General features: G+C 43.7%; 44 protein-coding genes (1 of these 44 running past the window's edge). 31 read left to right on the forward strand and 13 right to left on the reverse strand.

Annotated elements, in window-relative coordinates; all coding sequences use genetic code 11:
* From AC1DM9_RS29350 to AC1DM9_RS29385, 8 genes are all read left to right on the forward strand, one after another.
* The coding region (locus AC1DM9_RS29350; protein WP_477583623.1) for an S-layer homology domain-containing protein at nucleotides 1-1,233 on the forward strand (1,233 nt) is incomplete at its 5' end.
* A 362-nt stretch (nucleotides 1,234-1,595) separates the two neighbouring features.
* Complete coding sequence (locus AC1DM9_RS29355; RefSeq protein ID WP_339206070.1) at nucleotides 1,596-1,808, forward strand: TM2 domain-containing protein; 213 nt, start codon at nucleotides 1,596-1,598, stop codon at nucleotides 1,806-1,808.
* Between the two features lie 412 nt (nucleotides 1,809-2,220).
* Nucleotides 2,221-3,441, forward strand: coding sequence for an amidohydrolase (locus AC1DM9_RS29360; protein ID WP_477583625.1), 1,221 nt, complete (start codon nucleotides 2,221-2,223; stop codon nucleotides 3,439-3,441).
* 225 nt (nucleotides 3,442-3,666) lie between these two features.
* Nucleotides 3,667-5,433 (forward strand): sensor histidine kinase, encoded by a 1,767-nt coding sequence (locus AC1DM9_RS29365; protein WP_477583626.1) that lies wholly within the window; start codon nucleotides 3,667-3,669, stop codon nucleotides 5,431-5,433.
* Nucleotides 5,430-6,494: a response regulator transcription factor gene (locus tag AC1DM9_RS29370; protein WP_441881198.1), complete on the forward strand. Its 1,065-nt coding sequence runs from the start codon at nucleotides 5,430-5,432 to the stop codon at nucleotides 6,492-6,494. Before AC1DM9_RS29365 ends, AC1DM9_RS29370 begins: the two co-directional genes overlap by 4 nt.
* A 167-nt stretch (nucleotides 6,495-6,661) precedes the next feature.
* Nucleotides 6,662-8,380 (forward strand): extracellular solute-binding protein, encoded by a 1,719-nt coding sequence (locus AC1DM9_RS29375; protein WP_477548830.1) that lies wholly within the window; start codon nucleotides 6,662-6,664, stop codon nucleotides 8,378-8,380.
* Nucleotides 8,381-8,469: 89 nt separating this feature from the next.
* Complete coding sequence (locus tag AC1DM9_RS29380; RefSeq protein WP_076270718.1) at nucleotides 8,470-9,360, forward strand: ABC transporter permease; 891 nt, start codon at nucleotides 8,470-8,472, stop codon at nucleotides 9,358-9,360.
* A gap of 14 nt (nucleotides 9,361-9,374) precedes the next feature.
* Nucleotides 9,375-10,262: a carbohydrate ABC transporter permease gene (locus tag AC1DM9_RS29385; RefSeq protein WP_076270717.1), complete on the forward strand. Its 888-nt coding sequence runs from the start codon at nucleotides 9,375-9,377 to the stop codon at nucleotides 10,260-10,262.
* A 182-nt stretch (nucleotides 10,263-10,444) separates the two neighbouring features.
* Here the strand turns inward: AC1DM9_RS29385 and AC1DM9_RS29390 are convergent, their stop codons facing one another.
* Genes AC1DM9_RS29390 through AC1DM9_RS29405 form a run of 4 tightly spaced genes read right to left on the reverse strand, consistent with a single transcriptional unit; the run spans nucleotide 10,445 to nucleotide 12,882 of the window.
* Nucleotides 10,445-11,143, reverse strand: a complete 699-nt coding sequence (locus AC1DM9_RS29390; RefSeq protein ID WP_477548831.1) for a DUF998 domain-containing protein — start codon at nucleotides 11,141-11,143, stop codon at nucleotides 10,445-10,447.
* Nucleotides 11,140-12,456, reverse strand: a complete 1,317-nt coding sequence (locus AC1DM9_RS29395) for an alpha/beta fold hydrolase (RefSeq protein ID WP_477583629.1) — start codon at nucleotides 12,454-12,456, stop codon at nucleotides 11,140-11,142. Before AC1DM9_RS29395 ends, AC1DM9_RS29390 begins: the two co-directional genes overlap by 4 nt.
* The gene (locus AC1DM9_RS29400) at nucleotides 12,431-12,565 is read right to left on the reverse strand and encodes a hypothetical protein (RefSeq protein ID WP_477548833.1); all 135 of its coding nucleotides are present in this window, start codon (nucleotides 12,563-12,565) and stop codon (nucleotides 12,431-12,433) included. Before AC1DM9_RS29400 ends, AC1DM9_RS29395 begins: the two co-directional genes overlap by 26 nt.
* Nucleotides 12,565-12,882 (reverse strand): ArsR/SmtB family transcription factor, encoded by a 318-nt coding sequence (locus AC1DM9_RS29405; protein WP_430056135.1) that lies wholly within the window; start codon nucleotides 12,880-12,882, stop codon nucleotides 12,565-12,567. The genes AC1DM9_RS29400 and AC1DM9_RS29405 overlap by 1 nt, the downstream gene beginning before the upstream one ends.
* A gap of 388 nt (nucleotides 12,883-13,270) precedes the next feature.
* Here AC1DM9_RS29405 and AC1DM9_RS29410 point away from each other — a divergent pair, with 388 nt between their 5' ends.
* From AC1DM9_RS29410 to AC1DM9_RS29445, 8 genes are all read left to right on the forward strand, one after another.
* Nucleotides 13,271-13,738, forward strand: coding sequence for a hypothetical protein (locus AC1DM9_RS29410; RefSeq protein ID WP_477548834.1), 468 nt, complete (start codon nucleotides 13,271-13,273; stop codon nucleotides 13,736-13,738).
* Between the two features lie 72 nt (nucleotides 13,739-13,810).
* A complete protein-coding gene (locus tag AC1DM9_RS29415; RefSeq protein ID WP_477548835.1) occupies nucleotides 13,811-15,184 on the forward strand; it encodes a hypothetical protein in 1,374 nt (457 codons plus the stop codon).
* A gap of 427 nt (nucleotides 15,185-15,611) precedes the next feature.
* Nucleotides 15,612-15,971, forward strand: a complete 360-nt coding sequence (locus AC1DM9_RS29420; RefSeq protein ID WP_477583705.1) for a DUF3221 domain-containing protein — start codon at nucleotides 15,612-15,614, stop codon at nucleotides 15,969-15,971.
* Between the two features lie 508 nt (nucleotides 15,972-16,479).
* Nucleotides 16,480-17,418, forward strand: coding sequence for a GNAT family N-acetyltransferase (locus tag AC1DM9_RS29425; RefSeq protein ID WP_441881189.1), 939 nt, complete (start codon nucleotides 16,480-16,482; stop codon nucleotides 17,416-17,418).
* Between the two features lie 109 nt (nucleotides 17,419-17,527).
* The gene (locus AC1DM9_RS29430; RefSeq protein WP_339206093.1) at nucleotides 17,528-18,175 is read left to right on the forward strand and encodes a 2OG-Fe(II) oxygenase; all 648 of its coding nucleotides are present in this window, start codon (nucleotides 17,528-17,530) and stop codon (nucleotides 18,173-18,175) included.
* Between the two features lie 533 nt (nucleotides 18,176-18,708).
* The gene (locus AC1DM9_RS29435) at nucleotides 18,709-19,476 is read left to right on the forward strand and encodes a hypothetical protein (RefSeq protein ID WP_477583631.1); all 768 of its coding nucleotides are present in this window, start codon (nucleotides 18,709-18,711) and stop codon (nucleotides 19,474-19,476) included.
* Nucleotides 19,466-21,154 carry a vWA domain-containing protein gene (locus tag AC1DM9_RS29440; RefSeq protein ID WP_477583633.1) on the forward strand — a complete coding sequence of 563 codons (1,689 nt, stop codon included), beginning with the start codon at nucleotides 19,466-19,468 and terminating at the stop codon, nucleotides 21,152-21,154. The genes AC1DM9_RS29435 and AC1DM9_RS29440 overlap by 11 nt, the downstream gene beginning before the upstream one ends.
* 25 nt (nucleotides 21,155-21,179) lie before the next feature.
* Nucleotides 21,180-22,319, forward strand: a complete 1,140-nt coding sequence (locus AC1DM9_RS29445) for a toxic anion resistance protein (RefSeq protein ID WP_339206099.1) — start codon at nucleotides 21,180-21,182, stop codon at nucleotides 22,317-22,319.
* 128 nt (nucleotides 22,320-22,447) lie between these two features.
* On the opposite strand, the gene AC1DM9_RS29450 is transcribed toward AC1DM9_RS29445, so the two are convergent.
* The 5 genes from AC1DM9_RS29450 to AC1DM9_RS29470 form a co-directional block, all read right to left on the reverse strand.
* Nucleotides 22,448-23,146: an MgtC/SapB family protein gene (locus AC1DM9_RS29450; protein ID WP_076270708.1), complete on the reverse strand. Its 699-nt coding sequence runs from the start codon at nucleotides 23,144-23,146 to the stop codon at nucleotides 22,448-22,450.
* Between the two features lie 5 nt (nucleotides 23,147-23,151).
* Complete coding sequence (locus AC1DM9_RS29455; RefSeq protein ID WP_477583636.1) at nucleotides 23,152-23,949, reverse strand: histidinol-phosphatase; 798 nt, start codon at nucleotides 23,947-23,949, stop codon at nucleotides 23,152-23,154.
* Nucleotides 23,950-23,989: 40 nt separating this feature from the next.
* Complete coding sequence (locus AC1DM9_RS29460) at nucleotides 23,990-24,847, reverse strand: carbohydrate ABC transporter permease (RefSeq protein WP_441957730.1); 858 nt, start codon at nucleotides 24,845-24,847, stop codon at nucleotides 23,990-23,992.
* A gap of 16 nt (nucleotides 24,848-24,863) precedes the next feature.
* Nucleotides 24,864-25,763, reverse strand: a complete 900-nt coding sequence (locus tag AC1DM9_RS29465) for a carbohydrate ABC transporter permease (RefSeq protein WP_477583639.1) — start codon at nucleotides 25,761-25,763, stop codon at nucleotides 24,864-24,866.
* A gap of 82 nt (nucleotides 25,764-25,845) precedes the next feature.
* Nucleotides 25,846-27,222, reverse strand: a complete 1,377-nt coding sequence (locus tag AC1DM9_RS29470; RefSeq protein WP_477583641.1) for an ABC transporter substrate-binding protein — start codon at nucleotides 27,220-27,222, stop codon at nucleotides 25,846-25,848.
* Between the two features lie 247 nt (nucleotides 27,223-27,469).
* Between AC1DM9_RS29470 and AC1DM9_RS29475 the strand changes: the two genes are divergently transcribed.
* The gene (locus AC1DM9_RS29475) at nucleotides 27,470-28,318 is read left to right on the forward strand and encodes a helix-turn-helix transcriptional regulator (protein ID WP_339206102.1); all 849 of its coding nucleotides are present in this window, start codon (nucleotides 27,470-27,472) and stop codon (nucleotides 28,316-28,318) included.
* Nucleotides 28,319-28,397: 79 nt separating this feature from the next.
* Here the strand turns inward: AC1DM9_RS29475 and AC1DM9_RS29480 are convergent, their stop codons facing one another.
* Nucleotides 28,398-30,326: an ABC transporter substrate-binding protein gene (locus tag AC1DM9_RS29480; RefSeq protein WP_477583643.1), complete on the reverse strand. Its 1,929-nt coding sequence runs from the start codon at nucleotides 30,324-30,326 to the stop codon at nucleotides 28,398-28,400.
* A 118-nt stretch (nucleotides 30,327-30,444) separates the two neighbouring features.
* Here AC1DM9_RS29480 and AC1DM9_RS29485 point away from each other — a divergent pair, with 118 nt between their 5' ends.
* From AC1DM9_RS29485 to AC1DM9_RS29495, 3 genes are all read left to right on the forward strand, one after another.
* On the forward strand, nucleotides 30,445-32,364 hold the full coding sequence (locus AC1DM9_RS29485) for an AraC family transcriptional regulator (RefSeq protein WP_477583645.1): 1,920 nt from the start codon (nucleotides 30,445-30,447) through the stop codon (nucleotides 32,362-32,364).
* 242 nt (nucleotides 32,365-32,606) lie between these two features.
* Complete coding sequence (locus AC1DM9_RS29490; protein WP_441881180.1) at nucleotides 32,607-33,125, forward strand: TetR/AcrR family transcriptional regulator; 519 nt, start codon at nucleotides 32,607-32,609, stop codon at nucleotides 33,123-33,125.
* A 170-nt stretch (nucleotides 33,126-33,295) separates the two neighbouring features.
* Complete coding sequence (locus AC1DM9_RS29495) at nucleotides 33,296-34,282, forward strand: SDR family NAD(P)-dependent oxidoreductase (RefSeq protein WP_477583648.1); 987 nt, start codon at nucleotides 33,296-33,298, stop codon at nucleotides 34,280-34,282.
* A gap of 280 nt (nucleotides 34,283-34,562) precedes the next feature.
* Here AC1DM9_RS29495 and AC1DM9_RS29500 read toward each other — a convergent pair whose 3' ends face one another.
* A complete protein-coding gene (locus AC1DM9_RS29500; protein ID WP_477583650.1) occupies nucleotides 34,563-35,192 on the reverse strand; it encodes a YfbR-like 5'-deoxynucleotidase in 630 nt (209 codons plus the stop codon).
* Between the two features lie 226 nt (nucleotides 35,193-35,418).
* Here AC1DM9_RS29500 and AC1DM9_RS29505 point away from each other — a divergent pair, with 226 nt between their 5' ends.
* The 3 genes from AC1DM9_RS29505 (at nucleotide 35,419) to AC1DM9_RS29515 (ending at nucleotide 41,525) form a co-directional block, all read left to right on the forward strand.
* A complete protein-coding gene (locus AC1DM9_RS29505; RefSeq protein WP_477583652.1) occupies nucleotides 35,419-40,494 on the forward strand; it encodes an S-layer homology domain-containing protein in 5,076 nt (1,691 codons plus the stop codon).
* Nucleotides 40,495-40,774: 280 nt separating this feature from the next.
* Complete coding sequence (locus AC1DM9_RS29510) at nucleotides 40,775-40,942, forward strand: hypothetical protein (protein WP_477583654.1); 168 nt, start codon at nucleotides 40,775-40,777, stop codon at nucleotides 40,940-40,942.
* A 70-nt stretch (nucleotides 40,943-41,012) separates the two neighbouring features.
* Nucleotides 41,013-41,525, forward strand: coding sequence for a TlpA family protein disulfide reductase (locus tag AC1DM9_RS29515; protein ID WP_477583656.1), 513 nt, complete (start codon nucleotides 41,013-41,015; stop codon nucleotides 41,523-41,525).
* Here the strand turns inward: AC1DM9_RS29515 and AC1DM9_RS29520 are convergent.
* A complete protein-coding gene (locus tag AC1DM9_RS29520; protein WP_477583658.1) occupies nucleotides 41,517-42,776 on the reverse strand; it encodes an MFS transporter in 1,260 nt (419 codons plus the stop codon). The two genes, AC1DM9_RS29515 and AC1DM9_RS29520, sit on opposite strands and share 9 nt — an antisense overlap.
* 193 nt (nucleotides 42,777-42,969) lie before the next feature.
* On the opposite strand from AC1DM9_RS29520, the gene AC1DM9_RS29525 reads away from it, so the two are divergent.
* Nucleotides 42,970-43,332, forward strand: coding sequence for a DUF423 domain-containing protein (locus tag AC1DM9_RS29525; protein WP_339206118.1), 363 nt, complete (start codon nucleotides 42,970-42,972; stop codon nucleotides 43,330-43,332).
* A 73-nt stretch (nucleotides 43,333-43,405) separates the two neighbouring features.
* Here the strand turns inward: AC1DM9_RS29525 and AC1DM9_RS29530 are convergent, their stop codons facing one another.
* The gene (locus AC1DM9_RS29530; protein ID WP_477583660.1) at nucleotides 43,406-44,086 is read right to left on the reverse strand and encodes a GDSL-type esterase/lipase family protein; all 681 of its coding nucleotides are present in this window, start codon (nucleotides 44,084-44,086) and stop codon (nucleotides 43,406-43,408) included.
* 234 nt (nucleotides 44,087-44,320) lie between these two features.
* On the opposite strand from AC1DM9_RS29530, the gene AC1DM9_RS29535 reads away from it, so the two are divergent.
* The 7 genes from AC1DM9_RS29535 to AC1DM9_RS29565 form a co-directional block, all read left to right on the forward strand.
* Nucleotides 44,321-46,630: a PDC sensor domain-containing protein gene (locus AC1DM9_RS29535; protein ID WP_477583662.1), complete on the forward strand. Its 2,310-nt coding sequence runs from the start codon at nucleotides 44,321-44,323 to the stop codon at nucleotides 46,628-46,630.
* Between the two features lie 319 nt (nucleotides 46,631-46,949).
* Nucleotides 46,950-47,939, forward strand: coding sequence for an ABC transporter permease (locus tag AC1DM9_RS29540; RefSeq protein ID WP_477583664.1), 990 nt, complete (start codon nucleotides 46,950-46,952; stop codon nucleotides 47,937-47,939).
* Nucleotides 47,939-48,820, forward strand: a complete 882-nt coding sequence (locus tag AC1DM9_RS29545; RefSeq protein ID WP_076270687.1) for a carbohydrate ABC transporter permease — start codon at nucleotides 47,939-47,941, stop codon at nucleotides 48,818-48,820. The genes AC1DM9_RS29540 and AC1DM9_RS29545 overlap by 1 nt, the downstream gene beginning before the upstream one ends.
* Nucleotides 48,821-48,874: 54 nt before the next feature.
* The gene (locus tag AC1DM9_RS29550; protein WP_477583667.1) at nucleotides 48,875-50,389 is read left to right on the forward strand and encodes an extracellular solute-binding protein; all 1,515 of its coding nucleotides are present in this window, start codon (nucleotides 48,875-48,877) and stop codon (nucleotides 50,387-50,389) included.
* Between the two features lie 84 nt (nucleotides 50,390-50,473).
* On the forward strand, nucleotides 50,474-52,144 hold the full coding sequence (locus tag AC1DM9_RS29555; RefSeq protein ID WP_477583669.1) for a DUF4091 domain-containing protein: 1,671 nt from the start codon (nucleotides 50,474-50,476) through the stop codon (nucleotides 52,142-52,144).
* A 48-nt stretch (nucleotides 52,145-52,192) separates the two neighbouring features.
* Nucleotides 52,193-53,956 carry a glycoside hydrolase family 35 protein gene (locus AC1DM9_RS29560; RefSeq protein WP_477583670.1) on the forward strand — a complete coding sequence of 588 codons (1,764 nt, stop codon included), beginning with the start codon at nucleotides 52,193-52,195 and terminating at the stop codon, nucleotides 53,954-53,956.
* Nucleotides 53,957-54,012: 56 nt separating this feature from the next.
* A protein-coding gene (locus tag AC1DM9_RS29565) for a polysaccharide lyase family 8 super-sandwich domain-containing protein (protein ID WP_477583672.1) crosses the window boundary here: on the forward strand, nucleotides 54,013-57,671 show its 5' portion. Its footprint extends 1,630 nt past the window's final position; 3,659 of the gene's 5,289 nt are visible here — the first part of the coding sequence; the start codon lies at nucleotides 54,013-54,015; its stop codon lies beyond the right edge, outside the window.

A 57,671-nucleotide genomic window follows, 5' to 3' on the forward strand; every position in this document is an offset into this window, starting at 1 on the left:
ACAATCGAATCAGGTAAGAAGCTGCAAATGAATGCTGTGGCTGCTCCTAGCAACGCAACAAACAAAGCGGTCGCTTGGTCCGTAATAGATGGAACAGGTACGGCTGTTATTGATAAAACAACGGGTGAGCTTACTGCCGGCAATCCAGGTACAGTAACAGTCCAAGCAACAGCTGCCGATGAAAGCGGAGTTGTAGGCAGCACGATCCTTACGATTACGGCAGTCCAAGTCCCTGTTGCTTCGATTACGTTAACAGGTGATTCCAGCGTGCTGGTTGGTCAGACGTTAACCGTTGACGCGACCGTTGCTCCTACTAATGCGACGGACAAATCAATCGAGTGGTCTGTTGAAAACGCAACAGGCACAGCGACAATTAGCAAAAGCGGAGTATTGACGGGTGTTTCAGCAGGAACGGTTACCGTTAAAGCAACGGCTGCTGACGGCAGTACCGTTTTTGGAACAAAAATAGTTGAGGTTAAAGTAAGCTCTGGCAGCGGTGGCGATCATGGTAATCCGACACCTACTCCAGCGCCAACAACAAAGCCTGAAAAAACACCTGAACCAAAACCGACAGCAACGCCTGAAGTGAAATTTGATCAAAATGTGATTCAAGTGGAAAAAGTGATATCCAGCTTAAACAAGAAAGTAGAGGAAGCGAAAGCTAATCCTACTGATGTTGAGTTCAAAGACACAAAATCTCACTGGGCTGGGGCAACCGTTCATATTTTCGTGAAATTGGGGATTGTAAACGGATATGAGGATGGTTCCTTCCAACCTAACGCAAGTATTACCCGCGCCGAATTTGCTACCATTATTGCAAAGGTATTTGACCTCTCTGCGATGGGTGATAAAAATAAGCTAAGTGACGTTTCCGACCACTGGGCTTCAGCATCAATTGCTGCTTTAACTGAAAGCGGCATTATCTCAGGGTACGAAGATGGCACATTTAAACCAAACAAAGAAATCAGCCGTGCAGAAATTATTTCCATTATTTCTAAAATCATTGATCTTAAAGCTGTAAACACAGCTTCAGTGCCTGCTTTCACAGATATTGATGGAGCTTGGAACAAAGAGCAAATCAAGCAAGCAGCAGCGGCAGGAATTATTAACGGAGCGGGTAATGGACAATTTGCGCCAAACAAACCATCATCCCGCGCTGAAGCATTAACGATTATTTTACACACGCTTCAAACCAATGCGGACCTAAAAGCAATATTGGAAGCTTTAAAATAATAAATGCATAGTGCTTTCATACAAAAAGCCTGCCGTATGGCAGGCTCAGGCTGTCGAGAAAGTCTCGACAGCTCTTTTTATGTTGAGTTAATTTAATTCGACACAGATCTCGTTAAATTACTGACTGAAAGAATGATAAAGAATTGCTTTGTTTTATGGAAAATTATTCTCTTTTTCATTGGCTTTCCATAGCTGCAGACCAATCATATTTACATCAATAAAATCACTTTGCGCAATTCTTTGAACGCATCAAAGGACCCCTAAAATTTATAGGAACCTCATCAACTAAAAAAATTAACATTTGATGGGTTTTCTGTCGATAGAATAGGAGGGTATTATATAATAATTTGGAGGAATGTATCATGGATAAAAGTCCTAAATCATTTGTAGCTGCATTACTATTTTGTTTTTTCTTGGGAGGATTTTCCATACATCGGTTTTATGTCGGGAAAATAGGCACAGCTATCTTACAAATTATCACTTTAGGTGGATTGGGAATTTGGTTGCTGATTGACCTAATTATGATTATTGTAGGAAAGTTTACGGATAGTGAAGGCAGAAGAATCTCGGCATAATTTAATTACATAAAAAACTAGAGGGCTCCACCTGTTAAGGTAGAGCCTTTTTTTTCACTCAGTCGTTTGGGTGAAATTGAATATAAGAGGTATCCATTCCCCTCGTCTCCGCCATCATTAACACCATCCGCATGAGGATGGTTTTTTTTACATACATAAATAAAACATCGCAGCTGTATTTTGTTAATTTTGATATGAGCTTCGCAATTCATAACTGCAAATTCTTTCTCCCTATTCACTTTACTCAAATGCGATGCGGCCATAATATATGTATTGGAGTTTCAATTGCAAGCTAAGCGGGGATGCTAACGCTATTGAAATTATCGTAAAATAGTGGTTAGTGATACCATAGAAGTAGATTGGGAATAAAGAGGACACGATTATAATAGGGGTAAAGACAGGAGATGATCGGTTGAACGCTTCTTATTGGTTAACGAATGTAAGATTAGAACAGGGTTATGATATGGAAGATGGGCAGGTCTCTGGTACGAAAACGAAAATTTGTCATATACGAATTGAGAACGGTACTATTGCTGAAATTATAGGAACAGAACGGGATATTCAAAGTGAAACTGTTAAATATGATTGTAAAGAGTTATTGATGCTGCCTTCGTTCGAAGAGGCTCATATTCATTTGGATAAAACGTATTTCGATGGACCGTGGAAAGCGGTAAAGCCTGTATCAAGCATCTTCGAGAGGATTGAGGAAGAGAAAGTATTATTGCCTAAGCTCCTTCCAACGGCAAGACAACAAGCCGAAAGCATCTTAACTCTTATACAGGGATATGGGGCTACTCATGTTCGTACCCATTGTAATATCGAGCCTACCAGTGGACTGCAACGGTTAGAGGCGACTAAGCAGGCGCTAGATACATTTTCAGGTAAAATTTCATCGGAAATTGTCGCTTTCCCTCAGCATGGGCTTCTGCTATCGGATTCTGTTCAACTCGTAAAGCAATCTTTGGCAGAGGGAGCAACTCATGTTGGTGGAGTAGATCCATTCTCAGTGGATGGAAATATAGAGAAGTCACTGCAGACCATTGTAGAATTAGCGGTTTTGAATAATGCTGGTATCGATATTCACTTACATGATAGGAACGAAGCGGGCAAGCAAGCTCTGATGCGTTTAGTTGATCTGACCGAAGAGGCTGGTTTGCAAGGAAAAGTAACGGTTAGTCATGCGTTCTGGTTTGCAGGTGCGCAGCCACAAGAGGCGGAGGAAGTTGCTAAACGGATGGGATCGCTTGGCATGTCCGTTGCTTCGACGGTTCCGATTGGCAAGATGACGATGCCGCTCCCGATGTTAACTAAAAATGGAGTAGCGGTAAAATTGGCAACGGATAGCCTTACAGATCACTGGTCTCCCTTCGGGAATGGAGATCAATTAGATAAAGCAGGGCGATTCGCAGAATTGTATGGGTATAACGATGAATTATCACTATCTCAAGCCATCAGTTTCATTACTGGGGGGATAACGCCACTTGATTCAAAAGGTCAGCAGGTGTGGCCTAAGATCGGAGACGACGCGAGTTTTGTACTGTTGCACGCAAGCTGCACGGCTGAAGCGGTAGCGCGAAGAGCGGCGCGTCAAGCGGTATGGTACCAAGGGCGGCTTGTGAGTGGATCGTTGTAGGCATATTGTAGAGATATACGACGGCGAATTGTGATTTGCAAAATCGCAGTTTACCTCCACCATGCAAACCCACAACCTCAGCAGGTTGTGGGTTTTTGCTTTTTCTCAGATCGCTATGTGTCTGTGCAACACAGCGCTCTCCCTACAAGGAAGGATAAACCTGTAAAACAGCGAATATTGATTCATACTTGTTGTGAGGTGATGGAGGTGGACGGTAATCGCTCTATGAAGTCTACAAGTAGGAAAATAAGCTTCGTGTCTATGCTGCGCAATCGGTTTGTTTTCACCTCTCTTCGCAAACGAATCATGGTGTTTCTGACCGTTGGATTTGTAGGATATGCCATCTTAATGGCGTCTGTTTCCTATAATGCGATCTACACGATGCAGCGCGATAAAATCAAGACCTCTATGGCTTTTGATCTATACCAGCAAACGACAAAGTTGAATCAGATGTACAGTAACTTGCTACAAGTTACACAGCAGATGACACCGGAAGGTACGGTTGGCAACCTGATGGCGACGTATATCTCCACCGCGGACACGTATAGTCAGCGTCTTCTCTCACGCGATATCGCCTACAATATTGGATTAATTACTTTTTCGAATCCGGCTATGGAGCTGGTGATGTATTATAATCCCGCAAGCGGAAATGCTTCTTATTCGAATTTGCCGCTGCGCGGTGATTTTACGCTGCAGTCTTTGCCGAGTGTTGCTGGTACAGGAGAACTGAAATACCAATCCCCGCATAAATCCCTATGCCGATTCAGCGATGATCTGGTTATGTCGGTGACAAGGGAGGTTGAATTTTCAGATGGAACGAAATTAGTTGTTTATGTTGAAGCCAAGTCGGATATCTCCACCGTTATGAATTCGCTTACAGAAAGCTTGAGTATGCCCTATATGCTTGTTTTCACCGATACGGCGGGCTTGGTGACTTATAGCAGCAATTCAACTGCTTTTAGTGCTGGCCAGCGTCTCAGTCTAAGCGGGCAATCGGGAGTGACGGGCGGTTATGTATGGAACCGAATGACAGGTGATTACGGTTATGGCATCACGCTGCTGCTTCCTGTCTCCTTTTACAATCACGAGCTCTATACGTGGAAAAATCATATGTACTGGATTCTCGCCATTGCTCTTCTAATGATGTTTATGCTCACACTATTATTGCGGAGGATCATTAACAAGCCATTTCGACTAATCGAGAAGGAAATGAGGACGTTTGGCAAGGGATATATGGGTACCAGCCAATATCATACGGGGATCGATGAATTCGACCGGCTACTCGATCAATTCAATATTATGAAGCGACAAATTCAGCAGCTGATTATGGATGTGGAGAAAAAGGAAAAGCGCCGTCATCAGCTGGAGATAGAGAAGCTAGCCTATCAAATCAACCCGCATTTTCTGATGAATACGCTCAATTCGGTACGGTGGCTGGCGGTTATGCATAAGCAGGCGGAGATTGAGAAGTTTGTTTCATCGTTAATTTTTTTGCTGAACTATAACTTGGGTAAATCAGAGGATACGGCTACCTTCAGATCGGAAATAGAGGTCATGCGAACCTATCTGGAATTGCAGCAGATGAGGCATGATTTTGAGGTGAATCTGAATATTGCGGAAGGGGTTTATCTCGATAGTCCTGTCGCGAGGTTCATTCTGCAGCCCATTGTGGAAAATGCCGTCTGTCATGGCCTTGATGATAACGGCAAGCTGGAGATCAACATTTCGGCTGATGAAAAGGCACAGATGGTGCGCATTATAATCCGTGATGATGGCAAAGGGCTCAGCCATGAGACGCTTGCTTTGCTGCAGCGCGACACGCCGGATCAGCAGCAGACGGGTTGGGGAATTGGACTTCGTTATGTCAGGTCTATGCTGGAATCATCTTATGGCTATAAAGCTCGTATGAGTATAGAAAGTACTCCAAATCAAGGCACAACGGTTACTTTAACCCTTCCTTTTCTCCATCATAGAAAGGAGAGAGCGATTTGATTCGTGTATTAATTGTTGACGATGACAAGCTAGCGCGCAAAGGTTTGATTTCGATTATGCCTTGGTCCAATCACGATATGGTTGTTGTAGGAGAAGCGGCGAACGGCGCGAAGGCGCTGGAGTTTATGGAAAGTTATGAGGTGGACCTCATATTCGTAGATCTCTCGATGCCTGTCATGTCAGGTATGGAGCTGCTTCAAGTCACACGGCAAAGATTTCCGGATCTGCGTTCCGTCATTTTATCTTTTCACGAAGAGTTTGAGATTGTGCAAACGGCTTATCGCATGGGTGTGCTCGATTATATTTCCAAGGTACGCCTGGAATCAGAGGATGATGAGCAAATATTGAAACGAATCCAGCAGAAAATGACAGGAGAAATGAAACCTCTTTCTGCCAAGACTCCTGCGCAACCAGCGCCTACGCATGGCCCTGAGCAAAACCTGGAGGAAGAAGAGTGGTGCAGGCTGGAGCAGGAGTGGCGCTCACACTACTGGCTCTATAATGAATCAGTTTTTCAGCGGTTATGTAAACAGACCATAGAAGCTAAGGTTTCTTTTCGCCGTCTGGAAGGGTTATTTATGCGTGTGCTGTCACAAATTGAGCCCGTAATTCTACTCGCTGCAGAGCTCCGGTCTGATGCCGACGATGTCCGGTCTGCGGTTGAATGGATGCGCGATTACAGGAAACGTGTTTATGCGCAGGTTGCTTCATCCTCCGATTTTACCAATACGACAACCAGCATCCTAAAGGCTGTGTTATTTATTTGCGAGAAGGCTTCAAATACGCTGCATGCCGAGGACGTCGCTGATCATGTGCACATGAGCCGAAGTTATTTTAGCCAATGCTTTAAGAAGCTGACGGGTTCAACGTTTAATGAATACTTAAGACAAGAGCGGATAAGAGCGGCAGAGCGTCTGCTGTGCGAAACCAATCAGTCGATCGCCTGGGTTGCTCATGCCGTAGGCTATAACGATTCCAAATATTTCTCCCAGCTGTTCCATGAACAGACCCGTCTTTTACCCTCCGAATTTCGGGCCCAGTTCCACAAGGGGGAGGAATGACTACAACGGATCGAACAAATATCTACCTTGGCCTTGTATCTGGCGCAAAACACGGCACATCTGTCTGACTTTTTTTCCTAACTTCCAATGTACAATGAGAAGGCAAGAAACTAAGCAGTTGCTTACGAAGTAAGAATTGCTTGGCCATTCTTTTGAGGAGGGATTAGATGAAAAAGAATATGGCATTGATGCTTTCCGTCGTATTACTTGCTCTGAGTTTGACAGCATGCTCTTCTTCCAACAATTCATCGAATAATTTGAAAGCGTCTTCAAATCCAGACTCAAACTCTGCAAGCCCAGCACTATCGGGAGATGACCTGGCCTTCTCCAAATTTCCGAACCCTGTTGATGTCCACATCGGCATGGTGGTGGATCCGACAGACAAAACGCTGCCGGAAGGCGACAGTGTAAGCAACAACCAGTACACGCGCTACCTTAAGGAAAAGTACAACATCAATGTGATTGTGGATTGGACTGCGGCCACCGGCAACGATTTTAAGCAGAAGGTCAGCTTGACGATCGCATCGGGTAAGCTGCCGGATGGTATGGTCGTCGACGACCGCTCCTTCATGACCAAAGCGGCAAGCTCGGGACTGTTGTATGATATCACCGACATCTTCCAGCAATATCAGTCTTCACAGGTGAAGGATATTATGGCAAGCACTGATGGCCGTGCATTGGAAAATGCCAGCTACAAGGGCAAGATGGTTTCGCTCCCGAACATTACGGTGGATACCGACGGCGTTCATGTCTTATGGATTCGCAAGGACTGGCTTGATAAGCTGCAGCTGCCGGTGCCGAAGACGGTGTCCGATGTCGAAAAGACGGCGAAAGCGTTTGTTGATAGCAAGCTAGGCGGGGACAAAATGATTGGTATTGCCGGTCCTTCCAAAAATACGTTCCCTTATTCTACCTTCCTCGTCTCCTCTAACAATATGGGAGGATTTGATCCGATTTTTGGCGCGATGGATGCGTATCCGGGCTACTGGCTTGACAATGGCGACGGATCGGTAACATACGGAACGACGACAGACAATACGAAAAAAACGTTGGCTTTGCTGGCTGACTGGTACAAAAAAGGGCTTATTGATCCTGAAGTAGGTACCCGTGACAACGTAGGGGATCCGATTAATGCCAATCAGGCGGGGATTTTCTTCGGTCCATGGTGGAATGGCGGCTATGGCAACGGGGACTCCTTCAAAAACGATCCGACGGCTAACTGGCAGGCCTATCCGGTCTATTCTGACGATAACAAATGGAATGTGCATATGAAAACGACGGGCAGCACCTACACTGTTATTAGCAAAAATGCCAAACCGGATGTCGTCAAAGCCATTATGATCATGAATAATGCGCTTGTACGTGATGAAGCGACCTTTAATTTGTCGGTTAATGTAGCTTGGTATCCGCTTCGCAACGTTATGGCCGCGGCCAATGAGACGGAATATGAGTATGCAGAGCTTCTGAAAGTACTGAAAGGCGAGACCAATCCAGAGGATTATAATAAGCCGAACAGCTTGTACAAGCTGATGTATGCGGATGCGAAAAAGGTAAAAGACGTCATTAAGCCTCCGTACGACGATCTAAATGTCAGCAACTTCAGTACAGCTAACTTCGGAGACTTCCAGCGCTTGTACTCCATCATGATTGGTGATCGTCCGTTCACAACAATTCCAATTGATAAAAAGATCTTTAGCGTTACCTATAACCAAACTTCAACGATGGAAACGAAATGGGCTAACCTGAAGAAGATGGAGGATGAGACCGTTATGAAAATCATCCTTGGCCAAGCGTCCATCGACTCTTTCGATAAATTCGTGAAGGACTGGAAGTCTCAAGGCGGAGATGAGATCACAGCGGAAGTCGCCGAGCTTTTGAAGAAGTAACCGAGCATACTCTTGCAGAAGGCGCTGTCGGTTTTAAGTGCCTTTTGCAAGCTTTGTTATCCTGATAGGGAGACGGGAGGCTAGCCTTAGTGAGAAAATTAGGCCATCAGAAACACTATTATTTGATGCTGTTGCCGGGTATGGTCTGGCTTGTGATGTTCAGTATTGTGCCTATGTTTGGAATTCTGATGGCCTTTCAGGATTTCAATCCGGGAGCGGGGCTGCTTAAATCCGAGTGGGTGGGGCTCGAAAACTTCAAGTATATGTTTCAGCTTAATGACAGCAAGACGGTTATTGTTAATACCTTTATCATCGCAATCGGCAAAATCGTGCTTAATCTGCTCATTCCGCTCATCTTTGCCATATTGCTGAACGAGCTTCGCAGCATGCGCTACAAAAAGCTGGTGCAGACTGTCGTTTACCTGCCGCACTTTCTATCGTGGGTTATTATGTCAACGATTGTAATCGGAATTTTTGGCTATTATGGCGTTGTTAATACGGTTTTTGGAATGTTCGGCTTCGATCCTAAACTATTTATGGCGGATGCGGGGATTTTCCGGCAGCTCATCATCGGTACTGATGTGTGGAAGGAATTTGGCTTTAACGCAATTATATATCTTGCGGCGTTAACAGGCATTAATCTCAATCTATATGAGGCGGCCGCCATTGACGGTGCCAATCGCTGGCAGTTGATTAGGCACGTCACGCTGCCTGCACTGTCAACCACGGTTGTCTTGCTGGGCGTCTTAAGTCTAGGCAACGTGCTGAACGCCGGATTCGATCAAGTGTATAACCTTTATAACCCGCTTGTGTATTCAACTGGAGATATTTTGGATACATGGGTGTACCGACTGGGTTTGCAAAATCTTCAATTCTCGCTCGCGACGGCGGCAGGTTTGTTCAAGTCGGTCATTAGCTTTGTGCTGATATTCATATCCTATCGTCTGGCGTATCGCTATGCCGATTACACGGTATTCTGAGGGAGGGCGCTGCATTGGTCAGAAATACAACGTTAGGCTCACGGACGTTTGAAATTGCCAATATCGTCGTCCTCGGCCTTTTGCTTATTAGCTGTATTTACCCGCTTTGGTACACCTTCTGTGTATCGATTTCCGAAAAATCCGCTGCTAATGCAGGCTTGGTTACGCTTTATCCCATTGGCTTCTCCTTGACGCCGTATAAGGAAATTATTAATGACGCCCTCTTCTTTAACGCGTTCTGGATTTCCATTCAGCGCACCGTGCTCGGTACAGGTTTTGCCTTGCTGATGACGGTATTAATGGCTTACCCACTGGCAAGGCCTAAGAGGGATTTTAAAATGCGCAATACCTTTATGTGGATTCTTGTCTTTTGCATGCTGTTTAACGGGGGCTTGATTCCGTGGTATCTCACTATTCAAAACTATCATTTGATCGATTCGATTTGGGCGTTAGTACTTGGCGGAGGAGTGCCGGTATTCGACGTGATCCTGATTATGAACTTCTTCCGCAATTTGCCGAAGGAGCTGAATGAGGCGGCGGTAGTCGACGGTGCTGGTCCTTGGTCAGTGCTGTTTCGGGTATATATTCCATGCTCCTTTCCTGTACTTGCTGCAGTAGCGTTGTTCCTTAGCGTTTATCATTGGAACGAGTTTTTCAACGGGTTAGTGCTAATGAACACTGCGGCTAAATATCCGCTTCAAACCTATATCCAGCAGCTGGTCGTAAACATTCCAGTTGGCACCAATCTGACTCCTGAACAATATAAGAAGCTGTCCGAGCTGTCTAATCGAACGCTAAATGCGGCCAAGGTTTTTATAGCTATGGTACCAATGCTGATCGTATATCCTTTCCTGCAAAAGTACTTTGTTTCCGGTATTATGCTGGGCGCGGTAAAAGAGTAAGGCTGTGCCTGTGAGGAGGACGTGCCACTGTTCATTCCACTCATCAAACAGTTTGAGCAGCACACTTCGGCGAATTATGGCTTTGCACAGCCATGGTTCGCCACCAATACCATGAAAAAATCCGACCTCGTGTGGTCGGATTTTTTGATTTTTCTGTTCATGCTAGTAGGGCAAATCTGTTTTTATAAGCTCTGCTTGCGAAGCTTGAGCACGTGAAGCCCGACGACCAAAAGCCACCCAAGGTAGGATACGATTAAGAATCGTCCGAATAAACCTGCAAGCACGTCAGGAGTGAACTGTCCATCTTGCGGAATTTGAATTATAAATAGCGCCATTAAAACAAACATAATTCCGCTGGTGGTTAACAGTCGTCCGCGAATGGGCCTCCAAGCTTCATTGCGTACCAATGCAAAGCTGATTAAGAGAGCGGCGACAGGCGAATAGTCGAGCGTGGCGCCAATGGCATGCATTTTACCGCTGAACGTTGCAGCATCCGGACTCACCGATATAGGGTCGGTCACAAAAATGCCTGCTATTAAGATACCTGAGACACTTAGTCCAAGGATAACGAGCCCGATATATCCCAAGACGCTACGAATTTGTGAGAAGATTGCAATTCCGGCGCTTATGAGACTTACAGCGAGCAATATAAATGCAAAATGCATCATCCAGCCGAAGTTACCTAATGCGTACTCGCTGATAAAACGCCAAGTCGGATCGAATTCAGGCTCTAAGAGGTGTAGGCAACCCAGGATCAAGACGAAGAGTAATCCAGAGACAATAGAAAATCGTGCGGCATTAGATGACATCGCGGATATAGGTTTTGCAATCAATAGTGGTTTAGCTGATTTCGTATTCTCTAATGGCAATAATCTCGTCATTTTTCTTCTCGGACGATGTCATAATCGACAATCGTCTTCACTAGAATGCTCGGAGCCATCACGACTGCCGAATGATCCTGTCCGGGCAGCGTTTGGGATTCAACAAAAGGCAGCAGTTCGGTAAGTGCTTTGGCTGACTCGTGAAAGAGCGGTTCGCTGTTCTCGCCTGTCATAATTAACGTGGGAACATTTACTTTCCATCGGTCGGTTGGAAGCGGTTTGCCGGATTGCGTGTCACCCATAATCATGCCATCATAGGCGATTGTGTGAGACGTGCTTTCCATCGCCTGCCAAGAAGGATCGGCTTTCATGTAGCCAATATATTCTTCTGGAATACCGAGAGCCTCCGACATGAAGTATTCGACCGCTTCGCTGCGTCTGCCTGCTTGGTTTAGCGTGTTCAAATGGTGAACATATTCTGTAGGCAAGGGTTTACGGCTGTCATTAATAATGAACGGCGGTTCGTAAAGATACAGCTTCGACACCTGGTCTCCTAATCGACTCGCTGCTTCAAGGGCTAACACAGCGCCGGACGAGCTTCCAAACAGGCAAGCACTGCCGCCGGCCTTATGGATTAGAGCCTCAATATCCTCGACTTCGCGTTGGACGGAATAAGGCGAGACATCAGAGCTTTGACCGCGACCACGGCGATCATAGTTGTAAACGGTGTAATGAGTTGCAAGCAGCTGGGCAAGCTGGGCTGCATCGCTATGGTCGGCCACGGCCGGTGATATTAGGATAACGGCAGGTCCATTTCCTAGCTTTTCATATGCGATCTTTGTTCCATCCTTTGAAGTAACTGTATCCATAATTCCTCCCGTCGACGTTTCTAAGTATTCTTCAAGTCGGTCAAATGCATCATTGAAGCCTTCAATCATACCCATTGCTTCGGCATTTTCCAATTCCTCGGCACTTGCGAATCGTGTGACAATACTAAGCTTTGTGCCATTTGTTGTTTGCTCGAATTGAACAGTCGTTAGCATCTCGCTGTTCTCTACGACATTCCAGTCTTTGTCGGTAAACGAGTCGGTATATACTAGTGTAAAGGGTTCAGTAACCTCTTGGTAAACAGCTTTGCAGAAAGCCTCTTCCCCGATAATGTCATCTAATTTGAGACTATAACGCCAAATACCGCCGGGTCTTACATCCATTTCAAAGACGGTGGTTGTCCATAATTTAGGACCCCACCAACGCGTAATATGTTCCGGTTTTGTCCAACCCTCCCAAGCAAGCTTGGGAGGCAATGCTAATATCCGTTCGATGGTAAGCTCACGAAGTTCCCGGTTTTTATGGATTTTTGTTTTTGATCGCATCTTCATTCATCCTTTTTAGATCATTTTCTAGTGCGTCAAATCGATTATTCCAAATGGTTTGGTGATTTCGAACATTGCTGCGATAACGCTTGAGATAAAAGGCTAGCATTAATCCTCCTTTTTTTTGTAGTCGAGCATATAATCCTCAAAATGATCGAGACGCTCTTCCCAAAGGATACTAAATGAGTCAAACCACGCATCCAGATCCTGAAAGGGCTTTGCTTCGAGGCTATATATTCGCTGTTGTGCCTTGTTGCGGGAGCGCACCAACCCAGCCTCGCTCAAAATTCGTAGATGGCGAGACACTTGCGGTTGACCGATATTGAGCGCTTGGACGATCTCGCTCACCGATCGTGGTGCTTTTTTTAATAACTCAACAATGTTAAAGCGGTTCGGCTCGGCGAGTGTAAGTAATGTTAATTGCATAGTGTTTGTGTTCATGCATTCAATATATACTTAAGTGTATATACGTGTCAACGTATATAATAAATTTAAAAACTCATACATTGGTTGGTAAGTCGTAATACATGTCGAATAATTCAATCTACCGTTACACTATTGGAGATTTATATTGGAGGAGATAGCATTTTAACTGGAAGGATATTGAAGTCACCAAAGCGAATTATTTAACGTTGCATGTTTTGAATCGGGGTTTAAAAACAAGAGATATACTCGTGGCTGGTGATATGAGTTTGCACCGCCTATCCCATCTGCGATTTTAAAATAGGAGGTCGTTTGAACTAACGGATAGGTTAGCGGAGCAAATCGTAGTGTATTATTTTGTGGTAATTGTTCAAAGTGAGGTGTCTAAACAATGGAACTGGTAAATAAAATTGAAGTCGTAACGATGAAGAGTGAGTATTGTAAAGTTGAACATCACACTATTGTCATTGATGGTACTCCTCTGGATTTATTGCTTCATAATTACTATCCTTCAAATAACCTTCTAGGCATGGTCCCAACAATTATTGAATGGGTCTACGATTTGAAAGAGAAAGAATGTATTAAAGAAAGGTTCAATTCAGTAAGCAAAGAGGTTGTTTTGCCAGTACTAATGTGCCCAGATGATTGCGATTTAACGTGTACAGTAATTGTTGCAAATGTAATTAAAGCGGATGGGTACATTATCTGGAAGAAACTTGGTATTGATATGAGTACAAGGGAAGATATGCTTCTGGGATGCGAAGGAATTGGTTCAAAAGTTAATTGGCTTGATGAGATCCCTATTATGACTTTTGAGGAAGCGCAATATAGCTCTCATCTCAGAAAAATTTACGATTAAGCTAACAGGCAGAATAATCTAACTATCTGACGAAAATATAGAAAAAGAGATCGTTTCTAAGGGGATTAGTATGTGCGAACAGAAGAAATGACGGTCAAGAAACTAGTATTAGTGGTAGTTGTCCTTAACATAATCGTGGGCATACTGAGTGGATGTGGCGATAGACCCAATCCCCCTGAGAATATACAGAAGGCAGGAAAGCAAGTGGATATTTACGTTGATGGGAATGAAATTCTTATTACTAACAAACCTTTTATAGAGGGACGAAGATTGTATCTTCCTCTTGATTCGGTACTTACTGCCATGGGTTGGACTTATAATCAAGAAAAAGATGGATCATTAGCTATCTCTTACAAAACATTAAATGGAAGTGGTACGACCTATATGCATGATGAGTGGGAAGATACGCTTCGACTAGTTGATGGGCATATTTATATTCACTCCAAACGATTAAGTGGTTTAACAGATTCAGAAATTGTTTTTAATGCTGGGACAGGTAAAGTTATGATTACGACATCTCCAAACCCTGGCGAGGTCACAGATGAAGACAGGGAGGAATTGCTCGCATGGCAAGCGAAGCAAGAAACTGTAGCAGAGAATACAATGAGTGCAGAAGAAAGTGAGCAGATCAATTACGGAAAATATTCTGATCTGGATATATTCAGCGACCTGTACTCCTTGGATAAGGAACTTGAAGAAGAAGGACTGTCGTTATGGGACGAGCTCGGCTTTTACGGCGGTTATTACCAGAGCGAGTATGGGAATACTCCTTGGGATATCATTTCGTTTGGGTGGACGGGTGGAGATGGCGAACACTACGGCTTCTTAACGGAATTTGGATCTGTCCCGGATTTAAATAATGCCCCTATTGTAAGAGTTTCTCCAATGGGTGGGGATGAAGCTGGAGAAGTCATTGCCAACAATATTAGGGAGTTTTTGAGCGTAATTGCTATTGACAGTACTTTTATATATATGTCGTTTGAAAGTGATGAGGCCTACCAAAACTACTTACAAGAGGAAGAAGAAGCGCAATATGAATGGGCACCAACCGAGGAAGATCAAGCAAATCGCCGTAAGGTCATGTCCAGACTGGTAGATGCGCTAAACCTACCAAAAATCGATCATCCATATACATACCTTGATCGAGTGAAAGCAGCGAGGGAAAAACGAATCGTTGTCGCTACTCCTGATGGACTAGGGGTAACCAATGTACATCCTGGAGATAAAGGTCAGCAACACGAAACACTTCTGGTGGATGATGATTTGGAAGCTGAAGAATTACAGGGTTATTTAAAGCGGGCTACCTATGCTGGCAAACTAGCATTGATACGTACATTTAACGCAAAGGGCTTTCATAGCGAGGAAGTCGAAAAAGTAATGGTAGAAGAAATGACCATACTGGGACTAACCGATGAGATTGCCAGAATGAACGCATCAGCTTGGTAGATGTTAAAGATACAATGTTAAGAGAAAGAACTTAGCCTTTAAATGATTTTTTTATTACGAGGGTGGGTAACGCTAGTTGAATAGAACATATTAATGAGCAGGCGCTGCGGAACCTGCTCTCATTTTATATGAAGCTTACTAGCAGGCTAACTGAAATAAGTTACTACGAAATGGGTTGATTCCGTTTTGAAATCGAAAGCGAGCAAATTTTTTTCGGAGAGACGGTCGAAGGACTAGAAGAAATAGTGAATCATCATGGTGGTTTAAAAGGGATACAACATGAATGTTGAACCGAGTGGCAATAGTGATTAAGTATGAAATATGATGAAGTATTGATAAATCAGCCGAAACAAAAGCTAAAAATTGTATTCGTTCGTAACATATCAATTGCATTTTCGTCTAAAGGTTATACTGAATAGGGGTGAAAATGTTGAAAAAGTTAGTATTAGGAGTAGCCTTATTAATTTTCGTATGTGTATTTGCTGGTTGCAGTTCCTCGTCAGACGACAAAAAGGGGAATTACATTATTGCAAAAGAAGAGCAAAAAATCTTAGTAGCGAAGGACATCTCTTGGAAAGATGCAGAAAGTATGGATTTTGAAACATTTAAAAAGAATGATATTGAATTAATTAATTATATTGTTGAGGATACTCTGCTCTACAACGAGCTGGAAATAGGTGAATCAGTTAATGTAACTCCCAAAACGAATGATAATAGTGAATATGTTGTAATGCAATCTTATCCCCCACAAATTATAGCTGGTAAAATAGAAAGGCAGAAGCACTAGGCAGATTATAGGTCATTAAGTTTTTGCTATCTGTAGGATAAAATACAGGTAGAAATCTTTTATAATTATTTAGTAAATTGAAAATAGGCATTCTCGTTGGTAATATAGGCAAATAAGCATGCGATAGGAGTGAATGGTGTCGTGATTATTGTTGTTCTTAATCAGTTGAAAAAATAACTGAATATATGAGGTTTGGCTTAATTGGAGGTGATCGCAGTTATGATCTGCATACCTGCTATTTGGCTGAACTCGTACATTAAGAACAATAGCAATATCATACGCCCTTACTCTAACGCGACTTATGTGCGCGGTAATTGTATTCTTATATCAGGTATAATGAAATTCATTCCTGTGAATAGGGATCGCTTAGGAGATTAGAGGCTGCAGATGAAGCTATGTTCATCTGTGGTCTTTTTTTCGTTCTCGGATGTCTTGTGGAGAGATATCAAACGGCAGTAATTCGTGTTTTCATTCTATTATTTTGAGAATTTACAAGGAGGTATGGAGTATGCAATTAAACAATTGGTCTATGGATACCATTAGTTATGATTTATCGAAGGAATATTCTATTCGGAAGGCGGAGCCAGAAGAATGGGGATTGTATTGTTCTGTATATTATAATATGCAATATAATGGTTTTTTTAGAGAAGAAAGCTATGCAGCATCGCGAAGAAATTCATTTTGGATTTATAAGGGAGAGAATAAAATCGGTGGTGTAAGAATGGCGCCCAACGTAATCTACCATTTGTTTTTTATTCCTCCTTTTAATGATGCATTCAAGATATTGAAGCTGCTTAAAAAAATAGTAATGCATTGGTCTGACAGAACGCAGCCAATTAAGACTTTTGAGGTTCTTCCAGATCAAGTTCAATTATTTGCGAGGGCAGGCTTCTGGGCGGATGAATTCAGATGCCGTTGGATGCAGCGTCCTACAGATCATTTCGAAGTGATCTGGGATGATAATCTAATTATTAAAAGTCCCCAAATTGAAGAAAACGAGATGGGAGCTAAGCGATTCATCAATGAAGATGACATTGCTCATTGTGACTATGAAAGCTTTAAAGGCGGATTTGAAGCAGTAAGGAGAAAAAAGTTTTCTTTAGAAGATTTTATTCCAAATGAAGATCCTAATTATTCGAATGACATATTAGTTCAGGCTTCAACACTAATCTATGATAAGAACTCTGGTCAGCTCATTGCCAATTGTCGTCTTTGTCTACAAGATAACATGGCAGCAGTATATAGTATCGGTGTAATACCTGCTCATAGAGGAAGAGGGCTGGCTACACTTATGCTGCAAAGAGCGCTGAGTATGCTGAAAAATAAATATTCAATTCTACGATTGTATGTGATGGAAGGTAATGATGCAGAATCTGTTTATTTTAATCTCGGGTTCGTGCCCGGAGTACAGGAGATACAAAATATGTATATACCTGCGCAACCATAGCGGGGTGACCGTTTGATTGTTTCGATTTTTCTGATTTTTTAAAGTAAATACTTGAAATGTATGGTATGGTATTTTGTGGTGAATGTCATACCATAGGGGCTGTGTAAGAATGATAGGGGATACGACGGAAAAAGAGCGGACGATATTTGATCATGCTGGAAATACAATTAAGACAGAAGATCGAGAGATTCGTATTCTTGCCAAGTATGAGGAGCCATTGGTTGTCGTACTAGGAAATGTGCTTAGCGATGAGGAATGCGATGAGCTAATTAGACATTCTAGGGAACAATTGCAGCGTTCAAAAATAAGTGGAGATCGTGCAGAGAACCAAATTAGAACGAGCAGTGGAGTATTTTGTGAGGAGAATGAGACGATTACAAAAATCGAAAAAAGATTCTCTCAAATTATGAATATTCCCATTGAGCATGGCGACGGCTTGCAAGTTTTGCTATATACCCCTGGCCAAGAGTATCAGCCACATTATGATTTTTTCGCAGAAACAAATCGAGCAAGTGCTAACAATCGAATTAGTACGCTTATAATGTATTTGAATGATGTGGAGGAAGGCGGAGAAACGGCGTTCCCTCTGCTTAATATTTCAGTTTTTCCTAACAAAGGCATGGCTGTTTACTTTGAATATTTTTATAACAATAATGAAATAAATGATTTCACCTTGCATGCAGGTACACCGGTGATTAAAGGTGAAAAGTGGGTCGCGACGATGTGGATGAGAAGACAGGCGCTGCGCATTTCATAAAGAGTGATTTGGAAGCAATGAATATAAGGAATCATACTACTCACAGCAATCAAATCATTGCGCTGAGGCGAATTGTCGTTGTACTTTGGCGCAGTTCGCTTCCACAATGTGAAACCCCGACCATAAGAGGTCGGGGTTTTTGCTTTTTCACTTATTAAGCAGCCATTTTAATTTTTAATGAATAGGTTGATTACATCACTTAATACCCTCGTAAGTCACTTTAAACAGGTATTACAGCTTCAGCTTTCTAATGCCTCTAGGCAGCAGATCATTGTGGGTTCGGGCAAAAAGAATTTAACTTTCTCCTACTTATAAATCCAATAACAAAGAGACCTTCAGGCATCTCTTTTTTCCATTTATAAATTCAAACGGATAAATTAGTAAGATTTAGGAGCTTGTTCGGTTATTCTCTGATAAAATTAAGCATAAGGAGTTTAATATCTATATTTTAACGATGTAGCTGTGTTGATAACGATGCTTCTTAAAAAGTTGAATTGGAGTAAGTTACTGTAATAGCAGGGGAAGTGTGAACGTTGGATAACGGGAGATTTTTGAAGCTGTTTGGGCTTATTGGCGGTGTTGCGATTCTGAATATTGTTGTGTTGTCACCTGGGCTTCTAGGTGTGGATATAGGAGGTGAAAGTGTACTTGAAACGGCTTCAGGCGTAACGTTATTGGTTGTAAGCCTTCTTGTTATGTTATATGGGAGTTATAGTTTGCTTTTTAAACCGCCAGTTGCGCTGCCTGTAAAAAACATTACAACGCGTGAGGATTATATTGCAGCGCTTCAACCGTATCGACATGCAAAAGATCTTAAAAATGATATGGCTCTTGCTTTGGATCAGCTGGAACGCATAGATAAGAAGAAGACCGCCTTGACCGAGGTTCTGAGCCAGCGATTTGATCAGACGGAATTAAGCTATAAGAAGTTCGATTCGGTTATTTATGAGGTTGAGAAGCTGTTCTATCTTAATATTAGAGGTATTCTCAATAAGCTTAGTGTATTCAATGCCTCTGGATACGCCAACTTCACAGGCCAACAACAACCCGCGGGGCTATCTAACAAGCTAGTACAGGAAAAAACAAATTTATACAAGGAGTACTTATCCTACGTGACGGGTTATCTTCGTGCGAATGAAGAAATTTTGCTTAAGCTAGATAAATTATTATTGGAAATATCGCTGTTAAACAGTACCGACTACAGAGATGTTGAGGAAATGTCATGCATGAAGGAAATCGATATATTAATCAAGCAGACTAAATTATATAAGCATGGAGAGGGAGACGGATATGGCAGGTAAGGGGAAAGCTTTTGTAGTGATAGGAGCTATTGCAGTGTCTGTTTTTTTGCTTGTTTATTTAGGCATTAGCTTAACTTCAAATTTAGGTAAAACAAAGACGCAGATCACGACGGAAGATGCAGCAAAAAAGCTTGATAAATTATATAAAGATGTGTCTGTGAAAACGATAGAGCCAATCAAGGGTCAAATCGATCTCGATCCCGCGTCAATTGGTGATTCCTTACCCGATATTTCGAAGTTTCCGGTTTCAGTAACGAATACAACGGACAGCTTTGTAGAGATTTTCTCATCCACAGAGAAATCAGGAACGGGTGTTGATGGCTGGTTAAACGAGGTGGCTGAAGAATTCAATAAATCCAATACGACGGTAAATGGAAAGCCGGTTTCGGTCATGATCCGCAATATTGCTTCGGGAACTGCTACCGATTATATCAGATCAGGCAAATATATACCGGATGCTTTTACTCCTTCCAACGAGCTGTGGGGAGAAATGGTGAAAGTGGATGGCATCCAAGCTGTGCTGGTCTCTAAGCGTCTTGTTGGCAATGTTACTGGCATTGTAGCAACGAAGGCGAAATATGATGAGCTGGTCGATAAATACGGTTCTCTGAATTTAAAAACAGTAACTGATGCTATCGCGGATAATGAGCTGGCTATGGGGTATACAGATCCATTTGCCAGTTCTACAGGGCTAAACTTTCTGGTGACTGCCCTCGGAACCTTTGACAGCTCCAATCTGCTTGGGGAGAAAGCGGTTCAAGGCTTTGAGAAGTTCCAGGCAAATGTACCTTTTATTGCTTCTACCACGCTGCAAATGCGTGAGGCAGCTAAGACAGGTATGCTTGATGCTTTTGTTCTTGAGTATCAAACCTTTGTGAACGCAACAGATTTCAAAGCGGGTTATGTGTTCACCCCTTTCGGTGTCAGGCATGACAGCCCGCTTTATGCTTTAGGTGATTTGCCAAAGGATAAGCTCGACATTATTCAGAAGTTTGCCGATTTTGTGGAACAAGAAAAATATCAGAAATTAGCGGAGCAAAAGGGTTTTAATGGCCTCAATGAATATAAGTCTGAGCTTGAAGCGGTGGATGGCAGTATTCTGTCTGCTGCCCAGAAGCTGTGGAAGGAGAAGAAGAACGGGAGTAAACCGATTGCGGCTGTGTTTGTAGCAGACGTATCAGGGAGTATGGGTGGTGAGCCATTAAACCGTTTGAAGGAATCGCTGCTGAAAGGACAAAAGTTTTTGGGACGGGACAACAGTATTGGATTCGTTTCTTACTCCAGTGATGTGGCCATTAATCTTCCTATAGGGAAGTATGACACGAATCAGCAGTCGATGTTCGTTGGGGCCATAGACAGCCTTCAAGCCAGTGGAGGAACAGCTACTTTTGACGGTATTGTGGTGGCAATGAAAATGCTTCAGGATGAGATAGCCTTGAATCCGGATGTGAAGCCGCTAATCTTTGTGCTCAGCGACGGGGAAACGAATGAAGGGCATTCGCTTAAAGATATTAGAGGACTGATTGAGACGTACAAGATCCCGATCTACACGATAGGTTACAATGCGAACATCAAGGCGCTTCAAAGTATTTCGAGCATCAATGAGGCGGCCAGCATTAACGCAGATACAGAGGATGTTGTTTATAAAATCAGCAATTTGCTCAACGTTCAAATGTAAGGATTATCAATGAGGAGGGGCTTCAATGTCATTTTCTATGGAAGTGATTAGTGAGGAAAAACTGAAATCAGCAATGGAGGAGCAGGTTAAGCCCGAGCCAGAGGAATTAACGCAGCTGAAGGAGCTGGCTTTAAATAATGTTTCTACGATTTTGGCATTGGATATCGAGTCATTGGAGAAACGGAGGGCGGTCTTGCAATCCATCGATAGCTTCGGGATGAGCTCCATGCGGTCATCCTCGGAGAAAAATGCTCTTTTGCAGGTTTCTGTAGGGAACTTATCAAAAACAGGGGATGAAGGCGGGCAGGTAGCCAAGGGTTTGGCGGAGCTGCATCTTCAGTTAAAAGATCTAGATCCCAGCGTCATAGATTTTGCGAAAAGTGGCGTTTTAGGCATGTTGTTTAACCCTTTGCGGCGTTATTTTGTAAAGTACCAGAAAGCAGATGCTGTCATTTCGGACATCATAATTTCTTTGGATAAGGGAAAAACGGTATTGAAAAATGATAATACAACCTTGGAAATTGAGCAGCATGCTCTCAGGGAGCTCACTAAAAAGCTTCAAAAGGAAATCCAACTGGGTGTGTTAATGGATTCGGAAATTGAATCGCAGATCGAAGCAGCTAAACTGCGTCAAGAATCTGAAGACAAAATCCTGTTCATCACAGAGGAAGTTTTGTTTCCTTTGCGCCAGCGTCTCATGGATTTGCAGCAAATGCTGGTCGTTAATCAACAAGGGATTATGGCAATTGAAGTTGTCATGAGAAATAATAAGGAGCTTATGAGAGGGGTAGACAGAGCAAGGAACGTTACCGTTTCTGCCCTGAAAATTTCAGTCACAGTGGCCAGCGCACTCTACAATCAAAGGATTGTACTAAAAAAGATTGAGCTTCTCAATCAAACCACGGACACTCTCATCAGCGGCACTTCAAAAATGCTGAAAGACCAAGGCGCAGCGATCCATAAGCAATCACTTGAAACAAATATTTCAGTCGACACGATGAAACAGGCTTTTGTTGATGTGCTGTCGGCGTTAGATTCAATTAGCACCTATAAGCAGGAGGCGCTTCCTCGTATGCGTGAAACCATTAGTCAGTTCAGAGAACTGGCAAATGAGGGAGAGAGCAGAATTTTGCGGCTGGAGAAGGGGCAAAAGTTAGGCTTGTAAATTGCACGATGAGGAGGGGAGACGCCCCTCTAATTAAAAGAGTTGATATACTAGTAAGCGCATCATTTCAGTGCATATATGAACAAACACCCCCGGCGATAACCGCCGGGGGTGTTTAACTATTTATTCTATTCAAAACTGACAGCAACGACTCCGCCGATTTGTTTCATTTCGGCTACGATTTCCTTCGGCTCCATGGTTCTTGGAACGACGATATCAAGCTTTACTTCCCAGCATAGCGGCATATCAAGTGATGGACGTATCCGCTGCAGCATCATTTTTTGCGTCATAATCGAGCGGCTGGCAAGCCTCTGGGTGACGATGTCCAGCAGTTCCTCTTCTGTCTCCGCCTGAATGGTAAGCTTTCTAACCTTCTTGCTCTTTAGAAAACGGTGCTCCACTTTATTGAAAACCCATAATGTGATGAACACAAGAATCGTTCCTGCCGCTGCGCTGAAATAAAAGCCCGCACCGATCTGCAGCCCAATGGCTGCGACGACCCATAAGGAAGCGGCTGTTGTCAGTCCCGTAATAGACTTGCCTGTGAATAGAATCGTGCCGGCTCCGAGAAAGCCGACGCCGGTAATGACAGCCGTTGCTAGCCGCGCCGGGTCAATCCGTACGTTGGGCTCTCCCGCAAATTCAGCGAAGCCGTAAATGGACAGCAGCATGATCATCGAAGAGCCGAGGCAAACCAGAATATGCGTGCGGAGCCCAGCCGGATGATTTTGCTGCTCCCGTTCGAAGCCGATGAGACCGCCAAGAAATACGGCTAGAGACAACCGGATTAGGATGGTGGCATGGTCAATAACCCACGGGTTATCCAAGGCGATCACCGACTAATTGGAACCATCAACCGTTCGCGTTTGCGGAATATGGCCCATTCTCGATACCCAATTTCATATAAATGGCTGCCGATGGCCGAGAAATGCTCGCCTACACGTTCGGGCTGGTGCGCATCGGAGCCGAAGGTCACCTTAACCCCATAATGGAGTGCGCGTTCTAGGAAATAGCCATCCGGCACCCAATTGTTGTCGGAAGAATTGATTTCGATGACGACGTCGCTAGCAGCGATTGCTTTCAACGTGACGTCGGCAGCTTCTGTGCGGAGCTCTGGATAACCGTAGAAGTAGCGGTTCAATGAATCGACATGACCTAAAATATCATATAATCCACACTTGGCGGACTGAGCGATATAATCATAAAATAAATTTTTCACTTCCAATTTACGTGCTGCAGTCAAGCCTTCCCAATACTCTGAATCGTATATGCCGATACCGGCGAATTCATGCACAGAGCCAATAACATAATCAAAAGGATAAGAAGCGATAACCGAGCGGTATAAATCCAGATGTTCCGGTAAAAAATCAGCTTCGATGCCGAGCAGCACCTCTATTTTTTCTTCATAGTCTTTCTTTAGCTCCAAGACCTCTTTAATATAAGCTGGAAACTCGCTTTTTGCCATGCTGCCAGTTAAGGAAGGACGATCTTCAGCAATTGCGAAAAATGGCGTATGATCCGAGATGCCGATAATATCTAATCCCTGTGCTATTGCTGCTTCGATATATTCCTTGACCGAACCAACTGCGTGTCCGCAGCGTTCATGATGCGTATGATAGTCAAACTTCATGTAGTACCTCCGATGAATGCGTGATGAATACTAGATACATTTAGCCTTTAGAGCCGGATACAACGATTCCTTGAATGAAATACTTTTGAGCAAAAAAGAAAATGAACAGCAGCGGCAAAATCGCGACCAGCGAAGCTGCCATCAACAGATGCCACGGTGTTGCCCCGTATGCAGCTGTAAAATTAGCGAGCCCGAGTGAAACCGGGTATTTCGTCATATCGTTCAAATAAATGAGCGGTCCGAATAGATCATTCCATCTCGATATCAGCTCCAAAATAGCCGCTGTTGCAAACGCAGGCATGGAGAGGGGAATTAGGATGCGGAAATACATCGTGAAATGGCTTCCTCCATCGATTTTGACGGCTTCATCCAATTCTTTGGTAATGCCCAAATAAAATTGGCGCATTAGAAAAATGGTGAAGGAGCTTGCTGTAAAAGCTGGGATCACGAGCGGCAGATACGTGCCTGTCCAGTGCAGCTTTGTAAACAGCAAATATTGCGGAATCAAGGTGACTTGGGACGGAATCATCATCGTACTGAGGACAAGCCCGAATAAAAGCATACTTCCGCGCGCCCGCAATCTTGCAAAAGCGAAGGCGGCCATCGACGAGGAGAATACGACTGCACCTACCGTCACGGCTGAGTACCACACCGAGTTCCATAGGAAACGAGCCATAGGGGCATCGATGAAAATCTGCTTAAAATTGATCCACTGCAAATGGGCTGGAAACCACGTCATCGGAACGCGATGAATTTCGCCGATGGTCTTAAGCGAAGTGGAGAGCATCCAAAACAGAGGAAATGCGAACAATAGAACGCCTCCGTATAGAAGGATATAGATGATTGTTTTGTCCATCAGACGCAAATCGCCGTGATTGTACGATTTTTTTCGCTTCATAATAAAGGAACCTCCTTTACTTCGAGTCATATTCATAGTGGACGAATTTTTTGGAGCCCCACAGCGATACGAGAGTCAGCGCGAAAATAAGCAGGAATAATATCCAGGCCTGAGCGGAGGCATACCCCATCCGGAACTGCTTGAATGCAGTATCAAATAAATAATACACGTAGAAATAGGAGTTCCAGTCCGGCCCTCCCTTCGTGATAACGTAGGCTTCCGTAAAGATTTGCAGCGATCCGATCATGCTAATAATGGTATTGAATAAAATGACAGGTGAAATAAGCGGAATCGTAATTTTACGGAACTTTGCGAAACCGCTTGCCCCTTCCATAGATGCGGCTTCAAACAGATCTGCCGGCAGCGATTGCAGCGCGGCAAGAAAGATCACCATCGTGCTGCCTGATGCCGTCAATTGCATGAGTACCATGGACGGAACGACCGTACCCGGGCTCGTAAACCAACCTGGTCCTTGAATGCCAAACCAATCATAAAGGACTGAGTTCACGACACCGAACTGCGGGTTAAGCAGCCATGACCACAAAAAGGAGACGGCTACACCAGATATAATGCTTGGTGCGTAATACAGCGTGCGTAGGAGCGATTGCCCCTTGATTTTTTGATTAAGCAGAACGGCAACAATCAAAGATGTCAGTATCGTAAACGGTACGGCCATAACGCTGTAATAGAGAGTCACGGACAATGACTTGTAAAACAGCCGGTCTCCGAACAGCATGCTGTAATTGCTTGTTCCTGCAAATGTCGGGGACGAGATGACATTGTAATCAGTGAAGCTGAGCAGCAACGAGACGAGAATCGGTCCCCCGGTGAAGCATATAAAACCGATAAACCAAGGGGCTATAAAAAACCAAAACGACCGTTCCTCGCGCTTCATGGCCAGCGAAAGCTTTCTCATGGGCTACCTCCGTTGGGCCGGCGGATGCCTTCTAATGAAGGGCAACCGCTCGGCTGAAATTTACTTAAAGCTCTGGCTGCTATTAATTCAAATTCAACGATAGGAGGTTATCATTCAACACTTTCAAACCGTCGGCTATGCTCTTTTTGCCTCCCCATACCAGATAGAGCGATTGGTTCATCGTTTCTAGAACCGTATTGAATTTGACGATCAAATGGTTTTCAGCTTCCCGGCCATACTTGATCGAGCCTTCGTGAACCTGCTTGAATGCCTCAGGGTCCATGCCGATTTCTGCACCCATTTTGTCATACCAAAGCTTGAATAGGCTCGCGTCTGCCGGCGTTCTCCCTACTTCATTCATGTAACGGTAGGCGCCGCCGCCTTCAGCTGGATTAGCTAAATGCCGGACAAATTCCCATGCCTCGTCGGGATGCTTGCTTGTTGCTGAGATGCTCCAAGGGTCAACATAAAGGGTAACCTTGCGTCCTTCATGATAGGGAACAGCCGCAACGCCCCATTTGAAATCCGCTTGCTTGTAGGAGCCAAGTCCCCAGCCGCCGGAAATGTACATTCCGACTTTACCGGTAAGGAAAGGATCGCCCAGCTGCGCGGATGCGGCTACTGTCTCTGCGTCCGGCGCTACTTTGTATTTATTGATCAAATCCACATTGAATTGCAGTGCTTCGACGTTAATCGGCTTCATCAGATCAGGCTCACCCATTACGCCGGATGTATAAGCTTCGGGCTTGAATAGATCTCCTCCGAATAGCCATGTCATTGCATTTGCGCTTAATGCGCTGGAGAAACCAAAAACCTGCTTGCGAGCGTCACCTACGTCATGAGACAGCTTTTGTGCGGTTTCGAGCATCGCATCGAAATTCCAAGACTTATCATCCCAGTCGGTCGTCGGGTAAGAAAGGCCAGCAGCATCGAATAAGTCCTTGTTGTAATAAAGATAAGTAGCGTTGCTTACGAGTGGAACGCCGTAATTTTTACCGTTGATTTTATAAATATCGAGCAGGTTAGGGTCCATTGTATCGAGCTCGGGAGCCCCTTTCTCAATATAAGGAGTAAGGTCCTTCAATGCGCCCATCTTCATATAAGTAGCAAATCCGCTATCCGCCTGATTGGGATTCCAAACATCCGGTGCATTGCCGCTGGCAATCAAGGTAGTCAGCTTTTGATCGAATTGATCGTACGGGATATTCTCAAGCCGCACTTTTACATTCGGATGGCTTTCTTCGAAGGTCGAAACCATCGCGTCCTGCCATGCCTTTTTGTCCGGGTCTGCTGCCATTACCCAAACGATCTCAACCTTATCCTTGCCGTTGTTCTTTACCCCTCCGTTGCTGTTATTTTTTGATCCGGCTTCACCGCCGCAAGCAGACAATGTGGTAGAAAGGGAAAACAAAAGAAGTGCACTCATCACTAAACGATTTTTCGTTATTAGATTTTTCATGACAACCCCCGTATTCGTTTTTTTGAACCCACTTTTACAAAATGTTAATAAAACTAACTCGAATTATTGTTATTTCATTCCAAAAGCATGTTCTACTATGCATCACCCACTGTTGTTATGCCTTATTGCTAACCAATATAGCATATGATAATATGAATTATAAGCACGTATCTTATTTAATTTATCATTTTTCTACGTATATTACTTTGAATATAAACTCATTACTTTACATGGTGGTGTAACGTTTATGGAGTCTAATTTTTATGAAGCTGCGAAGTTTGATATTAGTCGTGAGAGGAAAACTGACACAAGTATGCCATCACGTCATTATCATAATGGCTATGAAATCTTCTATCTCGTCTCTGGTGATATCAGCTACTTTATCGAAGATAAAAGCTATCAGGTGGTTGGCGGCGCGTTATTGATCATCAATGTGAATGAGATTCATAAGCTGGTCAATTCAAGCAGAGAATCATTTGAGCGGATTACGCTCTTGTTTCAAGAGGAATTCCTTGAGGATATGTTTCCTTACAATGACAGCTTTCATGTGCTATCCAGCTTTTCAAGCGGCAAAAATTTCATGCCCTTAAACGGCCAAGAACAAAGCATGATCGAGAAGCTTTTCGATAAAATGATTGCGGAATTTATTAAGCAGCCTCCCGGCTATGAATATTATTTAAAAACACTGCTGTTCGAGCTGCTTATTTTCCTTTACCGCAAGACGTCAACGCTGCCTGCAGCTGAACATGACGGAAGCAATCCGATCAATAAAAAGATTTTCGAAATCGTCGATTATTTGAACCAGCATTATCATGAAAACCAAACGATTCAGGGCATATCCAGCAGATTTTTCATCAGCTCCTCTTACTTTTGCAAAATGTTTCGGGAGAACACAGGCTTCACCTTCACAGAGTATTTGAACAATGTTCGAATCAAGGAGGCACGCCAGCTCTTAACGGGGAGTACTTTGAAAATAGCTGATATTGCTGAAAAGGTCGGCTTTGAGAGCATGACGCATTTTGGACGTATTTTCAAAGATATTACCGGCCATTCACCGCTCAAATACCGTCAAGCCTATAAGTTTGAATTGAATTAACTCAATAAAAAAAGCCAACTCCGACGCAAATCATGCGTCGTTGTTGGCTTTTTTAGATTAAGCTAGCTATAGTTCAACCTTATTTCTGCGACTGCTCTACCTGTGCGATTAACGCATCTACCGCTTCATCCACGAGGTCAGGACCATAATTCCATTTATTACGGGTTATGTTTAAGACACGATTATTTTTTACTGCGGGAATGGCTTTATAGAGAGGCTCTTGGAATAGCTTTGTCATCTCTTCCAGCTCTTCATCCTTCATTTGTGTGAAGAAATAGTCTGCAGGCCGATCAGCCAAAGATTCCATCGACAACGCAGCGCCGCCGTCTGCAAATTTCTCAAATTGCTCTGGCATTTGGAAGCCTAGATCCTCATAGATCAGCTTGCCCAAAGTACCGCCTTTGCCTCCCAATAGAACCTCGCCCTTATAAAGAATGAACGTGATGGCGGTTGTACCTTCTTTAATATTAATATTGATCTCATCTCGGATACGCTCAAGCTTCTCCTCAAATTTAGAAATCCATGCTTCCGCCTCTGGCTTCCGGTTCATGACATCGCCCATCGCTCGGAGCGTATTGATGACATCTGGATCGCCGCCCCATGCTACGGCAACCGTTGGAGCTATTTTCTGATAAGTTTCGTAGATTTCAGCGCTATGATAGTCTGGCAGTATAATGATGTCTGGTTGCAGGGCAGATATAGCCTCTGCATTACCAAGTCCATCACCAATGCTTTCGGCCTCTGTCATGGTGTCTGGATATTGTTCAAGTGTACCTTGATCGACCCCAACTGGCTCTAGTCCTAGCGGCAGCAAATAACCACCATATGTAATGACGACAGCCTTGCTCGGCTTAACGGGGATAGTCACTTCTCGCCCTAATGCATCCTTATAAACCCTAGTCTCTGCCGGCAATGTATCTGTACTTTTACTTTGCTGCTTATTATTTCCCTCCGTAGACTGTTGCACATTTGAATCTGAACCACCACAAGCAGCAAGCAGCAACGATAGGCTAAACAATAGTGTTACAGCAAAAGAAGGCTTAAAACCAAAACTCATTTCATCCACTCTCCAAGTATCTTGTTGATAATGATTATCACTGTTAACAATATAACCTTCTTCCAGGGAGGGAGCAATGAACGATTCGGGCATAAAATTTGTGCGAACTGAACTTTTTAAACCGAGGTTATGCATTTTGAACTGAGCTGGTGTCTCGCCAGTTTGCTTTTTGAAAAGGCGGCTAAAATAATACATATCTGCATATCCGACACTGTAGGCGATATCACGAATGGTCACCTCTGTTTCATTTAGCAAAAACTTAGCCTGATTCATACGTGTCTGAACGAGATACTCCATAGGGCTGCATCCATATTTTCGTTTAAACACTCTGGAGAGGTAGTGTGTACTGTAATGAAATAGATTCGCGATCATCTCCATGGAGATCGTTTCGTGATAATGCGCATGAATATAATTAGCGATCTGTACAGCCAGATCAGGCGAGGCAGCTTCCGTATCAGCGATACGCAGCTGGCGGAACTGCTCATGCACAAATTGGTAGAAGAGGCCTGTCACCTGCAGCCGGCCCAGCTCTTCACTCAGCTTCCAATGCTGCTGCATAGACTCTAGCAGAGCAAGCAGAGATAAGGGGTGTTTCGCTTTAAATGTATATTGCTGCCCAAATGGAGCATGCTGCTCAGCTTGTCTTTGCGTAGATTGAGCAGATAAGCCGCGCATAGGTTTATATAAAATAAGATAGTAGTCAAAAGGACGGCTCAGACAGCAGATATTCATCGTAGCGCCTTTGCCGCCGTGCAGCAGCTGGGAATTAGCGGATTCGATAGCCATTCCATCAAGACTTATTTTAGCCTCACCTTGGTTAGTGAAGATAAAAGCATTTGCTGGAAGGCGGTAAGCTTGCAATTCCTCACCTGTCTTCATTGCCAAATGCCGAATATCAAGCACTTTAACCGGCGTTTGGCTCCATATTGTGATGGTCTCATGCCATTCCATAACCACACCCCGTGACGGATTACATAGAATTATTTTACTAGTGAGAATACATATCATTTATAATATATAATCATATCGTACCCCATTAAGCGCGTATAGAGAAAGCAGGTTTCTAAAAATGGAATTGCATGATCATTTGGTGTTATGGAATCATGCTTTTTGCACCATTTTTGATGTCCGTCGCATCAATATGAAAGCCGAAGAATCGTTATCTGCCTACTCCGTACCTGCCAGCATATTTGTGATGTCTATTCAAGGAAGTGCGCAAGTTTGTCTGAATGGTGTGGATCACTATGCCAAACGATTCAAAATATTTCATACTGGCAAAGGATCAGTTTTGAATATTCGCGCTGGTGCCGAGGGGTTTGAATATTATGTGATTTATTATAAAGCACGTATTCCATCGCCTGTTCGGCAGGAAATGATCGATCTGGTAGAGCGCGCCCAACCTTTTCATGCCCAATACGGCTTTGTGCCTGCTTTTCCGGTAGCATTATATCGCAGCATGACAGACATGCATAAGGAATGGGGAAGGGCAGAACCGCTGGGGAGATTGCGTGTGAGGGCTTTGCTCCATCAATTTGTATATGATTTATTAACTCAAATGCAGGTACAGGGTGTGCGACCGGAAAAACGCGATTTGGCAGCTCAAATCATTTCGATTATTCATGAACGTTATGCAGAGTCCATTACTTTGGAATCCTTATCTGAAACTTTGAATTACAGTGTTCCCCATTTGTCTACTTATTTCAAAAGCCGGACAGGCCTCAGTCCGATCGATTATTTGATCAAGGTACGCATCGATAAGGCAGCAGAGCTGCTGCTCAGTACCGATGCCACGCTAAGAGAAATCGCTATCGGTGTTGGTTATCAGGACCCTTATTATTTAGGCAGAATGTTCAAAAAAAATAAAGGCATGTCACCGACACAATATAAATTGAAGTACTCTTCCAAGCACAAGGTAGAAGATTATCCTTCCATAAGCATGAGATCGTCCATTGTCTCCCCCCATCTACTCGGCTATACTGATTTAAATGATAATCATTATCAACGAAGTGGAGAGGGAGAAATACAAATGATTAAACAATTGAGACCGTCCATGGTGGTGGGATTGCTATTAAGTTTTATTTTATTATTGAGTGCCTGTGGGGTAGAGAGTACAGCGGAGACGACTAATCCATCAACGGCGACAGCGTCGCCCCCTGCTGAGGAATCCCAGACCAAAACCATCTCTACAATTGCTGGAGATATAGAAGTTCCTACGCATCCGAAACGAATCGTAGCAGGTGAATATTTAGGAAGCCTCATTGCGCTTGGTGTTGTCCCTATCGGAACTTCTAACCATCACATTAAAAACCCTTATTTCGGTGATGCTTTAAAGGGCGTTGAAGATATAGGAGAGGGCAACGGCAATATCGAGAAAATTTTGGAGATGGAACCCGACCTTATTATTATGGACGATACCTATGCTGAAATGAATGAACAGCTGCCAAAAATCGCACCTACGGTTATCATACCTTATGCATCGTTGAAAACCGTTCATGAGGAAATTACCTATTTCGGCAAGCTGCTCGGTAAGGAGCAGGAAGCAGAGAAGTGGCTCAATGATTATGATCGAAGAATAGCCGAAGCCAAGCAAAAAGTATTGCAGGTCGTTCCGGCTGACAGTACCTTCTCCATTCTAGAAATAATGGATAAAAACATTTCCGCGGTAGGCGCAAACTTTGGCAAGGGTGGGCAAGCCGTTTACGGAGGATTTGGCTTCAAGCCGCCAGCTGCTGTTGTTGATGAAATGAAAGATCCGGGCTGGGCATCGATATCCAATGAGGTATTGCCGAAATATGTAGGGGACTATATAATACTGACTTCCGATTCGCATACCCTTGCAGATCTCAAGGCTGATCCGATATGGAATACGCTTGATGCGGTCAAGAACGATAGGGTGTACATATGGGGAAGCGACCGGTCATGGTACTGGGACCCCATAGCGATCCTACTCCAGACTGAAGAAATAGCAGAATGGTTAGTTGGTAAGTGACTGTAGTTAGTGTGGGTTGCCTGTGGAATAGGGTACAGCAATAATGGGATATTCAAAAACGAAGATAACTGTGGATATGCAGCTGTTGTCTTCGTTTTTTCGATTTCAATTGATTGAACTCATGTGTTTAAATTTCAGCCCGGCTAAAAAGCTATTGCATTCCTTCAAACGATAAGTTATGATCAATTCAGTTAGTGATTGATCAATTACCAACAAGTGAGTACTTAAAGGTGGAAGATACAATGGAAAAAAATACAGCAGCGTCCGTTAATCGCCGTACAGATATTATTGCTGCTGCGATTGAAGTTTTCGCTGAAATTGGATATTATCGCGCAACAACCGCAAAGGTTGCTGAACGTGCTCAAATATCACAGCCGTATGTTTTTCGTTTTTTTGCAACGAAGGAAATTCTATTGAAGGAAGCCTTGGAGGTTTCATGGACACGAATCGTAGATGCATTTCGCAGCGTGATCGAGACAGCGGGACCTAATCAGCTTGAGAAGGAGCTTGTTGAAGCTTATATAGAAGTCATGAAATCGTATCAGAATGAAACGCTGCTGTTAATGCAGGCTCAGACGATAAAAGACGAAGCGATTGTCGAGGTTATGCGAAATGGATACCGTGAAGTGCAGCAGTTAGTGTTACATGCATTCCAGCAAGCTGGGCTTGAGAATCCGAAGGATAAAACGGTTATATTTTTGGCTAGAGGCATGCTGTGTAATGTCTCGATGGCGCTATCCTTGCCGGAGTTAATGTATTAGAGCCGATTTTTGGCTCTTTATACAAATTTGTGATTGATCAATCAATAAACGAATAAATTGTTGGTATAACAGGAGAACACTTCTTAGTTTTGGTTGTACAGAAAGTATGATTTTTAAAGCTTTGTAGTTAGTGATTGATCAATAACATAATAAAAGGAGATTGATGAAGAATGAAAAAAGCGATTGTATTAGGTGCTACTGGCGGTACTGGAACCCCGATTGTAGATGAGCTTCTGAAGAGAGGAATAGAGACAACGGCATTCGGGCGTTCTTATCAAAAGCTGAACCAGCTTGCAGAGGAATTGGGCAACCCTAAGCATTTGTCGCTTAAAGTGGGAGATGTGTTTAATACAAAGGAGCTGATTGCAGCTTGCAAAGGCTATGACGTAATTTTCAACTGTGCAAATGTGCCGTACAATGACATGCATACTAAGCTTATTCCGATGGGAGAAGCGGTTATGGAAGCAGCGAATGAGCTTGGTGCAAAGATAGTGGTGGTGGATGGTATTTATCCTTATGGCAGGAAAACTGTGGATCACGCAACAGAGGATCACCCTAAGAATCCGCACACGAAGAAAGGAAAGATTAGGCTGCAGTACGAGCAAATGGTATTTGGCCCAAGGTGGAATAAGGCGCGTAAATTAATTGTTCGCCTACCGGATTATTATGGCCCATCTGCTAACCAAGCATCCTATTTGGGATCGACTTTAGATGGAATTGCTGCTGGCAAGCCGGCCGTATTTATTGGAACAATGAAGGTAGCTCGGGAGTTTGTCTATTTACCGGACGCCGCCATTATGATTGTAGAGCTGGCCATGAGGGAGGGTGCTTATGAACAAAATTGGCATATTCCAGCATCGGGTGTGATTTCTGGGCGTGATTTTGTAGCGATTGCTCAGAGGGCAGCAGGTACGTCAAAACCAGTCATACCGCTTGGCAAAATGGGATTATCATTGATTGGATTATTTGCCCCGGTTATGAAGGAGGTTGTTGAAATGTTGTATTTAACAGAAGAACCATTCGTAATAAGTGGTGAAAAATATGAGCGGCTTATCGGACCAATCCCTGCAACACCATATGTGATTGGTATTACTGCTACGATTAAAACCCTTATGAAACGAAACGAAGTAAAAAAAACAATCGCTAACGGGAACTGAGCTCATAAGGCGAATTGTGATTGGGCATAGCACAGTTCGCCTATTCCATGTAGAACACCACCTGAGGACAAAATCCTAATCTAAAATAAAACAGAGGAAAGCGTTTCACGCGGAGAAGGTAAAAAAGCAGGAAGGAGAACGGGTAGGATTGAAAAGAGGATAGAAGTTGAACATATAATGGAAGAGTAAAGCTATTCATCGACTGCTGACTGGTTTCATACAAAAGGGGATATTGCGATGAGGATAATAGCGGAAGTTGAAGTCAAAGCTAAAGCTAAAGTTACAGCTCTAAAGCTTCCCTTGTGATCTTTTGGATATCGACGGGGCAATTGGAGCTATCCTTAACGATGTCTGGTAAAATATGTGCTAGAAAATAATCTACACAATTCAGCTTTATTTTTTTGATTTTGACGAGCGCTTCACGATACATAACGACAAATTCCTTCTCGGTGTTGCCTCTTTGCAATTCAGTCAGCGCCTCGTAAACTTGATCAAGCTTATCGGCCACTTCAAGAATGAGACCTTCGACGGAATCGTCCTTGCCTTCGCGCAGTTGTCTGCGGAAAATAGGCTTAAGCTCCTCTGGAATATTCTCCTCTATAAAAAGAGCAATCATGCCTTCCTCTACTTGCTGCAGCATGCCGCGCAGTTCTAATGAGTAATGCTTAACAGGCGTTTTAATATCTCCTATAAAAATCTCACCATAATCATGGCTGCTAGTAATTTCGTAAAGCTTCTTCCAATCTATGGTGACGCCATTGCTTTCCTCAATATCTGCCAATGTTTTGGCGTATTGAACAACCTTCCATGAATGAGCGGATACGCTGTGTTCTTCAAATTTGAATTTACCTGGACAACGAATGATTCGTTCGAGATCGTTAAGTGATTGAAAATACGTATGAATACCCATGACATGCATCCTTTCCATTTCTGTATTTATTGTATAGTGCGAGGCATTAGAGTTAGTATAATGCTTATTTGTTAATGGACGATTAAATAATCAAGGCAATATATGTAAATAAAAGTAATTTATCACCCCAATTTACCCAAACTTCATATGGTTTTAACTTAACTCGTACAATTCAGCTATACAATTCTCTTTTGTACATAACAATATCTTACAGAAGAGGTGTGTAATGAGGAGAAGAAACAAGAAAACCGTAGCATGGCTATTACTATGCAGTCTGCTTTTCGGTACAGTTCCGATGTCGGAATCTGCAGCAGCTATGGAAGGTCTAACGGTGATGGCACCAAAGCTGTTGATTACGGAGCTAGTACCGGATAGTGCCAATGTCGGTGGAGCAGATGGTTATGAATTTGTAGAAGTATACAATAGTYCAGAGGCAATGATTAATTTTAAAGATTATGGCATCTATTATGTGAATGATAAAGTAACGACAGCATGGCCGCTTTCCACGAAAGAGGACATACTTATTCCTCCAGGCAAAGCCATCGTTCTATGGGTAATGAATGCTAAAAATGGCAGTCAGACTGCTGCTGATTTTAACAGAAACTACAGCACTGACCTCATTGAAGATTCGGATTTGTTCCGATTTGAGGCTGTGAAAGATAGTGCAGGCAATATTATTAGCGGAGGCATGTCCAACGCGGGACCGAGATCACTGGCTATTAAGGATGCTTCCGGGACATTAATCTCTCAGGCAACCTATCAGACGGATGCTCAAACCCAAGAGAATAAAGGGATTTTCTATAAAACCCCACTGCCTTTAGGGTCAACGGAAATGATCATGATGGAAGGTGCAGGCACACTGCCAGCAACACCGGGCAGCATTACTTCCGAGCAAATAACGCTGCCTACTTTTAACGCTCCGCCGGTTATTAATCATATTCCAGTGATGTCAGCAAGCGTGAAAAATGATCTTGCAATTACGGCTGAAATCCTAAATGAAGAGAGCCAAAACGGTGATAAAAATGATCTTGTAACGGCTACACTCTTTTACAAAACGATTTCGCAGCAGTTTTTTACGGCTTCTAGCATGAGTTCTTCTGCCGGCGGCTTCAACTTTGAAGGCTTGATCGGAAAATCGGCGATGGTTGAGCCGGAGCTGCAGTACTATATTCAGGCGAAGGACAAGGACAATACGGTTACGACTTCTACTTATACAGTTAGTATTGAGGAACTGCCTGCTTTTGATTCGTCAAAAGTGCCGCCGCTGCTCATAACTGAGCTAGTGCCGGATAGTGTTAATCGTCTTTCAAGTGATGACGGTGAATTTATTGAACTTTATAACAATACGAATAAAGAAATTAATTTCAGTGATTATAAAATTTATTATCGTTACCCGGATTCCGGACCGGATGCAGATGTTATTTGGCCAACGGACAGAGAGGATATTCGGATACCGGCTCAAAGCACGATGGTATTTTGGGTTATCAATGGTGCGAACAAAAACCAGACGGTTGCAGACTTTAACGCATCATATGGAACACAGCTTGTTGAGAACAAAGATATCGTCAAAATTTACAGCGATGGTATGGCAAACGGAAGCAAGAGAGGCGTAGTAGTTGGTACGAATACACATAAAGAAATCGCTTCTGTTTATTATGACGGTTCTAATAAAACGGACGTTGCAGCAGGCAAGGGCATTTTCTACAAATACCCTGTAAACGGATCAACGACATTAATAAAATATAATGCAGGTGTGGAAAATGCGACACCGGGCAAAGTAGATCCCGCTCAAGTACCTGCTGAGCCAATCGACGTGCAAGAGGATACGATTGCGCCAACGATTACAGATGTAACGGGTGTGGAAACGATCGACCAATCCAGCAATTTGGAATTAATTGCGGATGCGCAAGACGATCGTGATATCAAATCTGTTTCCGTCTATTTCAAGACGAACATGGATGCGGAGTACACTAAGCATTATTTGTACCAAGATTATAGCGATACGATGTACCATTACATGCTGGCATCACCGAATCTAATAGCTAAAACGTATGTTGACTATTATTTTGAAGCATCTGATGGTACGCATACAAGCAAGTCTAGCGTAAAGCGTGTAGCTGTAACTGGCGGACCTGATCGCTCCGAGCTTCGCTTGAATGTGAAAAATGACGATGTGGTTTCCGGCATTTATGTACTGAAAGGCACAGCGGAGAGTGCAGATGCGGATTCGCTTGTACTGACGGTTGACGGAAAGCAACTTGATAATTCTTACCGGGCACTAGAGAATGATGCATACTTTGCATTCGAAGCGGCTGAGGTGAATTACTATTTTAAAAATGCAGTAACGGTTGGCGATGAAATCCTTTATACCTTTATGGATCCTATCAACACGTATGAAACGTTAAGTTATTCCATTGATAGTGCAAGACTGAAGGAAGGCGTTAATGCGATTGCCATTCGAGCGGGAACGAAGACGGGGCCTTTCGATGATCGTCCAGAGGAGAACAGAGATGATTTCCAGGTGAGAAATGTTCGCCTCGTCTTATCTGATGGCACAACCATTTACGATCCAGCTTATTCAGATAAGAACAAGGACATTAAAATTGGAGACTCTTCTATTACGAAACCAAGATTTATAGCATTTAATTTTCCGCTAACAGCAGACAAAATGCATGCAAAAGCAACCGATTGGGATACGAAAGCGCTGGCGGACGGTGTTCATACTCTTGCAGTAAAAAATGGAAGCAAAGAGGTTAGCGCTAAGGTGACTGTCGATAACACGGCTCCGGTTATTGTACCGAGCGTGGAGGATGGCAAGACTTATCGCGGTACGATTAAGCTTGCTGCGAATGTAACCGATGCACTTGCAGGATTAGCTTCCACTAAGGCCACACTTGATGGTTCAGTTATCGAATTGCCTTATGAGACAGCATCCGGAAAGCTAACTGGCGGAGAGCATCTATTCGTTATTGAAGCAACGGACAAAGCCGGAAATAAGGCAGAGAAAACGATTCGATTCATTGTTCCTAATGAGAATCCAGATAAGCCGCAGTTGGTTTCACCTCTAAACGGGGACATGCTGTCTGGAAGCAACAGTGTTAAGCTGACAGTCAAAGCAAGCGACCCGTCGGAAGATTTAATGAACCTAACTTTTATGAAAGGTCTTAATTATGACGCAACCAGTAAGTCAGGCTTTGCGGCTTATAAAGGAGTATCGGATATCGAGCCTCCGAAGCAAATTAAGCCAGACGGCGATGGCGCTATGGACGGGGCGGACTACAGTAAGATTAAAGCGGCAGATGCCGAATACCTTGTAAATGATTCAGTAGACGGCTTCCCGTATCATCGCTTCACGATTCAACTGGATAAGACAGTGAAGGCCACTGATCGTGTCGATATTCAGTGGAAAGGCAATTCATTGGAGGGCAGAAAGGTAAGCTTATACGCTTGGAGCATGAAGGACAGCCGCTGGGCATTGCTCGATTATAAAGTTGCAGGAGAAGAAGACTTCGATTTAGGGGCAACCGTAAAAGCTGGTGAGTACAATAACGGTGGAACCATTAATGTTATGGTGCAGGATGAACTGCCTGTGAAGCAGGACAGCTATGACTTCTCTTTCATTTGGATGTCTGATACGCAATACTATTCAGAAAGCTATCCAGAAATTTATCAGAAAAATGTGGAATGGATTGTCGAGCAGCAAGAGGCAATGAACATCAAGTATGTGATCCATACTGGTGATATTGTCGATAAGGCGGATCAAGATTTTCAATGGCAAAATGCGAATAAAAGCATGAAGGTACTTGATGAATCCGGCATTCCTTACGGTGTACTAGCTGGAAATCATGACGTCTCTCATCAAACAGGAGACTACTCGTATTATTGGAAGCACTATGGCGAGGATCGTTTTAAAAACCAGCCAACATATGGCGGGTCCTATCAGAACAATCGTGGACACTTTGATTTAATTTCTGCTGGAGGCGTAGATTTCATCATCGTGTATATGGGCTGGAATATTAATGATGAGCAGATCGATTGGATTAATCAAGTGGTGCGGGATCATCCGGATCGGAAAGCTATATTAGCTTTTCATGAGTATATGCTTGTATCCAATAATCGAGCTCCTATTGCAGACAAAATTTTTGAACGTGTCGTTGTTCCAAATAAGAATGTGATTGCAACCTTGTCAGGCCATTACCATGATGCTGAGACTTTGGTAGACGAAATTGACGACAATGGTGATGGTGTTCCAGACCGTAAAGTATATCAAATGCTAGCCGATTACCAAGGAGCGGAGAAAGGCGGACTTGGCTATATTAGGCTAATGCAGTTTGACTTGCAGAACAATCAGGTGCATATGAAGACGTATTCCCCTTATTTGAATGATTATAATTATTATGATCCGAATGAATACCCGGGGAAAGATGAATTTGACTTGGATGTTGATTTAACAGCGATGGAAAAACGAGTAGCCACAGATTATTTCGGAGTTAAGGTTTATACCGATCAGAAGATTGGACAGGCGACGAAAGTGGCAAGCGGTAGCGAAGCATCAGCTGTATGGGGAGAACTATCCGCGGACCATTATTATCAATGGTATGTAGTGGCGGAAGATGCAAACAGTGGCTATACACTATCTGATATTTGGGGTTTTGCGACCGGTGATGTTCCTTCTGGCGGGAATGAGGGTGGAAACAACGGCGGTAATGGGGGAACAGGAGTGAAGCCGACTGATCCTACTGTTCCTACTGAGCCTGCTGAAAAACCTAGCTTCACAGATACGAAATCGCATTGGGCGAAAGAAGCTATTGCGAAGCTTGCGGAGCAACAGATTATTACTGGCTATCCAGACGGGACATTCAAGCCGAACAACCGTATGAGCAGGGCTGAGTATGCAGCTGTCATTTATAGATTGATGGGACTTAAACCTTCGACCGGTGATTCGCCGTCGTTCACAGATGTAGGCTCCGATAAGTGGTATACGAAGTATGTGACCGAATTGTCTGATGCAGGTATCATCAATGGTTTTGAAGACGGCACGTTTAGACCGAATCAAAATATGACAAGAGAAGAAGCATTCGTTATTTTGTACAGAGGAATGAAGAATAAGCTTGTAGCAGCTACGGGCACTGCTGAACCAAAATTTGCAGACGGAGGTAACATTTCAGTCTGGGCACAGGAAGCAGCGGCAGCTTTAGTTAAAGCGGGTGTTATTAAAGGCTACGAGGATGGAACGCTTCGTCCGAAACATACAATTACGCGAGCGGAAATCGCAGAAATTGCAGCATTTTTCTTGAAGTAATCGTAGGTTGATGGATTAGCCTTAAATGAACTGCGACCCGAGAGATAGACACTTTTTTCAAGAAAAGTGTTCGTCTCTCGGGTCTTTTACGTTGAACAAGTGTGCTTGATAATGAATCGGAAAAACACGATCTAAAATAGAAAAGAAACCCGACCTCAAGAGTCGGGTTTCTTTATTTTTAGTTTATATTTTGAACCAATCCTGCTAAAAAGTGCTAAAATCAAAGTTGGAGCCCGTTGATAACCGTATATTCAAATAGACGATAGGAGATCAGAGAGCATTGAATGCTAACGCTAAGCACTTAACCTATAATGAGACCAATCTACACTGGAAGAAGTATCAGAAGTTTTTTCCAGATGAGCTGCAAATAAAAGAACATAATATGCCGACTGAAGAGTGGTGGAAATGGAACGAGCGGGACATTTTCCAATCGAGCAACCCGGTTTGAACCAGATGAAAACAGCTGTTCTTTCTTTTTTAAACAAGATTGAAAAGGATAGAGGGAGGAATGAGCCTAAATGAACCGACTAGCCAAAACGGCAACGGGTACGATACTTATTTTAGCGGTAGGATGGATGATCTATCTCGGATTTAACTATGTAAAAAATTTGAAAGATGAAAGTTCCCGTATTCAGTTATCGGAACTGCGCAGCGGGGAGGAAGTGGAGGTTGATTTCGCTGAGAAACCAACCGTCTTGTCGCTGTTTACATCATGGTGCCCTTACTGTAATGAGGATGCTCCCAAGATGATTGCTTTGCATGAGAAATATAAGGATCAAATCAATATATACGGGATTAATGTTACGAACCGCGATGAGCTTTCAGAGGTGAAGAGCTATGTGGAGGAGCATGGGATCAAATACCCAGTCCTCCTGGATCAAACGGGTGATGTATACAAGTATTACGGCGGAGACGGTTTTCCAGCTCTTTGCTTTGTGAATACGGATGGTGAAATTATTGATTACATTATCGGATCAGTCAGTCAGGAAGATATGGAAGCATCGTTCAAAAAACTTCTTGGCTCATCTTAACGCTGTTGACCGCTTCTCGCGAAATAACATAAAAAATAGCATAGATGCCGTGACATAGAGTGCTCCAGTTATGCTGAACGTGATGGCGTATCCCCAGTAGTAGCCATAGGTAGCAATGAGATGAGAATGAATGGGTCCCATCGTAGCCCATCCAAGCATAAAAGCTGTCTGCATACAGGAGTTGGCTAGGCTTTGCTTTTTTGCAGAAACCCGGTCGATCAAAATAGCCGATTGCAGCGGATTGGCCGCATTCATAAGCGCTTGTCTGAATAGAAAGCTTATAGAAGCGACGAGTAACAGGTTTGTAAAACCTGTTAATAGCAGGAATGGCAGCGATAAGGTTTGAAAAATAACGATCGCTTTCACTTGTCCAACTCGATTGGCGAGCGACGGGCCAATGAGCATAGAGATAATGGTCATGACTTGACCTAATGAAAGCAATAAGCTCATCGCACTAAGCGATATTGAGAACCGATTGGTGAAATACAAATTCAAATAAGGAACAACAAGACCCGATCCGATACCAATCAAAAGCTGTATGGAAGCGAACTTAATAATAAATGACATTTCTTTATTAGGATGAGCTGTTTGGTTCGAAGCAGGCTGCTCGCTAGTTGCTTCAACACTTTCCTTCTGGCTGCGCGCAGATTCCCTAATGGCTTGCAAAGGTAGAAATGCTGCAATTGTCGCTATACTGCCTGCAAGTAAAACGATCTTGAAAGAGAGCAGCTTACTTAGTCCTGCCGCCTGCATAATATCTGCAATGACGCCTCCGCCCAGGCTGCCTCCGACCTGCGAGGCGAGTACAAATGCTGAAAAAATACTGAAAATGCGCAGTCGATCCGCTTTAGCTACGTTTGTAGCAAGAAAGGGAATGGCAAGCACCTGAAAGATCGCAGCAAATAAGCCGGTCAGAACGGCCATTGTAAGTAAGCTGCTTTCTGTTTCAAATAAGGAGCGTCCAGCGAGTACCACACCGCTGCAAAGAGCGCCAATGACGAGCAAACGCTTGCGGCTGGCGCGATCGCCGAATAAGCCAATGGGAATGAAACATAACGCGGTTGCGAGTGATTGCATACTGACGATTTTTCCGCTCATGGCATCGGGGTAACCGAGCTCGTGGATGTACAAATTGTAGAGTACCGAGAACATGCCCGTACCGATTTGATATAACATGTTTGCTAGAAAAAATAAACGAATATTGCGGGACCAGCCCTGCCACTCTGTGGCGGTAGATTGAAAGAATTTCACGTAGATGCCTCCTGATGCTATACCAAACTACATTACTCCTCTGGCAACAGTAAATCAATCGGAAATTATTATGTAAGGAAAAATAAATAGAGTGCTGTTGTCTAATAGGATGAAACCTAGGAGAGCAATTCCCTCCCTCGATCAATCATGATATGCTAAATGTACGACTTGAAAGATGAGGTGGGAGTTTTCTATGCAAACATTTGTAATGCTCGGCAGTATTTTGATGGTGCTGGCGGTTGCTATTGGTGCGTTCGGCGCACACGCGCTGAAAAGTAAAATAACAGCGGATAAGCTAAAGGTATATGAGGTAGGCGTGCAGTACCATATTGCGCATGCATTAGGCCTGATATTAATTGGACTGCTGGTAGGACAGTATCCAGATGTTCAGCTTATCGTTACCGGAGGCTGGTTTTTGGTAGCGGGCATTATTTTATTCTCAGGTAGCCTATATGTGCTGAGTGTTGCCAAAGCCCGGTTTCTTGGTCCAATTACACCGCTAGGCGGTCTTTCATTTATGATTGGCTGGGTGCTTGTCGTTGTGGGTGTTCTTTAGGAGCATCTCAAACGAATTTCAAAAAATGACACCAACCCATTAGAGGGAAGGTGTCATTTTTTTATTTCTAAAACTAACTGCGAGAAGCAAGATAGGGGATTAATCCGTTTGYGATCACTTGATGACCACGATCATTGGGATGAATAGGCAGAGTACCGCTCAATGCATCTTCTAATCTGCCATTACGATAGCCATAGATTAGTGAGGCTTGTTTTCCTTCAAACCATCTATGAGCGGGAGCGATTTGTGCATGATAGCTTTGGGCAACCTCTATCGTCGTGTAGTTTAATTGGTCGATAGCAGCTGCTGCTAGAGAACTATTCGGAAACGGATTATATTGCGTGCAGCAAATAATACGGGCGTCGCTTACGCTTTTTATATGAGCGAGAATGGCTCGTAAATTTTGCCTGTAGGGAGTTAAGATCGGTTTTATAGCTATTTGCTGTTGGTTCTTAATCGAAGACAATGCAGCGTTTGCTAAATCTACCCCTCCAATCCAGACAGAAACAACATCCGATTTGCTAATAGCTGAGGAACCCTTCCAGATGACTGCGTTTAATAGATCATGACTGGTCCAGCCCGGACGAGCTAATACATATCCAGTTGCCCTGCGGGAACGGGAGCGTGAATTTAAAGCGGAAACGGCTAGTTGGGGATATGCTTTTGCGAGTGAGGAGGCATTCTCCCCATAGGTAATAGAATCTCCAAGAGCTGTATAGAGCATAACGATATCACCCACCCTATTCTTAATCATATAGACAATGCAAATAGGCTAGTAAAGGTTTGACATTGACAATCAACAGTCGTTTATTCTTCTATTTCGCTAGTGCATCTCTATAGTTATAGTATTGCAATACTATGCTGTTTGCGTGGACATTTGTTCAGCAGCATGTAAATTGGATAAATTCATTAATAATTATTGACTTCATTTCAAATGATTTGTACGCTGTGCTGAGGAGCAAAGTCTATCAACATAGGAGTCGACAGAATGAAGCTTATAGAAGGTAACCGAATAATTAATCGTAAAAGCTTTCTGAAGTATCCATCATTTTATCGCAAAATGATTGTTTTTACGTTATTATCATCAATCATTCCTATCATTATCCTTGGAATCACCAGCTATATTTTAACTTCCAAAACGGCTAAAGATAATGCCAGCCAAGACATTACTCAGGTTTTAAGCTACGCTTCAGAGACCATCGATAATGGGCTTGAAAGAGTAGAGAATAACTTAATTCAGCTGGAGATGAGCTCGTTCTTCACTTCAGACTTGAAGGAAATGAAACGTACCAATTATTCCGGTTTTTATTCGAGTATCTATCAGAACATGTTGGCTTTTATGAACGGAAACCCACTTGTTAAGGATATTTCGCTATATACATTGGACGAGAATTACTTGATTTCGTCTACTTATGGTGGCAAAAAAATGGAGTCGGCAGTGGAACGGGAAAAGTATGAGAAGCTGCTGGAAAACAATCAGCAATTAGTTTGGCAGGCTGGTTATTCCCAAGGCGGTCAAGTGTACGATTCTGGTATTACCTTAACGAGTACAATTCCTTTACATACAAAAGATCCGATCGGTATTATTCAAGTCATTATCGATAATAAAGCGTTTGAATCTCTAACTAAAAAATTTGTGAAATACAAAAACCAGCATATGTTTGTAATCGATGAAAGCGGCCAGCTCGTATTCCATATGAATGGATCTGAAGTGCCTAAAGATTTGTTTGAGTTGATAACGGTTGCACATGAGGGCAAGCAAGAGTTTTTATATCAATGGCAGGACCGGGAGTACTTAGTAACTTCCATGGTATCTCCAATCAAGAAGCTGCTGTTTGTGGATATGATTCCAACAGCGGAGCTTTACAGCAGCGCAAGAAAAATTGCGGGTATAACGATTGGCATCGTGCTTGTTGTTCTTGCTGCGGGAATTGCGCTCGCGATGATCGGCACGAAAAGGGTATATAGTCCGATTCGGAAGCTGGTCTCTCATATTAGTGATAATCAACAAGCGGATATGGGGACAGACGAATTTAATTATGTGCAGCAGCGGTGGAAGGAAATTAACAGTAAGGCGAGTCAGCTGGAAGGCCAAATCAATCAGCAGTTTCCGCTTATTCGGGAGTTGTTTGCTTTAAGGCTATTGGAAGGGCAATTTAGCCATGAACGACGTGAACATTTGCATGAGCTTTTGCGCAGATATGCTATTCCAGAGACACAATGCGCAGCTGTTTTTATTATTTCATATGATCACCTATCGGACGCAGGCAAGTTTCAAGAGTCGGATAAGGATTTAATTCTGTTTATTATAAAAAATATGACGACAGAATTGCTGGAGCAGCAGCAGCTAGAAGGCTTGGTCATTAATGGATTAAATGATCAAGTTGTGGTTTGGTTGTGGACAGAAAATGAAGAAATGAATGCATGGTCAAACCATCTGAAGTCTGGCATTGAAAAAATACGACAGCAGATTACTCATTTTCTGCAATCTCCAGCAACGATTGGGTTAAGTCGTGCAGCCTCGCAGGTAGAGGAACTGCCCGATTTATATCGTGAGGCGCAGCTTGCTATTTATTCGAGGATGATTAATGGCGGCAATCAGATTATTGAGAGCAAAGGGCTTGCGGTTTCAATGATGTATCGTTATCCAGCGGAGATCGAGAACCATCTTATCGATTCATTGCAGGTCGGTGATCTCGCTGAAACGAAGCGTTTGCTTGATGCTTTTTCCAATAAAGTGCAATCTGCAGTGCATAATCCCGAGCTTATTAGGATGTCGTATGATCAATTGTTGTCTACGACTTTACGAACCGTCTATTTAATGAACATGAGTCCGGAGCAGCTATTTGGAAGAACCGCTAGTGAGCTCAATTTCGATATGAGATCATGTGCAACAATTCATTCCATTAATGAGTGGCTGATAGATCGTATATTTGAGCCGATTATGATGTCCGTGAGCGGCAAGCGGAATCAAGAGTATGAGCAGCTTATCGAAAGAGTTACAGACTACATTGCGGCAAATTATAATCTTGATATTTCTCTGGATCAGTGTGCACAGATTTGCAATCTAACTCCTCAATATTTAAGCAAGCTGTTTAAGCGAACGATGGACATCTCCTTTATTGAGTACCTCACACAAGTTCGTGTAGAGAAGGCTAAGGAGCTGCTGGAAGCAACAGATTTGATGGTAAATGAAATAGCAGAGCAGGTAGGCTACAACCCTAAAAATTTCATTCGTGTATTTAAGAAGCAGGTTGGATTGCCTCCGGGACAATATCGAGAAATGCATCGCAAGTAAATTGCTATACAAAATCGAATAGGCTTATTTCAAAAAGGCTTTGCTAAGAGTGAGAGAATTGTAACCTCTCCATCTTGCAAGCCTTTTTTTGATTTTATGGGGTGCGAATTTATAATCTGGCAGGGGTTAAAGAGATTAATTAATGAGACTCGAAGCAGCCACAAACCCAGCAGCAGCAAGGGATTCTCAATTATTGCTCAGTTGTTCTGAGCGAATAAGAATTGGTCATTGCCCGGCGGAAGCTTCGGCTTGTAAGATGCAGACATGAAACCATATGAGCAGCCAAGTTTAAACAAAATTGTTGGAGGTGGTGAAACCCTTGCCGCAATCTAATCCTGAATTAGCGAACGCAAGTTTATCACAAGGACATGACCCTAAGTGGCAAAAAACGAGAGATTCAAAGTGGTCTCAATTTAAAGTCATTTTAGGCCGAGAAAAATATTTGTACGTATTAGCGCTCCCGGGTATTCTCTTCTTTCTAATTTTCAAGTACTTGCCCATATGGGGGCTGGCGTTAGCCTTTAAAAACTACTCCCCATACTTAGGCTTTTGGCAAAGCGAGTGGGTCGGATTCAAATATTTTAATGAGTTTTTCACGAATCCAGACTTCCTGCTTTTATTTAGAAATACCATGGCGATTAGCTTGCTGAACATCGTTTTCTTTTTCCCGATTCCCATTGTTCTCGCTATTCTCATTAATGAGGTTCACAATCGGGCATTTAAGAAAACGATTCAAACGATTATTTATTTACCGCACTTTTTGTCTTGGGTCATTATTGCAGGGATTTGCTTTATAATCCTCGGACAAAGCGATGGTATTATTAACAAGATTATTGTCGAATTAGGCGGCAAGCCGATCGGTTTCTTGACCGAGCCGAATTACTTCTGGGGTTTGTTGACTGCACAGAGCATTTGGAAAGAAGCAGGCTGGGGCACAATTATTTTCCTCGCTGCCATTGCGGGTATTAATCAAGACTTGTATGAGGCGGCGCAAATTGATGGTGCAAACCGTTGGAAGCAAATTGTGAATGTTACGCTGCCTTGCATAAAGAGCACAATTATTGTATTGCTCATTTTGCGGCTTGGACAAGTGATGGAGGTAGGGTTCGAACAAATTTACTTAATGATGAGTTCTCCCGTATCACATGTGGCTGATGTATTTGATACGTATGTATACCGAACAGGCATACAAAATGGTCGTTTCAGTTATGCGACGGTCGTAGGCATATTTAAATCGGTGGTTGGTCTTATCCTTGTCGTTACAGCCAATCGTTTAGCTAAAAAATTCGGTGAGGAGGGCCTTTACTAATGCATAAGTCCCTCGGTTATAAAGTGACAAACGGCATTATTTATACGGCGCTTGGTCTAATTGGACTCATCACGCTGCTGCCTTTCCTGTATGTCATTGTTGTTTCCTTTACAGATCCTTCGGAGTATTTGAGAAAGTCGTTAATTATAATTCCAGAGAAGTGGAGCCTTTCCTCCTATAAGTACATTTTATCGACTCCAATGTTTATGCGTTCATTGGGGGTCAGCGGCTTCTTGGCCGTTGTGGGTTCGGCAATCGGTATTATCGTTACAAGCGCTTTGGCTTATGCCTTGTCGCGGAGACGATTTTTCGGTAAAAAGTTTTTCCTCGTTGCGATTCTAATGACGATGCTGTTCAACCCGGGTATGATTCCGAACTTTCTTTTGGTTGAAAGCTTGGGGCTAATCGATACCGTGTGGGCGTTGATTTTGCCGGCTATTACGAGCGCTTGGTACGTATTTTTGATGAGAAATTTCTATCAGGAATTGCCGGAGGAGCTGGAGGAAGCAGCGAAAATCGATGGATGCAATGATATTGGGGTTTTCTTTCGAATTATGTTTCCAATCTCGATGCCAGCAGTCGCTGCGTTCGGGCTATTCTTTGCAGTAGGCTTCTGGAATACGTACTTCAACGGCGTATTGTACATTAACTCGGATGAACTTCGTCCGATGCAGGTTGTGCTGCAAATGATGCTGATTCAAGCTTCAACCAATATAGCTGACCCATCCGTAGCTGCAATGCTGCAGAGTGAGCAAATGCTCCCACCAGAGACGATCAAGATGGCGGCGGTAGTCGTTGCGTCTCTGCCTATCATTATGGTTTATCCGTTCCTGCAAAAGTATTTTGTAAAAGGTATGCTGGTTGGTTCCGTAAAAGGTTAACGGACAAACGACCATTATATAGGGGTTTACTACAAATAAGGGAGGGTTTTAAAAATGAAAAAAAGAAGCTTTGGCATGACGCTTTTGACGCTCGTTCTTACGACAAGTTTAATTGGCTGTTCGAATGGTGGCGAAGCTAAATCGGCCGGCAATAAAGAGGGTAAACAAAAGCCGGTTGATATTAATATCGGCACGATGACTTATGGTGAATCTCCTAGCAGTGATCTCGAAAGTGTCCAGCAGCTCGATGAAAAACTAAATGTAAAGCTGAGCATCGATTTTTATCCGATTAATAGCTATAAAGAGAAGCTGAATGCTTTGCTTGCTTCCAAGAGCTTGCCGGATGTCATTCTTATCGAGGATATCAATGATCCTGCATTCTCAACCGCAATTGAGCAGGGTGCATTCTGGGATTTGACTCCGTTCTTGCAGGATTATCCGAACCTAGCAGGTTATCCGGAGAATGCCATTGAGAACATTAAGTTCAAGGGCAAATCCTACGGTATTCCGCGTGTTCGCCCATTGGATGGACATGAATCTCTCATTATTCGTCAAGATTGGCTTGATAAAGTGGGGCTGAAAGCACCAACGACGATGGATGAGCTCTACAAAGTGTTAGAAGCTTTTACAAAAAATGATCCGGACGGCARCGGTAAAAACGATACCTTTGGTATGGTGCAAGCGAGTGTCAGCCCTTATATGATGACGATGTTTGGCGCAGGCACAGCGTGGAAGGAAACGGCTGAAGGCAGTCTTGAGCCTTACTGGCTGACAGCTGAAGCAAGAGAAGCGCTTGAATTCTGGAGCAAGGCGTATGGCGATGGTCTTATTACGCCGGACTTGCCAGTAATGAAGCCAAGCCAAGTGAAAGAAATGATGATTCAAGGCAAAGCGGGCATCTCCTTCGGCAATATTAACGAAGCGTTTATTTTCGGACAAGAGCTGCAAAAAATTAAGCCTGAAGCAGAATTGAAGGCGTATGAAATTCCAGCTGCCACAGACGGCAAAAAGTACAATGAACAAGCATATGGCTACTATGGATTGTTCCTAGTCAGCAAAAAGGTTAGCGAAGACAAGCTGAAGAAAATTCTTGAGGTTTATAACGAAACGGCGACTGAAGAAGGCTACAATCTCGTCACCTATGGTATTAAAGACAAGGATTATACCGTATCGGAAGATGGTTCAATTGTTCAAACCGATGAAGGCAAGAAAAAAGCATATGGTACAGCGACGACTGCACAATGGATTTCCGGTTATTTCAACAAATATCAACGTGCTGAAGGACCTGGCATGCCGGCAGAAGTTAGAGATTACAACCGCCAGCTGGTAGATACCATCTCAGCATCTTCAATTAAGAATCCTGCTGCAGGGCTGCCAACGACTGAAGTATGGATGGAAAAAGGCGGCGATTGGCAGAAGAAGTTTGTTGATATGTACACAAACGTTGTCATCCGCAAAGCAAGCATGGAGGACTGGGACAAGTTTATTGGCGGGCTTAAAGCCGACGCCAGCTTCCAGCAGCATCTGAAAGAAACAAGTGATTCTTACAAAGCGTTAGCAAGCAAGTAAGTAAATAAGCCCGGTAAGTTCGAATAGATCAGTCGAGTTTACCGGGCTTATCTTTTTTATTAGATCATGTAGGGGGAATATGAAGTGGAAAAGTTAAATGGAGCTTTGCAGCTGGAAACGAGATGTATCAGTTCATTAATCAAAGTATTTGCCGATGAAGAACTGCTTGCAGCTGCGGTAACTAGTGGCTCGGCACTGCTTGGTGAATCCTATTCGTTCCAGGTTGCATATCGGGCAGATGTACTTATGCGGCAGCTGCAGGTTCGGGTGGAATCCGAGCTTGAGCAAGCATTGACCGTACGAACGGTAGAGCTGGTACCCGCCAATATGGTGAGCTATCATGATGCGGATGAATATGTGCTGAGAATCACGCCCGGCTTGTATCCAGATGCGTTAATCCCATTTGATGCAAGCCGTGGTTTAACCGGTTATCCTAGCCAATGGCGTTCTCTATGGATAACTGTCGAGGTGCCGATGGATGCGAAAGCAGGTTTATTTGATATTCGTATTTATCTCATCAATGATAGCGGCGAGCAAGTAGGCGAGGAAACATTTACGCTGGAGGTAATTGCGGCAGCACTGCCGGAGCAGTCACTTATCCATACCGAATGGTTCCATGTTGATTGCTTGGCTACCTACTATAAGACGGACGTATTTAGCGAGTACCATTGGCATTTGATTGAGCAATATATCCAAACCGCTGTGAAACATGGAATGAATATGATTTTGACCCCTTTGTTTACCCCTCCGTTAGACACGGAAATAGGAGGAGACCGCCCAACCGTACAGCTCGTTCAAGTTGAACGCGTGGGGGATGATTACCGATTTACTTTTGAAAAATTAAAGCGCTGGGTTACACTGTGTGACCGCAGCGGCGTGAAATATTTTGAGTTCTCTCATCTCTTTACACAATGGGGTGCCAAGCATGCACCGAAGGTAGTCGCCACAGTCGATGGTCAGGAGAAGCAGCTGTTTGGCTGGGATACGGATTCCAAGGATTCGGAGTACACCGAATTTCTTACGTTATTTTTGCATGAGTTAGTGTCATTTATAAAAGAAAACGGTTTAGAGAAGCGGGTTTATTTCCATCTGTCGGATGAGCCAAACCTTGCGGACATGGACACCTATCGTGCAGCGAGTGAGCTTATTGGACCGATTTTGGAAGGATTTCCGATTATTGATGCACTCTCAGAGTATGAATTTTATGAAAGTGGTCTAATTAAGCATCCCATTCCGGCTAGCAATGCGATTCAGCCGTTTCTTGAACACGGAGTAGAGGGATTATGGTCGTATTATTGCTGCGCCCAATATAAGCTTGTGTCTAATCGCTTTCTCCATATGCCGTCTTCGCGCAATCGTGTATTAGGCATGCAGCTGTACAAGCTGAAGCTTGCAGGTTTCTTGCATTGGGGCTACAACTTCTGGTATGCGCAGTTCTCGAAGTATCCGATTAATCCGTTTCAAGTGACGGATGCAGGCGGCGGTTTTCCAGCGGGGGATGCATTTCTCGTATATCCAGGTGCTGAAGGGCCGATTGAGTCAATCAGGCTGGAGGTGCTTACAGAAGCACTGCAGGATCTGCGAGCGCTTGAGCTTCTAGAGCGGAGTACCTCACGAGAAGCGGTAATTGCTTTGCTCGAAGATGGCTTAGCGCAGGAGCTATCCTTTAAAGCATATCCGCGTGAGACGGAATGGTATATCCGCAAGCGTGAGGAAATTAACCGTCTAATTGGCGAGCATGCAAGTTCGAAGTAGATATGGCAAGTGAAATACATCAAGTTCATGAGCAGAGGAGTAAATGACATGGCATCATTCAGAGTGCAAGGTAATCAATTTCTTTATGAGGATAAACCGATAACGATTTTGTCGGGGGCGATTCATTATTTCCGTGTTATTCCGGGGTATTGGAAGGATCGATTGCTTAAGCTGAAAGCCTGCGGTTTTAATACAGTTGAAACGTATGTCGCATGGAATATGCACGAGCCGCAGGAGGGTAAGTTCTGTTTCACGGGTATGGCGGATATTGTAGCGTTTATCGAGATAGCAGCAGAGCTGGAATTGCATGTCATTGTACGTCCAAGTCCATACATTTGTGCGGAGTGGGAGTTCGGCGGCATGCCGGCTTGGCTGCTTGCTGAGGATGGAATGCGCTTGCGCTGCAATGACGAGTTATTTTTATCAAAAGTAGATGCTTATTATGATGTGCTGCTGCCGATGCTGAAGCCTTTGTTATGTACAAACGGCGGTCCAATTATTGCAATGCAAATTGAGAATGAGTACGGCAGCTATGGCAATGATCTAAAATATCTTGAGCATATCAAAGAAAGCATGATTTCGCGCGGAATGGACGTTCTGCTGTTTACCTCAGATGGCCCGGAAGATTTTATGCTGCAGGGCGGGATGATTCCGGGTGTTCTTGAAACGGTAAACTTTGGTTCGAGAACAGAGGAAGCTTTTAACAGCTTAAAGCAAGTCCAGCCGGACAAGCCGCTCATGTGCATGGAGTATTGGAATGGTTGGTTCGATCACTGGAACAAGCCGCATCATACACGGGATGCACAGGAAGCGGTGCAAGTATTTGAGGATATGCTGAATGCTGGCGGATCGGTTAACTTCTATATGTTCCATGGAGGTACGAATTTCGGATTCTATAATGGAGCCAACAACCATGGGAAATATGAGCCGACGGTAACGAGCTACGACTATGATAGTCCACTAACCGAGTGGGGGGATATTACGGAGAAATACGTCCTGTTAAGAGAGCTAATCGCAAAACATTTTGGCACGGCGTTAATGCCGCTTCCGGAGCCTGTTCGTAAAATGGGATATGGCCATGTTCAAATGAAGCCGATTGCGCCGTTGTTCGATGTGCTGCCGCTGCTGTCGACACCCGTGCAGCGCACTTGCCCTGAACCGATGGAGAAGCTCGGACAGGATTATGGATTTATTTTATATACAACAAAGGTTTCGGGCCCAAGACTGAATTGTTCACTTGTCTTGCAGGAGGTTCACGATCGCGCGCTCGTATTTTTAGATGGAGAGTATAAGGGTGTTATCGAACGCTGGGACCCACAGCCGATCGAGTTCAATGTGCCGGAGGGCGGGGCAGAGCTTCGTATTCTAGTCGAGAATATGGGCAGAACCAACTATGGACCGTATTTGCGAGATTATAAGGGGATTACTGAAGGGGTGAGATTAGGCTTCCAATTTCTATTTGATTGGACGATTCATTCGCTGCCGCTTCATAATCTTGCTCAACTTGAGCAAGCGCCTGTTGCTGAAGAGCGAGTACAAGACATAAATGGACCAACCTTCTACCAAGGCTCCTTCCACATTGAGCAGGAGTCGGATATTGCAGATACCTTCCTGGCACTTGAAGGCTGGACCAAAGGAATTGTATTCGTAAATGGCTTCAACCTCGGACGTTACTGGGAAGCAGGGCCGCAGAAGACGCTTTATGTTCCAGGTCCGCTGCTTCGTACCGGTGCAAATGAAATTGTAGTGTTCGAACTGCATGGAGCGAAGACGCTGCAAGTGACGCTTCAAGATACACCTGATTCGGGGTAGTGCAAAGTATTGCAAAGTAATACCATCATGAACTGGAGATTGGAGAGGGTTCATTCATGAAGATCAGGAAGAAGTCTATTTCAATTGTAGTGGTATGCTGTATGGCATTTCAGCTTTTGTATGCGGGGCTGCCTATGCTTGGCGATCAAGCGGTTGCGAGTGCGAATATAATGGTCAATTTGATTACTAATGGCGGTTTTGAGGAAGGCAGCTTAATTCCGGATAAAGGGTGGCAGGATGGAGGAAGACCAGCGGGCTGGGGTGTATGGCGCGCAATGGAAGGCAATCAGAATGTATCTGTTACGGAGGCTGTTTATCACACGGGAGCACGATCAGTGCAAGTAAAGCACGATAAGCTTGCTAGAACAGACATCGTTCCAGATCCGCTCGTTCCGATTACACCAGGGCAGACCTATAAGCTGCAGGCTTGGATGAAGACGGATCAAGTGCTGCCGGAAAATGTGAGTAAAGGCGTATATATTCGTACGCAGTATTGCGGTGCTGATGGGAAAAAGATTGAAGACGGTCCTTATCTTCCTTATGTAAGAGGGACAACGGATTGGACCTCTTATGAACTGCTGCTGCAGGTTCCAGATAAGCCGCAAATTGCTAGCTTTAAGGTTGAAATATTTTTTGAGACGGGTACAGGGACTTTATGGATTGACGATGTAACGCTCACTCCATTCAAAGATATTACGTCCATCGCGCTAAGTCCACAAAACGTGAACATGGATAAGGAGCAAAAAGTCCAGCTGGTTCCTACTGTGGCACCTGCGAATGCACCGATGGATGACCTGATTTGGAGCTCCTCCAATTCGCTAGTAGCAACGGTTAAAAACGGTGAAGTAACGGCTCATGATTACGGTACGGCGGTGATTACGGCTGCGACGAGCGATCGTAGAGTATCCGCACAAAGCTTTGTTACGGTAGAATCGGAAGCACAGAAAAAAGCGTATGAAACGCTTCGCAAAAAATGGGCGGCAAAGCTGGTTGGCGGAGAAGGGATTGATATGAATGATCCTGAGCTTGCTGCAAATGTTGAAGCCTTAGTAAACCGAATGACGAATAAAGAAGGTACCGGAAGATGGGACAAGCTGAATAAAGCTGTTGATGCGGATGCATTATGGGAAGACGTCATCAGCAAAACTCAAAATGATTCGTGGCGCATTTCCTGGGCGTACGGCATTATTCGAGATCTCTCGTTGGCTTATTCAATGAAAGGCTCCTCTCTTTTTCAAAATGAAGACTTAAAAAACGATATTATTCAGGCGATGGAATGGATGCTGAAGTATCAATACAATTCCAGCAAGAAGATTACAGGAAACTGGTGGGATTGGGAGATCGGAACACCGCAGGAAATTATGAATATCCTATCGCTCATGTATGATGCAATGCCGCCAGATTTGATTGCGAAATATATTGAAGCGATTGATAAGTTCGTGCCCGACCCAAAAAAACGTGTAGCGAACTCAGCGACGATTGAGACAGGAGCAAACCTGCTTGATAAAGCACTCGTTGTGACGCTGCGTGGGATTGTAGGTCAACATGCCGCTAAAGTCATGCAGGGACGCGATTCGATTGCGGATGAGTTCTTGTATGTGAAGAAGGGGGATGGGCTTTATGAGGATGGTTCCCTCGTTCAACATACAAGCATAGCGTATACCGGCGGTTATGGTGCGGTATTGCTCGGGCGTATGGCTGATCTATTTTATATTTTTGCAGATTCAGAGTGGGCGATTTCAGACCCGAGTGCAAGCAATGTTTATAACTGGGTAAAAGATTCTTTTGAACCGCTTTTATATAAAGGTGCGATTCTGGACTCGGTCAAAGGTCGCAGCATTTCTCGTGCTGCCGATTCTGATCATATTACAGGGCGCTCCATTATAATGACGCTTCTGCGACTGGCTCAGTCTGCTCCGCCAGCCATAGCAGAGGAAACTAAAAGTATGGTGAAGGAATGGGTACGTTCTGACACGACATTTGAAAATTATTACGAAGGATTGCCATTATATGAACTTCACTTATTAAAGCAATTAATGCAGGATGACAGCGTTGCTCCTCGTGGCGAGCTTGTGCATACGCAAATGTTCGCAGGTATGGATCGTGCGGTTCAGCTTCGTCCTGACTTCGGGCTTTCTATCAGTATGTTCTCGGATCGCATTGCAGCGTTTGAATATGGCAATGGCGAGAATAAGAAGGGCTGGTACACCGGAATCGGAATGACAAATGTGTACAATAGCGACTTGAAGCAGTTTAGTGATCATTATTGGCCAACGATTGATAGCTATAGGCTGCCAGGAACAACAACGGATCGTTCTTACAGAGAGCCCGCAGAATGGGGCAATTATATGAATGGCAAGGACTGGGTTGGCGGCTCAGTGATCGATGATTACTATGGGGCTGTGGGTATGGAATTCTCGCTTGCAGGCAGTACAGGGAGCTCCTTGCAAGGAAAAAAATCATGGTTCTTGTTTGATGATGAAATGGTTGCAATAGGCTCTGATATTGTTAACAACACAGCGAGCATGACTGAAACGATCGTTGAGAACCGTCAGCTGACCGAAGCGGGTACCAATAAGCTTATTGTGAACGGTCATGAAATGCCAACAAGCTTAGGCTGGCAGGAGCAAATGACGGATGTAAAATGGGCTCATATGGAGGGCAATGCGGTCGGTTCTGATATTGGATACGTATTCCCTTCGGGAGAAAAAGTGACAGGCAAACGTGAAGCGCGCGAGGGAGCATGGAGCGAAATTAATAAGGGTGGCCCAGTGGATATAGTGAAGCGCAATTATTTAAGCCTTGCCATTGAGCATGGCATATTGCCGACAGCTGGCACTTATGAATATGTGCTTCTCCCGGGCAAGACGCCGGAGCAAACGGCGGCATATGAAGCGAATCCCGACATTCAAGTACTGGCTAAAACGGAGAAGGTTCATGCTGTAAAAGAAACGAAGCAGCAGGTTACAGGTTTGAATTTCTGGGAGGCGTCTGCTTTCCAGTATGTAAAGACCGATAAACCTATTTCCATGATGATGAAGGAAAAAGGCAGTGAGCTTACCCTTGCAATTGCTGAACCTACACAGAAGCAAGGCATGGTAACGGTTGACCTCGGTAAAATAGGATTGCAGATCATTGCACAAGATCCGAGCATTCAGGTCGTGCAAACTTTCCCGTATACTCGCTTGGCAATCCATACGCAAGGATCAGCAGGAAAAGTCCATACGATTACGTTGAAGGTTGATCCGAGCCAAACGATCGATATGGAAGCCATGCAGCCGGAAGAAGGTAAAATTTTTAAAATTCCGGTGATGGAGGATACCTTCGTTCGTAGTGGAGCAAATCATGCCAATGTGAATAATGGCTCCAAAGATTATGTTGAAGTGCGTGAATATGGCGAGGGATATACACAACGATCCTTCATGAAGTTTGACCTCAGCAGCATCTCTGGTGATATGGAGTCTGTAAAGCTGAAGGTCTACGGAAAAATAAATGATGGCGATGCCAAATACGATTCTAATTTGATCGGTGTTCACCGCGTTGAGGACGATTCTTGGAAAGAGACCGAGATGGTGTGGGGCAATCAACCAGCCTATGGTGATGCCATCTCCACAATTGCTTTCCAAAAAGTTGATAAATGGCGTGAATACGAGCTGGTAGATACCGTAAAAGCGGAGCTGCTGCGTGATCAGCTTTTAAGTTTAGCATTGATCGA

It is taken from the genome of Paenibacillus sp. 01T431, from assembly GCF_056398625.1.

Coding starts and splice junctions, on each gene's coding strand:
- AC1DM9_RS29485 (WP_477583645.1), top strand. CDS start 30,445: ATGGAATTGCATGATCATTTGGTGTTATGGAATCATGCTTTTTGCACC.
- AC1DM9_RS29560 (WP_477583670.1), top strand. CDS start 52,193: ATGGCATCATTCAGAGTGCAAGGTAATCAATTTCTTTATGAGGATAAA.
- AC1DM9_RS29395 (WP_477583629.1), bottom strand. CDS start 12,456: ATGCGATCAAAAACAAAAATCCATAAAAACCGGGAACTTCGTGAGCTT.
- AC1DM9_RS29355 (WP_339206070.1), top strand. CDS start 1,596: ATGGATAAAAGTCCTAAATCATTTGTAGCTGCATTACTATTTTGTTTT.
- AC1DM9_RS29460 (WP_441957730.1), bottom strand. CDS start 24,847: ATGAAGCGAAAAAAATCGTACAATCACGGCGATTTGCGTCTGATGGAC.
- AC1DM9_RS29480 (WP_477583643.1), bottom strand. CDS start 30,326: ATGGAATGGCATGAGACCATCACAATATGGAGCCAAACGCCGGTTAAA.
- AC1DM9_RS29535 (WP_477583662.1), top strand. CDS start 44,321: ATGAAGCTTATAGAAGGTAACCGAATAATTAATCGTAAAAGCTTTCTG.
- AC1DM9_RS29455 (WP_477583636.1), bottom strand. CDS start 23,949: ATGAAGTTTGACTATCATACGCATCATGAACGCTGCGGACACGCAGTT.
- AC1DM9_RS29405 (WP_430056135.1), bottom strand. CDS start 12,882: ATGCAATTAACATTACTTACACTCGCCGAGCCGAACCGCTTTAACATT.
- AC1DM9_RS29525 (WP_339206118.1), top strand. CDS start 42,970: ATGCAAACATTTGTAATGCTCGGCAGTATTTTGATGGTGCTGGCGGTT.
- AC1DM9_RS29425 (WP_441881189.1), top strand. CDS start 16,480: ATGCAATTAAACAATTGGTCTATGGATACCATTAGTTATGATTTATCG.
- AC1DM9_RS29465 (WP_477583639.1), bottom strand. CDS start 25,763: ATGAGAAAGCTTTCGCTGGCCATGAAGCGCGAGGAACGGTCGTTTTGG.
- AC1DM9_RS29495 (WP_477583648.1), top strand. CDS start 33,296: ATGAAAAAAGCGATTGTATTAGGTGCTACTGGCGGTACTGGAACCCCG.
- AC1DM9_RS29475 (WP_339206102.1), top strand. CDS start 27,470: ATGGAGTCTAATTTTTATGAAGCTGCGAAGTTTGATATTAGTCGTGAG.
- AC1DM9_RS29430 (WP_339206093.1), top strand. CDS start 17,528: ATGATAGGGGATACGACGGAAAAAGAGCGGACGATATTTGATCATGCT.
- AC1DM9_RS29420 (WP_477583705.1), top strand. CDS start 15,612: ATGTTGAAAAAGTTAGTATTAGGAGTAGCCTTATTAATTTTCGTATGT.
- AC1DM9_RS29500 (WP_477583650.1), bottom strand. CDS start 35,192: ATGGGTATTCATACGTATTTTCAATCACTTAACGATCTCGAACGAATC.
- AC1DM9_RS29375 (WP_477548830.1), top strand. CDS start 6,662: ATGAAAAAGAATATGGCATTGATGCTTTCCGTCGTATTACTTGCTCTG.
- AC1DM9_RS29390 (WP_477548831.1), bottom strand. CDS start 11,143: ATGACGAGATTATTGCCATTAGAGAATACGAAATCAGCTAAACCACTA.
- AC1DM9_RS29440 (WP_477583633.1), top strand. CDS start 19,466: ATGGCAGGTAAGGGGAAAGCTTTTGTAGTGATAGGAGCTATTGCAGTG.
- AC1DM9_RS29410 (WP_477548834.1), top strand. CDS start 13,271: ATGGAACTGGTAAATAAAATTGAAGTCGTAACGATGAAGAGTGAGTAT.
- AC1DM9_RS29490 (WP_441881180.1), top strand. CDS start 32,607: ATGGAAAAAAATACAGCAGCGTCCGTTAATCGCCGTACAGATATTATT.
- AC1DM9_RS29400 (WP_477548833.1), bottom strand. CDS start 12,565: ATGCTAGCCTTTTATCTCAAGCGTTATCGCAGCAATGTTCGAAATCAC.
- AC1DM9_RS29445 (WP_339206099.1), top strand. CDS start 21,180: ATGTCATTTTCTATGGAAGTGATTAGTGAGGAAAAACTGAAATCAGCA.
- AC1DM9_RS29545 (WP_076270687.1), top strand. CDS start 47,939: ATGCATAAGTCCCTCGGTTATAAAGTGACAAACGGCATTATTTATACG.
- AC1DM9_RS29470 (WP_477583641.1), bottom strand. CDS start 27,222: ATGAAAAATCTAATAACGAAAAATCGTTTAGTGATGAGTGCACTTCTT.
- AC1DM9_RS29515 (WP_477583656.1), top strand. CDS start 41,013: ATGAACCGACTAGCCAAAACGGCAACGGGTACGATACTTATTTTAGCG.
- AC1DM9_RS29365 (WP_477583626.1), top strand. CDS start 3,667: ATGAAGTCTACAAGTAGGAAAATAAGCTTCGTGTCTATGCTGCGCAAT.